The following is a 56,048-nucleotide window of genomic DNA, read 5'->3' as shown; positions in this document are numbered from 1 at the left end:
GGCCCGCGGCTGGACGGCTCCAACGGGACCGCGAAGATCGCCGACACCGACGCGGGGGCGTTCGACGGCGACAGTGCGTTCGACCGCGCGGTCGGCCCGATGCAGTTCATCCCCGGCACCTGGCGAGCCGTGGGAGTGGACGGCGACGGCGACGGCGTGCGGAACCCGCAGGACATCAACGACGCGGCGATGTCGACCGGGGTGTACCTGTGCTCCGGCAAGACCGACCTGTCCAACCCGAGCGACCTGAACGCCGCGGTGCTGCGCTACAACCACTCGCAGCAGTACGCCGACCTGGTGATCAGCATCGCCAAGGCGTACGCGGGCGGCAGCTGGATGGCGGTCGGCAACGGTACGTCGGGTGACGGGGACCTGAAGGCCGGCGACCAGATCGGCGACCAGACGATCGACCCGCCGTCGGACAAGGACCTGCCGAAGGCGATCGACCTGCCGACCCCGACGCCGATCATCACCGACGAGCGCGGCGGCACCCGGCCGACCGACCCGTCGACCCCGCCACCGACCACCGAGCGGCCGACGGACCGGCCCACCGACCGGCCGACGTCGACCCCGCCGCCGGTGATCCCGACGCCCGACCCGACCAAGCCGACCGCACGGCCCACGACGCCGACGAAGACCACACCGCCGGCGCCTGGGCTCGCGACCCTGAAGACGGCGGCCGGCCTGATCGTCGGTACCGTCGGAAGCACGCTGCAGGAGCTGCAGACGGCCACCACGTACTGCCAGACCCAGATGGCGAAGGTGACGATCACCAAGCCGACCCAGGATCAGCTGCAGAAGTGCGTGACCGCCTACCAGACCGGTGGCACGAAGGCCGTGGACCAGGTGATCCGTAACCTGCTCTCACTGCTCGGCCTGCTGGGCGTCCTCGGCGGAGGCGTCCTCGGGAGCTGACACTCCCATCCAACCGAAGACCGGCGCGCCAGCCCCCACCCCTCCCTTGGCGCGCCCCTGGCGACGCCACGGAGCATCTCCCCCCAGCTTCGTGGCGTCGCCTTTTAACGTTCAGCTCACCCAGGCGCGGTCGATCGTCTGCGTGATGCCGTTCCCGATCAGATCCGTGGCCGTCACCCGGAGGCTCGGGTAGGAACCGGCCGGAACGCGTGTCCGGAACGTTCCGAAACCGGCCAGCGGGAGCTTCTGCCACGTCTTTCCGTCGAAGGAGATCTCCGCCGTCGTGCGGAACAGACCGATCCCGCGCACACCCGGCTGGTAGCGCGGGGTGAGCTCCAGCGTCCCGTTCGTGTGCTTGTAGTCGACCTGGACCAGCGGCAGGACAGCGGTCTTCTTCGCCGGTGCCGACAGGAAGTGCCACTGGGTGTGCGTCGACGTCGAGGTCTTCGCCCAGCTGTTCGGGCCGCGCTGCTGGTCGAGGGTCAGGTCGTACCAGGCCGCCTTCGCCGGGACCGCGAACTGCGCCACCGACCAGTTCTTGCTGCCCAACTGGACCCCGTTGCTGCTCAGCGTCATGGCCGTCACGTCGCCGCGATCGCCCCAGCCGAACACACTCCGGTCCCCGCTGACGTACTGCGGGATCGCGATCCGCAGCGCGTTCTCGAACCGCGCCGGCGGCCACCCCTGCGCCACGTCACCCGGCGCGTCGGACAACCCCGGTACGGCGGGACGCGTCAGCGGCTCCCACCAGCCGCGGGTTACCTGCTCCCCCGGCTTGTACGCCCGCGGGATCGTCGACTCGAACCCGGTCTCGTTCCAGTCGCCCGCGGACGTCTGCTCGTCCCACGTCACGCCCTTCACGTCGCTGACCAGGTAGTCGGTCCGCCGTACCGCGGCCGCGATCGACCGGGAGGCCGTCAGCCCCGTGGCGATCCCCGGGAGGTGGGCGACCCGCTTGTCGCTGTGCAGCCAGAACGCGTCGTTCTGCTGGAAGTCGGTCGTCACCGCGGCCGGGTTCATCTTCGCGACGTCGTACGTGAGGCCGCCCTTCACCACCGACGGGCCGAGCGCCACGTCGTACCGGTAGGTGCTGTCGCGGACGCCGCTCAGCTGCAGCGACGTCGGGCCGTTCAACAGCTGCTTGCCTTGGTTCGAATTCAGTGTGTAGACAGGGATGCCTTGCTCGGTGCCGGTGGACCAGTAGCCAGGCGCCTCGTTGTAGAGGAACACGACCTTGGCTCCGGCTGCCTTCGCGGCCTGCACCTGCGCGGTCGTCTTGCTGAATCCGCCCCACCGGATCAGCGCGATCTTGCCGCTCGCCCCGGTCAGCTCGGCGGCCGTGCCGTCACCGGCGTTGTAGAGCGGGAGCGTCTCGTTCCCGACGTACACGGTCCTGGAGGAACCGGATCCAGGGCTCGGCAGCGTGCCGCCGCCGGGCAGCTTCACGGTCAGCTGCGGCTGCGCCAGGTCCCAGCGCTGCACGACCTGGAACGTGCCGTTGGCAACCGTTCCGAAGTCCTGGACGTAGACGCCGTTCGCGATCTTGCCGTTGAACGCCCACCCGGACACCGCGTCCCGGTCACCGACCTTGCGGTGCCAGGCGACGCCGATGCTCTGTGCGTCGGCCGGTTTCGGCGTCTTGATCGTCACCTTGTGCGCGGTCCGGGCGTCGAACGTGAACGTCCGGTCGCCGTCGATCCACGCGTCCGGGTCGCCGAGCAACGTCAGCGAGTTCGCCCAGTTGGCCTCGTCGCCGCCGACCGCGTACGCCATCACGCTGTAGCGCCCGGTCGGTACGTCGAGGGTCCGGCTGCCGGTCTGGTCGAACGCGATCGCGGTGACGTCGCCGGTGTCCTGGTTCCACAGCTGGACACCGCTCGCGCCCGCCTTCGTGGTGGCGGGCTGTCCGTCGCGGCCGATCGCCTTCACGGTCACCTGGTTCAGCCGCCCACCGGCCGCGAACCCGAGCCCTGTCCGGTACGCCGTACCGCCAGCCTTCGCGGTCAGTACGCCGGCGTAGTCGCCGGCCCGGGTCTTCGCGAGGTCGAGCGTCACGGTCGCGGACGCCGTACCGCCGGCCGGGATCGTCAACCGGGCCGGGCTCACCGTGAGGCCAGCCGGTACGCCGGCCGGGGACTGCGCGCCGACGGACAACGTGAGGGTCACCGGGTGGTTCGAGTTGTTGCGATAGGCAACCGTACGGTCGACCGGCGCGGGGGCGGTCGGGCCGGTCCAGGACAGGTCGCCGAAGAACAGGTTGGCGGTGTCCGGCAGCACCTTCGGGTCGAGCGCGTTCGGAATGTCGATCCGGCCGAGGCCCTGCTGGTCGGTGCGGGCCCCCGCGGACGGTACGGCGGTGGACGCGAGCGCGGCCTTCAGCTGCGGGCCGGTCCAGTCCGGGTGCCGTTGCGCGAGGATCGCGGCCGCACCGGCGACGTGCGGTGTCGCCATCGACGTACCGCTCATCGCCGTGTAGTACTGGCCGAGCACGTGGCCCTGCTCGGTACCGGCTGCGCGGGCCGCGGCGATCTCGACGCCCGGAGCGGTGACCTCGGGCTTGAGTGCGCCGTCGCCGAGGCGCGGGCCGCGGCTGGAGAAGTTCGCCAGCTTGTCGTTCTGGTCGACGGCGCCGACGGTCAGCGCCTCGGACGCCGCGCCCGGCGAGCCGACGGTCTGCTCGGCGCCGGAGTTGCCGGCCGCGATCACGAACAGCGCGCCGCTGGACTTGGCCAGCCGGTCGACCGCCTCGCTCATCGGGTCGGTGCCGTCGGACGGCAGCCCGCCGAGGCTCATGCTGATCACCTTGGCGCCCTGCTGGACGGCCCACTCCATACCGGCGATCGCCTCGGAGTCGTACCCGCCGCCACCGTTGTCGAGCACCTTGCCGATCAGTAGCTCGGCCCCGGGCGCGACGCCCTTCCGCTTGCCGTCGGACGCCGTACCGAGGCCGGCGACGATTGACGCGGTGTGCGTGCCGTGGCCGTGCAGGTCCTGGACCGCCTCGTCCGGGACGAAGCTCTCCGACGCGACGACCTGCTTGGCAAGGTCGGGGTGCCCGGAGTCGTACCCGGTGTCCAGTACGGCGACCTTCACGCCGTGACCGTCGTACCCCTGCTTCCAGGCCGTCGGCGCGCCGATCTGCGGCATCGACTGCTCGTCGGTGGCATGCGTACGGCCGTCCAGCCAGATCTTGCTCAAGTCGCTCGACTTGAACGTGGCCGGACCGCTGACGCCGTCCCAGAACGCCTTCGCGTCGGACTTCTGCACCGAGACCGCGGTGCTCCCGACGCTGGGGAGGGTACGGCGGACCGTTGCGGCCGTACTGCGCAGCGTGGCGGCCGAGCCGGTGACGAGGAGCGGGAGCTTGTCGCTGCTCGCGTCGTCGTACCCCTGGGCGGCCAGCTCGGTCAGGTTGAACAGGCGCTTGTCGAGGCGGCCCGCGGACAGCAGCGGGTACGCCTCGGCGGGGATCAGCGTGACCTCGCCGTCGAACGTGCCGAAGTAGTACGGCTCGTCGTCGAGCAGCCGGGCCGAGACCTGGCCGGCCGAGTTCGTGGTCAGCTCGGCGACGTCGCCGGTGACCAAGGTGATGCGCTTGCTGGTCGCACCGGGCGTCGGTTGGACGACGCCCGGTGCGGTGCCGGTGGGTGGTCCGGCATTCGCGGTGGTCGGCAGCAGCAGGGAACCGACGACCGTCGCGGCGAGCAGACCCGTCGCGGCCCGGGACAATCGGGGAAACACTAGGCGGACACCTCCCGATGCCCCGACCCACGCGAGGCCATCGTCAGGAGCCTCACAGTCGCCCGCGGCCCCAGTCCACCACTACCGCTGACCTACATCCGCCATGACCGGTACCGGTCAGGCGAACCGCTTCGCGATCCGCTCGGCGCGCTCGAGCAGGTCCAGGTCGTAGGCGACGCCGGGGACGTAGAAGATCACGTAGTCGGCGCCGGCCTCGAGGACCGCCTCGACCTTGTCCGCGATCTCGTCCTCGGTGGCGATCAGGTTGTCCCGGTCGAACTTCTCCCGGTTCATCGGCCCGAGCGCCTTCGCGGTCGCCTTCTGCGGGTCGTCACCCTTGTCGATCGGGAAGATGTTGAAGTTCGTCGACTTGATGATCTCGTCGTAGTCCCGGCCGAGCTTCTGGCAGTGGCCGCGGAGGATGTCCGCCTTCTCCTTGAAGGTCTCCGGGTTGCCGCCACCGATGTTCGCGGCGTCGGCGTACTGCGCGACCAGCTTCAGCGTGACCTTCGGGCCGCCGCCGCCGATCCAGAAGCTCGGGTGCGGCTTGCGGACGCCCTTCGGCTCGTTGATCGGGGCGTCGATCGAGTAGTACTTGCCGTTGTAGACCGGCTTGTCCTCGGTCCACATCTTGTAGATGATCTCGGTCGCCTCGCGGAACGCCGCCATCCGGGTCGGGATGTCGGTCCACTCGTAGCCGTACGCCTTCCACTCGTGCTCGTACCAGCCCGCGCCGATCCCGGCGTACAGGCGGCCGTGGCTGGCGACGTCGACGGTGGACGCGATCTTCGCGTACAGCGACGGGTTCCGGTACCCGTTGCAGCCGACCATCTGGCCGATGTTCACCCGCTTGGTGTCGCGGGCCAGCGCGGCGGTCGCGCTCCAGCACTCGAACGTGGTGTTGTCACTCGGCTCCGGCACCGTGTGGAAGTGGTCGAACAGCCAGATCGAGTCCCAGGACTGCTCGTCCGCGCGCTTGGCGACGTCGGTCATCGCCTCCCACTGCTCGATCGGATCCGCGATCTCCGCCAGATCCATCTTCCAGCCCTGCGGTACGAATACCCCGAAACGTGTAGTCATGCCGCCATCCTTTCCGGGGATGGCGGCATCGGTCCATGAATACGAGTACTGAATTCGTTCTCAATCGGACCACTACGACTTCTTAATTCGCGTTCAGCACCCCGGCTCCCGAGCCCGGCTCACTCCGGTGTACGGCGTTGGCCGCGAGCAGCACGTTCAGCGCCACCGGGGCGAGGCGGCCGCCGAACTGCTGCCGGGTCAGCGCCGCGACACCCGCGGCGGTCGGCGCGGACGCCGACGTACCGAAGAAGCGGCAGGCACCTTCAGTCGTCGTCGGGCAGCTACCGGAGCCGAAGCCGCCCGCACCGCTGACCGACTCACCGTCGCCGGCCAGCCAGTTCGGTGCCGGGAAGCTCAGCGCGCCGGCGCCGGGGATGCCGGTGCACGGACCTAGGCGGTTGCCCGGGCAGCGGGTCGTGGTGACGAGCTGCACCGGACCGGCCGCGCTGTACGGCTCCACCGGTGAGGTCTTCGGGTCGGTGGACACGCTCGCGTTCACGGCTCCCGCGCTGGTGGCGAAGATCGTGTAGTTCGAGTCCGGGTTCAGCGAGCCGGCCGCGTCGGTCGGATCGAGCGTCTGGACACCGGCCGACAGGGCCCGCCAGCGCAGGTCGAGGATCGGCGCCTTCCGCGCGGTCGACGTACCGGCGACGTTCACCACCAGCTTCACCGGCTGCGCGGCGGACGTGGTGTTGAAGTACTGGAGCTGCTCGATCGTGTCGCCGACGCCGTTGGCCTGGACGTTCGTGCTGGACGCGAGGCACTTCGTACCGGTGCTGTCCATCACGTACAGGTTCAGGTCGGTGAACCCGCCCTGTCCGGCGGTCGGGTAGATCGCCCGCGGCTCGCTCCACTGCAGCGTTGGCATGACCCCGGCGCCGGGCAGCAGGTTCAGGTCGTACGTCGTGTCGTTGCCGCGCAGCCTCACGACGTTGTCCGGGTCCTTCGGGCAGCCCGTGTACGGACCGGTGACGCCGTCGGGGCCCTTGCCGGTGCCGACCGCGGTCACCCGCGGGGCGTGCCGGTTGCCGAGGTTGCCGGACGACGAGCTGACCCAGATGCCGTGCTTGGCGAGCGCCTCGGCGGTCGCGGCGCCCAGCCCCTGCTGGAACACCGGTTCGTCGTCGAGCGCGATGTCCTCCGCGATCATCGTGACGCCCGCGTTCGCCAGGACGTGGAACGCCTGGAAGTAGTCGGCATTGGTGTCGAGCGTGCTCGCGAACGCCAGCTTCGCGTCCGGCGCGAGGTCGTGGATGATCTCCATCATCGCGGTGCCCTCGTCGTTGTTGTACGACGCACTCTGCAGCACCTGCGTGTCCGGCGGCAGCTCACCGGCGGCGATCGCCTCCGCGACGTGGTCGGCGTCGCCGGAGATCACGCCGACCTTCTGGCCGCGGCCGGTCAGGCCACGGGCCTGGGCCTTGTCGGCCTGGTGCAGCTGGACGCCCTCGGCGGTGACCGGGCCGACGTCGACCGCGGGACGCAGCGCCGGGCGCAGCGCGCTGACCCAGTCGAGCGCGGCGACGGCGTCAAGCTTGTCGTACGGGACGGACGCGGAGACCAGGCCGGTGGTCGGCAGGGCGATCTTGCTCGTGAAGTCGGCCGCGTTCTTCTCGACGGAGACGCCGAGCGCGGTCAACTGGGCCTGCTGCGCAGCGGTGACCGGCGCGGCGGCGTACACCTGGACGCCGATCCGGCCGTTGCTCTCGACACCCATCGAACGGGCGGCGACACCGGCCTGCTTGGCGGCCGCGGCCTTGGCGGCGTCCCGAAGCATCGACGGCACCTTCACGGCGGCCGGATCGGGTGCCTGGGCCTGCGGTGCCTCGGGCTGCGGTGCGGCGGTCGCCGGGGCAACCATCGCCAACGGAACCATCAACATGATGCTGCTGAACACGTAGCGGAGCTTCATTCGGTGAGTCCTCTCCCCCTCCTGAGCGGTCGCGACCCACAGTCATCTACCCACCAACCACCTGTCCAGTCCTTGCGTCGTACCTCTCCGAAGGAGGCTTCACCATCGCGACCACGAAGTTCGACCACTTGTTCACCCTCGCGGCCCCACGGATCGCCGCCGGGACCCACCACCGCGAGGCCGTTCCCGGCGAGGGCGGCCGCTGGCCGCTGTCGGTCGTGCTGCGACCTGATCCCGGTACGGCGCTCGCGCGATCACTCGACGTACTCACACAGGAGGCGGCCGCCCTCGCCGGTCCAGGCCATTGGCAGACCGGCCAACTGGGTTCGGCTCACCTGACCGTCCGCGCCCTCGAGCCCCGCCGCGAACACATCCCCACCAACGACCCGACCGCTGCCCGCTACCGGTCCGCCCTCACCCGGGCAACCAGTCGCCCTGGCGGGGGCGGGGCCGGAGCCGACACCCGCCCCTCCGGCGAGCCAGCCGGCTGGCCGGCGAGCTTTCGGGTCACCGGGCTCACACTCACCCCGGGGACCATCATGGCGTGTGCCGAGCCGCTCGACCCCGCCGCCGACACCTTCAGCGATCGGCTGACCACCGAGCTCGGGCCGGATGCTTGGTACGAGACCACCCGGCGCGACATCTGGTACCTCAACCTGCTGCACTTCACCGGCGACATCGCGCGCCCGGCCGAGCTGATCGACTGGGTGGCGAGCCGCCGCGCGACGCCGTACGGAACGGTTGCTGTCAGCAACGCCGAACTGGTCCGCGCGGAGCTCGCCACCGGGAACCGGCCGCACATGCGACTGGTCGAGTGGGTCAGCGGGTGATCTTCGCCGCCGCCGCGCGGGCGAGCTTGTCGAAGTTCGGTGCGGGCACCCCGGGCCCCATTTCGCGGAAGGCCAGCACCGACACGGTGCGACCCTTCAGCGTGACCGCATACGGGAAGCCGCCCGCCTCGCTACCGGGGTCGTTCGGCTTCGGGTAGTCGTACCAGCGAATCACCTGGGTGAGATCTCCGGAGGCCCCCTTCACCACCCGGTTCTCGGTGATCTTCCGCGCATGCGTGGGCGCCGGCTTGCTGTACGTGCAGGTCTTCAGCGTCGCGATCACCGAGTTGTACGCCGCCCGCGCACTCGCGGCGTTCGCGTACTGGCTCACGTACTGCGCCCCGTACGCGTCCATCTCGTCCGTGAACCCGCGCGCCATCCGTGCCGCCACGTGCTTCCCCTCGGTCGACGCCGGCCCGCAGTACGTCCGCGGCAGGAGCCCCTTGTCCACCTGCGTGCTCCATGCGCGGCGCGCGTCCGCCTGCTTCACCTGTCCGACGGTCAGCAGCTGCGACCGGCTCAGCGAGCTGGCCGAGGTCGTTCCCGCGTCCGCCCCCTGGGCCGCCAGCACACTGAGCCCGACCGCCAGCACACTCGTCGCCACACCTGTCACAACCGCGCCCCGGCGGATGCCCCCAGCAACCTTCATATCTGTCTCCTCGTTGATCGCTTGTCACGAGTAGACGCGTTGGCCACCGGAAAAGTTGTTCCGGTCTAGACAGAAGTACGGGACCGCAACCGGCGGAGCATCCGCGGGCTGTCGAAGCCGACCGTCCGCGCCGCCGACTCGACCGTGCTGCCGTGGCCGATCAGGTGCTCGGCGCGTTCCACCCGCAGCAGCTGCTGGTAGCGCAGCGGCGTGAGCCCGGTCGCGGTGGTGAAGATCCGGGTCAGCGTGCGTTCGCTGACGCCGACGTCCCCTGCCAGCTCGGCGAGCGGGAGCCGGTCGGCGTACCGGGCGTCGATCACGTCCTGGACGCGATGTGCGAGGTCGTTCAGGTGGTCGCGGTGCCGGAGCATCGCGGACTCCTGCGGATCGTCGCCGTTCCGCCGGGCGTACACCACCATCTCCCGCGCCACCCGGGCGGCCGCCTCTGCGCCGCGGCCGACGGCGACCAGGTGCAGCGCGAGGTCGATGCCGCTCGCGATACCGGCGGAGGTGATCACGCGGTCGTCCTCGACGTACAGCACGTCCCGGACGATGGTCGCCCGCGGGTACCGGGCGGCCAGCTCGTCGGTCAGGTCGTGGTGGGTGGTGAACCGGCGCCCGTCGAGCAGGCCGGCCCAGCCGAGCGCGTCGGCGCCCGAGCAGACGCTCGCGACCGATCCGCCGGCCGCGTGGTGCGCCCGCAGCCGGCGCCGGAACTCCGGCCCGATCGGCGGCTCCGGCGACAGCCGCGGCGACCGCCAGCCCGGTACGACGATCAGGTCGCGGGCGTCCAGCTCCGGCCACTCGGACTGCGTCCGCAACGGCACCCCCTGGGCGGTTGCGACCTCGTCGGACTCCGCCACGTACGAGACCTCATAGGAGTAGCCGAAGTCGTTCGCGGTCGTGAACACCTGCGCCGGGCCGGCCAGATCGAGTAAGTGGAGTCGCGGCACCAGTACGAAGACCACTCGAGTAGGACGCATTCGGTCAGGATGCCACGGGTACGCCGGTGAGCTCGTCGAGGGTGCGGACGGTCGCGAACCGGCCGGCCAGCACGTACTCCGTACGCTCGGCGACCTGGTCCGCGGTCAGCGTGCGCGGGTCGGCGAGGATCTCCTCGACCGACGCCTGCTCACGGATCGACCAGTGCGCGAGCGCCATCGTCGCGGTCGCCTCGGTGACGAACACGACGTCGTACCCAAGGTCGGAGCCGACCCGGGCGGTGGTCTCGCAGCACTGCTCGGTCCGGATACCGCAGACGACGATCTCGGACACACGTTCCTGGGTCAGCAACTGCTGCAGATTCGTGGTGGTGAAGGCGTTGTGCGAGGTTTTCCTGATCACCGGCTCACCCGGCAGCGGCTCGAGTCCGTCGATCAGCCGGACGTGTCCCTCGGCCGGGTCGAACGCGCCGCCGGTGCCGGGCTCGGTGTGCAGCACCCACACCACCAGTTCGTCGCGCGCCCGGGCCGCGGCCACCAGGCGCTGCACCCGGTCGGCGATGTCGGGGTGGTTCACCAGCTGCCAGTTCGGGCGGACCCGGAACGATTCCTGGACGTCGATCACGATCAGTGCGGTTCGGCTCATGCCACCAGGATGCGCGCGGAACGGCGTACCGCTGAAGGCTCGATCGGGGCGGGTGGCGGACGGATCTGGTCACGCCGAAGAGATCGGACGAATTCGAACCGTTACGAACTGTTCCAAACAATCGAGCGCCGTCCTATCGTGCCCAGGTCAGGTTCTACAACGATTGAGGGGATTGCGATGCCCGAACACCTGCCCCGCCGCCAGGTCCTCCGGACCGCCGGCGCATTGGGCCTCGGTGCCGCCGCCGCGGGCGCTCTCAGCAGCACCGCGGAAGCGGCCACCCGAACCGCCGCGACGACTGGTACGCCGGATAAGTTGCACGGTATGGGCGCACACCACGGCAAGCTCGAGATCCGCAAGGACCCGTTCGGCACCACTCCGGACGGCCAGGGTGTGGACGTGTACACGTTCACCAACGGCCGGGTGACGATCTCGATGCTGACCTGGGGAGCGACCCTGCAGCGGATCGAGACCCCGGACCGCCGCGGCCGGACCGAGAACATCAGCCTCGGCTTCGACAACCTGCCGGACTACGCGAAGCTCAGCCCGTACTTCGGCGCCACCATCGGCCGGTACGGCAACCGGATCGCCAAGGGCAAGTTCACGCTCGACGGGACGGCGTACCAGATCCCGGTCAACAACGGCGAGAACGCGCTGCACGGCGGCACCATCGGCTTCGACAAGAAGGTCTGGAAGGCGAAGGTCGTCCAGGACGACTCGACCGTCGGCGTCGCGTTCACGTACGTCAGCCCGGACGGCGAGATGGGCTTTCCCGGTGAGCTCACCAGCACCGTCACGTACACGCTCGACACCCGCGACAACCTGCGGATCGACTACCACGCGACGGTCGCCGGCAAGTCGACGATCGTGAACCTCACCAACCACTGCTACTTCAACCTGCTCGGCGAGGGCAACGGCACGATCTACGACCACGTCCTCGAGCTGAACGCGCCGAAGTACACCCCGGTCGACGCGACGCTGATCCCGACCGGCGAGATCGCCCAAGTCGCCGGTACGCCGTTCGACTTCGGCCGGCCGACCGCGATCGGCGCCCGGCTCCGGGGCGACCACGAGCAGCTGGTGTTCGGCCGCGGGTACGACCACAACTTCGTGCTCGGCGGCCAACCGGACAAGGACGGCCTGCGCCTCGCCGGCCGGTTCACCGAACCCGAGCACGGCCGCACCCTCGAGGTCCGCACCGACCAGCCCGGCGTGCAGTTCTACAGCGGCAACTTCCTCGACGGCACCTTCCTCGGCATCGGCAAGTTGGCCTACCGCCAGGGCGACGCCTTCGCCTTCGAGACCCAGCACTTCCCCGACTCCCCGAACCACCCCAACTTCCCATCCACAGTCCTCCGCCCCGGCGACACCTACAAATCCACCACCATCTACACCTTCGGCACGAAGTAGCCGGATCTCCAGGCCATCACAATCCGCTCGCCGGCATCGGCGCCCGCCCGGTGCGCCCGCCGGACGGCGATTGTGATGGCCTGGAGATCCGCACCCGACGCGCCGAAGCCGCAAGCAAGGGTTGCCTAACTTTCGTAGGGTCGAGCCATGGTGCTGCAGATTCCGTTCGAGGACGCGTTTCGGTTTGACCCTTCGCCGACGTTCGCGGAGTTGCGGGAAGGTCGGCCGGTGGCCCGGGTGCGCACGTTGGCCGGTGCGGAGGTTTGGCTGGTGACGCGGTACGACGACGTGAAACTGGTGCTGGCCGACCCGCGGTTCTCGCGGGCCGCGGTGGTCAAGCAGGGCGCGCCGCGGGTCGCGCTGGCCAAGCCGATGCCGAACAGCCTGACCACCACCGACCCGCCGGAGCACACCCGGCTGCGACGGTTGGTGGTACCAACGTTCGCGCACCGGAAGATCGAGCGCACCCGGCCGTGGGTCGCGGAGCTGTCCGCGCAGCTCGCCGAGGACGTCGCGCGGGCCGGTGACGGTGCCGACCTCCGGCAGCTGGTCGCGCTGCCGCTGCCGATCCAGGTGATCTGCCAGCTGCTCGGCGTACCGTACGCGGACCGCGCGCGGTTCCGGGAGTGGACCGAGCTCGGGTACAGCATGAAGATGGCCGAGAAGGACCTGGTCGAGGACGCGATGACCAGCCTCACGGCGTACATCGAGGACCTGGTCACCAAGAAGCTCGCGAACACCGACGCCCCGGCCGAGGACCTGCTCGACGAGCTGGTGCGTGCCCGCGAGGAGGGCGACCGGCTCAGTCAGGAGGAACTGATTGCGTTCGGCGTCAATCTGCTCGTCGCCGGGCACGAGACGTCGGCGAACCAGATTTCGAGTTGCGTCGCGACGCTGTTGCGGTGGCCGGAGAACTGGGCGCGGCTGGTGGCGGACGAGAGCCTGATCCCGTCCGCGATCGAGGAGTTGCTGCGCTTCAACCGGTTCAGCGAAGTCGGTCAGCTGCGGGTGGCGCTCGAGGACGTCGAGCTGCACGGCGTACAGATCAAGGCCGGCGAGGGTGTGATGGCCGCGCTCAATTCGGCGAACCGGGATCCACGCGCGTACGACGCACCCGACGAGCTGCGGCTGGATCGCGCGGACAACAAGCACCTGTCGTTCGGCTACGGCCCGCACTTCTGCCTGGGGGCGCAACTGGCGCGGATCGAACTGCAGGAGTCGCTGCTGGCGCTGGTCCGGCGGTTCCCGGGAATGAGCCTCGCGAAGCCGGCCGAAGAGCTCGAGTGGCGTCGCGTGCTGGTGAGCGGCCTCGCAGAACTGCCGGTGAACCTGGGCGGTCCACCGGCAGTTCGGTGATCAGTTCTGCGAGCTGAACACCAGACCGTGCTCGGTCTCGTACTGCTCGATGAAACGCTTCGCCATCGGCTCGCTGCAGCTGACCGCCCTCGCCAGGTTCGCGGCGGTTCGCTCGTGGCCCTCCGGCCAGTCGGCCAGCATGTTCCACGCGCGCATGCGCTTCTTCTCGAGATCGGTCGGCTCTTCCGGTTCCTCTTCGACCGGCTCTGCAGCCTTCGGAGTGGTGATCAGCGCCGGCGGCTGCGGGTCCGTCGGGCCGGCGAAGGGCGACGGTGGCTTGGGCTTCTCCACCAGCGGTTCGGCCTTCGGCTGCGGGGCGAACGGCTTGAGGCTGCTCGCCGTACCGTTCACCACGTGCTGCGGTTCGCTCTCGTCCTCGACGACGACCGCCTCGGACACGTTCCCGCTGTCGGCCGGGTCCGGGTCGACGATCGCCATCAGCTCACCGGTCCAGGCGTCGTCGTCGCGCAACCCCACGCCGGTGCCGTCCGCACGGCGCGGCTGCCCACCCTCGAGCACCCAGACGGCGGCCGGTACGCCCGGACGCTCCTCGGGCTCCGGCGGCGGCGAGATCGCCTTCGTCAGCTTGCTGGTGATGACCTCGTAGTTGATCCGCTCCTCGAGCATCCCGGCCAGCCGGTCCGGGTCGTACGTCGTCTCGGCGATCTTCGCCAGCCGCTCGTCCTGGTGCTCGGACCGGATGTACTCCGCGACGGTCCCGGCGATCGCCTCGCGACGGCTCCGGTTCCGGATCTGGTGGTGCGCCGCCCGCAGGCTTTCGTACAACGTGTAGCCGTGCTCGATCGCCAGCGACCGGGCCAGCCAGGTAACCCGCGGCTCGCGGGCCCACTGGACGACGCCGTACACCGGGCCGGTGTCGCGCATCTGCCCGGCACGGCGCAGTGCGTCGCGGCGGCGGGCCGAGCTGTGGATCAGCCAGAGCACGTACGCGAACGCGGACAGGCCGCCGAAGCCGAAAGCCAGGAACCGCTCCTCCGGGCGCCAGTGCCCGACGACGTTGAACACGACCGCGACCAGTGCCGCGAAGAACGACATCGCGCGGTACGCGTACGCCTGCTCGCCCTTGCGCCGGCGCAGGTCGGCGAGCGCCGCGGTGGCCACACCGCCGAGCTCGAGCACCGCGACCGCGGGCGTGACGAGAATGATCTTGAGCAACGGCGAGAAGCCGTCGCTCGGCCAGGGGATGTGGGTCACGCCGGCCCAGACCTGGCCGACCAGCGCCGCGGCAGCCGCGGTCGCGTAGAAAGCGTAGGCGACCTTGTCCGCACCGGTGAGGGGTACGTTGACCAGTTCGCCAGTACTGGTGCTGCTGGTGTTCTCCTGCAAGACGTGCACTCCTGACCGGTTTGGGCTCTCCGGCAGTTCGTCGGTTGGGTGGTACGGCGGCCCCCATAGCGCGCTGCAAGAGGCTACCGGTTTCCGGCCCCGAAAGGGGAGGCGAATCCGGAAACGTCTCGAACCATCCCCGGTCTTGTCCGGGTTCTAACCTCCGAATTCACCGCTGAGAACATGGCCCTCTAGTCTCGGGTGATGATCCGGACCTTCCGCTCGCTGCCCGATCCGTCCGCACTGGCCGCCGATCTCGGTCCGCGGTACGGCCTCACGTTCGTGCACTGCGAGCTGCGCCGGACACTGGTGAACGACGTGTACGAGCTGGCCACCGCCGACGCCCGGTACGTGCTGAAGCTCTATCTGTACGGCAGACGCGAGGCGGACGAAATCCGTTGGGAGACAGGGCTTTCGGAGCATCTGCGCGCGGCCGGCGTCCGTACGACGGAGGCCGTCCCGCTGCTCGACGGCGACACGGTCGGCCTGCTGGAGACACCTGAAGGACCCCGCCCGTTCACGCTGCTCAGGTACGTCGAAGGCAGCACGCCGAAGCCACCCTTCACCGACGAGCTGTACGACGCGTTCGGCCGGCAGGTGGCGGCATTTCACGAGGCCGCGGAGAACTACACGTCGCCGTACTTCCGGCCGCCCGCGGAAGACGTCGAGCAAGCGCTCGAACAAATCCTCGCCGTCGACGGCACGGAGGAAAACCTGCTCCGGAGCCTGGTGGCCGCAGTACGGAACAACCTCGCGCAGTACTCAAAGGCAGGAACCTGCCACGGCGACGTCTCGATGGACAATGTTTTGTTGACGCCACAGGGACTTCTGTTGCTCGATTTCGATCTGGCGGCGACCGGTCCACTGGCAGCAGATTTCTGCGGCGTCGCGACAACGCCGCACTGGGCGGCGTTCAAGGCCGGGTACCGCACGCGGCGCGAGCTCACCGCCGAGGACGAGGCCGCGATCCCGTCCCTGCAGATCGTTGGGCGGATCCTCAACCTGCGGTTCCACGTGGTCGACAAGCCGCGCTACCGCGGCACCGAGTCGCGCGGCGAGGGCTGGGCGGCTGCGGAGTACGACGGGCTGCGCGCACTTCACAGCAAGCTGCCAGGAAACGTGGAGCGCACCTGAGGGCTGGCTGTTCATGCTGAGGGCATGAGGTTTGCGGCGCGGTCGTTGAGTGTGCGGGTCGCGGCGGCGATGGTGGTGCTGGTGGCGGTGGTGAGTCTCGCGATCGGCGCGCTGACGACCGCCGCGATCAGCTCGTACCTGACCAACCAGCTCGACGGCAAGGTGAACGCCGCCCAGGGCCGCGCGGCCGGCGCACTGCGGAACGGCGGCCCGCCGCTGGACGCGCCGCACGGGCAGGACGCGGGCACCGTGACCGTCTACCGGCAGGCGTCCCAGGCGGTCGGCACCTTGATCACCTCCGACGGGCAACTCACCGCTCTGTCGGACGAGGCGGTCAACGTCCTCGATCAGTCCGCCACCGACCAGAACAGTACGGTCGACCTCCCGGAGCTCGGCACGTACCGCGTCCGCGCGTCGACCGTCGGCTCGATCACCGTCATCGCGGGCCTGCCCACGAAGGACATCCAGAACACCGTCACCAGCCTGATCGGCTGGGAGGCGCTCTTCGGCGGCATCGGCGTCGTCGCCGCGGGCGGTGTCGCGATCTTCGTCGTACGGCGGCAACTGCGGCCGCTGCGCCGGGTCGCGCAGACCGCCCGCGAGGTGGCCGCGCTGCCGCTGGACACCGGCGAGATCGGGGTCACCGCGCGGGTGCCGGACCAGCTCACCGACGAGCGGACCGAGGTCGGCCAGGTCGCGGTCGCGCTGAACACGTTGCTCGGGCACATGGAAGGGGCGCTGGACGCCCGGCACCGCAGTGAGCAGCAGGTCCGGCAGTTCGTCGCGGACGCGTCGCACGAGCTGCGGACGCCGCTCACCACGATCCACGGCTACGCGCAGCTGAGCCTGCGGCAGCGGGATCCGGAGCTGTACACGCACGCGATGGGCAAGGTGATGGTCGAGACCACCCGGATGGCATCGCTGGTCGAGGACCTGCTGCTGCTCGCCCGGCTGGACGCGGGGCGACCGCTCGACCGGCAGCAGGTCGACCTGTCCCGGATGGCGCGCGACTCGGTCGCCGACGCCGAGATAGTTGCCCCCAGCCACCACTGGGACCTCGCCGTACCGGCCGATCCGATCACGGTGATCGGCGACGAGCAACGCCTGCACCAGGTCGTCACCAACCTGCTCACGAACGCCCGCCGGCACACGCCCGCCGGTACGACGGTCACCGTCTCCGTCCGGCGCCTCGACCACACCGCCGTACTCACGGTCCACGACGACGGCCCCGGCATCCCCGCAGACCTGCTCCCGAACGTCTTTCAGCGCTTCACCCGCGCCGACACCGCCCGCACCCGAGCCACCGGCGGCACCGGCCTCGGCCTCTCCCTCGCCGAGTCCATCACCCACGCCCACGCCGGCACCCTGACCCTCACGTCCAAGCCCGGCAGCACGACGTTCAGCCTCGCCCTACCGGCGTGACCAGGGGGCGCCGAGCTCGGAGAACAGGGAGAGTTCGTCGGAGGCGCGGTCGATCCAGTGCTCGACGTCGGAGAGGATCGGGCGGCGGTCCAGGCCTTCGCCTTCCCAGTGGATCAGCTCGGGTGGTACGACGGCCGGGTCGGGTGCCGTCCGGACCGCCTCGACGACGCGGGTGAAGCCGCCGGTGGCGTGCAGGGGGACGTAGAGCGGTACGGCGGGATCCGCCCGATGGGCGAGCAGGTTCTCCAGCAGATCCGCGCGACCGTACTTCGTGCCATCGATCAGGTCGGACTGGTACGTGAGGACCGCGCGCCGCTTCGACCCGTGGACGATCACCGACGCCTCGAGGTGTTCGGTGGCGCAGAGCGTGACCGCGATCAGGATCGGCGTACCGCGGCTGGTCGTGATCCGGACCGAGGACGTGTCGTCCGACTCGATCGGGTTCGCCCGGTACAGCTCGGTCTCGATCGAACCGATGTCGTCGACGCCGGTCGACCCGTCGAGCAGCAGCGCGGCGGCGGTCGCGTGCGCGAGCGGATTGGTCACCGCGCCGTCGACCACGTCGATCCCGTCCAGCCGGCGTCGCCCGGACCAGCGGGCGCGCTGGAAGTAGCGGGCCGTGCGCACCCACTTCCCGGTCGCGCTGATCCCGCGGAGCTCGCCGAAGTCTCCGTCGGCGATCATCCGAGCCAGCGTCAGCGTTGCCTCCGACGCCTGCGCCTGGAAGCCGACCTGCAGCGCCCGCCCGGTCTCCTCGACCACCGCGGTCAGCTGCTCGAATTCCTCCAGCGACGCCGTCGGCGGCTTCTCCAGCAGTACGTCGGCGCCCGCCCGCATCGCCAGCTCCGCCAGCGGGACGTGCGTCTGGATCGGCGTACAGATCACCACGACGTCGACCTCGGTGGCGGCCAGCAGTTCGTCGAGGCCGGCGTACACCTGGACACTGTCTGGTAGGTCGCCACCGCCCTGCGGGTCGGCCACGGCGACCAGCTCGGCGTCGGGCAGCCGGGTGACGTTACGGACGTGGGAGGCTCCGTGGCCGTGGATTCCCACCACGGCCACGCGGGCCACCGTCATCGGCAATCAGTTGCGGTCAGCAACACTATTTGAGCCCACCCTTGACCTCGTCCAGGAATGCCTTGGCCGCCGCGTCCGGCGCCTGCCGCCCGAACAGTACCTCGGTCGTGTACCGCTGGATGATCTTCTCCACCTGGCCGCCGCCCACCGGCGGCGCCGGCGACGGGTCGCCGAGGTCGGCCTTGATGTCCTGGATGAACTTCGCGGTCGCGGCGTCGGCCGGCTGCAGCTTCGGCGTCACCTCGGTGCGGATCTCGGTGTTCGGCGGCACGCCCCGCTCGGCCAGCAGCACGTTCCCGGCCGCCGCGCTGTTGGCCAGGTAGTTGACGAACTCCGCGGCCTCCTTCTGGTGCTTGGACCGGGACGAGATCGACCAGAACATCGAGCCCTTGTAGTACGAGCCGTTGTCGGCGGACTTGCCGTCGGCGCTCGGGATCCGCAGCAGCTTCAGGTTCTGCCCTGCCGCCTTGCTGTACGCCACCAGCTGGTTGCTCCAGATGAACGTCATCGCGAGCTTCCCGGTCGCGAACGCGGACTGGTCAAGGGACGCGTTCATGTCCTGCGAGACGGCTTCGGCGGACGGGATCGCCTTGTCGTCGCGGAGCTTCAGGATGTACTTGAAGAAGTCGGTGGTCTGCTCCGGCGAGACGCCGAGCTTGCCGTCCTTGGTCCACAGCGACTCGCCGTGCTGCCGGGCCCAGAGGTTCAGGCCGGCCTCGTTCACGCCGAGCGTCCCGGACCCGGTGATCTTGCCGCCGGTCTTGGTGGTGATCTCCGCGGCGGTCTTCGCGTAGTCGTCCCAGGTCCAGGTCTTGTCGTCCGGGACCGGTACGCCGGCGGTCTTGAACGCGGCCGGGTTGACGACCACCGCGAACGAGTTGATGCCGGCGTTCAGCCCGTACAGCCCGCCGTCGAACTCGCCGGCGCCGAGCGTGTCCGGCTCGAACTTGCCGGTGTCCAGGCCCTGCGCCTTCTTCAGGTCGAGCAGCGCGCCGCGGTCGGCGTACTCGCGCAGGTACTTCTCGTCCATCTGGATGATGTCCGGCGCGTCGTTCGCCGCGACCGTGGTGGCGAGCTTGTCCCAGTAGCCGGACCAGTCGCCGAACTCGCCCTTGATCGTGACGTTCGGATGGTCCTTCTGGTACGCGTCGATCACCTGCTGGGTGAGCTTGGTCCGGGTGTCCGACCCCCACCAGGTGAATCGGAGCGTGACCTTGCCGCCGTCCGCCGACGACGACCCGCCGCCGGAGTCGCCGCCGCACGCACTGGCCGCCAGCAGCGTGCCGGCCAGCGCCAGGGCCGTCAGGGCCCGGGGGATGTGCCTCATGTGATGCACCTTTCAGGGGGTTACTTGATGCCGGTGGTGGCGATGCCCTTGATCAGGAACCGCTGGCCGAGCAGGAAGGCGAGGAAGACCGGGACCAGCGACACCACCGACATCGCGAACATCGAGCCCCAGGACGAACTGGAGGTCGAGTCGACGAACGACCGGAGCGCGATCGGCACGGTGTACATGTGCGGGTCGGTCAGGTAGATCAGCTGGCTGAAGAAGTCGTTCCAGGTCCAGATGAACGTGAAGATCGTCGTGGTGGCCAGCGCCGGCACCATCAGCGGCAGGATGATCCGGCCGAAGATCGACGCCTTCCCGCAGCCGTCGATCCGGGCGGCCTCGTCCAGCTCGCGCGGGATGCCGCGGATGAACTGCACCATCAGGAAGACGAAGAACGCGTCGGTGGCGAGCAGCTTCGGCACGATCAGCGGCAGCACCGTGTTGATCCAGCCCAGCTTCGAGAACAGGATGTACTGCGGCACGATCACCACGTGGATCGGCAGCATGATGCTGAGCAGCATGATCCCGAACCACAGCTTCTTCGCGGTGAACTCCAGCCGGGCGAACGCGTACGCCGCCATCGAGCAGGACACCAGGTTGCCGAGGATCGAGCCGAGCACCACCAGCGCGGAGTTCAGCAGGTACCGGGTGAACGGCTCGGTCAGCGCGTTCCAGCCGACCCGGTAGTTCTCGATCCGCAGGTCCTTGATCAGGATCCCGGGGTCGCGGAAGATCTCGTTGCCCGGCCGCAGCGAACTGACCACCATCCAGATCACCGGGTACAGCATCACCAGCGCCGAGCCGGCCAGTACGACGTGGATCACCAGCGGCCGGATCCGGGCCCAGGTGCTGCCCGCGGTCCGGCGAGTGGCGACGGTACGGGACAGCGTCTCAGTCGTCATAGAACACCCAGTACTTCGAGGCGAAGAAGTTCGCGGCGGTGAAGACCCCGATGATCACGAGCAGGAACCACGCCATCGCGGAGGCGTAGCCCATGTCGAAGTTCCCGAAGCCCCGGTCGTAGAGGTACAGCGTGAAGAACATCGTCGAGTCCGACGGCCCGCCGCTGCCCCCGGAGACGACGAACGCCTGGGTGAACGACTGGAACGCGTGGATGATCTGCAGCACCAGGTTGAAGAACACGATCGGCGTCAGCAGCGGCAGCGTGATGCCGAAGAACCGGCGCAGCGTCCCGGCGCCGTCCACCGCGGCCGCCTCGTAGTACATCGAGGGGATCTGTCTGAGGCCGGCCAGGAAGATCACCATCGGCGAGCCGAACGTCCAGACGTTCAGCACGACCAGCGTGCCGAGCGCCGTACTCGGGTCGGAGATCCAGCCTTTCCCGTGGATCCCGAACAGGTCCAGCAGCTGGTTCAGCAGGCCGGTGGTGCCGAACACCTGGCGCCAGAGGATCGCGATCGCGACGCTCGAGCCGAGCAGCGACGGCAGGTAGAAGATGGATCGATAAAACGCCATCCCGCGCACGCCCCGGTCCAGCACCACGGCCAGCAGCAGCGCGATCATCAGCTGCAGCGGGACCGACACGAACACGTAGGTGAACGTCACCGTCAGCGAGTTGTGCAGCCGCTGGTCGGACAGCATCCGGGTGAAGTTCTCCAGCCCGATCCACTTGGGCGCCTGGATCAGGTTGTAGTCGGTGAAGGACAGGTACAGCGAGGCCAGCATCGGGCCGATCGTGATCAGGAACAGCCCGAGCAACCAGGGGGCCAGGAAGAGGTAGCCGGCCAGGTTGTCCTTCTTCTGACCTGCGGTCTTCTTCCCCCGGAGGCTGCCGAGCTCACCCAGCGCACTCATCGCGTCGTTACCTCCGGGAGCGGTCGGAAAGCGTTTGCTTTGGCCGGTGAAACTAGTACGAGAAACCGGTTTATGCAAGGGTTCGCAGGCTCGCCGGGCTGTCCGGATCCGGTCGCCTCCGGCGCTTGACTGTGATGAGGTGACAGCTGTGGACGAGGACTTCCTGACGCTGCTGACGACGGCCAACCAGGCGCAGATCCCGCTCGTACTGGCGAGCTACGAGGACCCGGGCGACAGCCCCCGTACGGTCGCCCGGAAGGCGCGCCGGCTGGTATCCGGGTATGCCTGCGACCGGTCGGCGTACCACCGGGACCCGGCGCTGCTCGGGCCGATCGGATCGCTCGTCGAACGGCTCGCGGAGCGGCAGCACGAGGACGGGCTGTACGACGTCGGCAACCTGCACTCGCCGCCGGACACCGCGTTCGTCCTCCAGGACGTCTGCCTGGTGTACAGCCTGCTCGACGCGGACTCGCCGTTCCGGAAAACCCTGTCAGACATCGTCCGGAAAGCTGCGCAGGCGTTGGCGACCGGCGGCGTACACACGCCGAACCACCGGTGGGAGGTGTCCGCGGCGCTGGCGCGGGCGTACCACCTGTTCCCCGACCGGCGGTACGCCGCACGGATCGACGACTGGCTGGACGAGGGCATCGACGCCACCGCAGACGGGATCTACAGCGAGCGGAGTTCGACGTACGCCGCCGAGGTAACGAACCCGTGCCTCCTCACGATCGCGTGGCTGCTGGGCAGGCCGGCACTGCTGGAGTACGTACGACGGAACCTCGACGTGACTCTCTACCTACTGGAGCCGAACGGCGAGGTGGACACCACCGCCTCGCGTCGCCAGGATCAGAAGGGCGTCCGGGAGGTGTGGTGGTACCTCACCCAGTTCCGCGAACTCGCCCTGCGCACCGGCGACGGCCGGTTCACGACTGTTGCCAAGAGCATCGAATCCCGCGGCACCGGCGAACTGGGGGACTTCCTGGCCGAGGTGCTGGAACGCCCCGACCTGGCCGCCGCGCTGCCCACCGCCACGCCGGCCCCGGCCGACTTCGTCCGGCACTACCCGTCCCAGGCGTCGGTCCGCGTCCGCCGCGACAACCGGACAGCAACGATCTTCGGCGGGACGGACTTCCACGACATCCCGGTGATCTCGTCGGGTCTGTCCACGAACCCGACCTTCTTCAAGCTGCGCGCAGGGTCGGCGATCCTCGACTCCGTACGGCTGTCACCGCAGTTCTTCAGCACGGGCCACTTCCGCAGCGACGGGCTGCGGCGAACGGCGCCCGGGACTTTCGAGCTCCAGCAGGAGGTCCGGGTTCCGTACCACCTGCCCCTGCCGAAGCGGTACCGCAGGGCCGACGGCCGGTACGTTCTGACGCCCGAAGGCCGGTTCTACGCGTCGATGGACTTCCCGCACCGGCCGAAGCAGTACCGGACGTTGCGGACCGACATCACCGTGGCCGAGGTCGCGGACGGGTTCGACCTGACGTTCGCGTTCGACGGCGACGAGACTGCGTACGCGATCGAGTTGTGCTTCCGGCCGGGCGGAACGCTGGCCGGGGTGGACGCGCTGGATGCCCCGGGCAACTACCAGCTGACGGAGGGTACCGGCAGTTACACAGTGGGCGCCGATCGGATCGAGTTCGGGCCGGGGAACGGCGCCGCCCGGGTCGCGATGGACCCGGGAGAGCGCTACACCTATCTGGGCGGCAGCCTCACGCCGGACGGACTGCGCGTGTACCTCTCCGGCCGTACGCCGGGCCGCCAGGTGCTCAAGTTCCGCGTCTAGCGCCGCATCGAGAACCGGCCGGGTCGCGTCGGCGCGCTGCGCGTGGTTGTGCTCGGGCAGCTCGGGGGTTCACCTCTGAGACGGTGTGTTGGCAGCCTGCCTGCAGTTGGTGAACCCTCCATTTCAGAGGCGAACCTCTCAGTCGGGACGCGTCCGCCACTGCCGGCAAAGCACCCGGGACTTGCTCGACGAGGGTGCTAGGACGTTCGTACGACGGTTTCCAGCGTTCCGTCGTGCGGGATCCGGAGGACGTGGACCCGGCGGCGGCCGTCGCGGAGGTACGTCCGGGTCGACGTGCTGACGGTCGCCGTACGGCGGGTCGACCAGGTGATCGTGATCGTGGCCGTGCCGCGGCGGATCACCAGGCCGTCGGCCGTCGCGGTCCGGCTCTGGTTGTAGGGAACGACGGTCCCGTCGGAGAACGCCACCTCGTCGCCGGGTTGCAGTACGAGCGGGATCTGCTCGGTCGCCGCGGCGGTGGCGGTGACCCGGCGGCTGACCGAGTTGGGGCCGACCAGTAGCTCGGTCGCCACCGAGCCGTCGGGGGTGTGGTAGCGGACCAGGTCTTTCGACGGGTACGCGGCGACAAGGTTGCTCTCGGCATCGGCCTTGCCACCGAGGACTGTGCCCCAGGCTCCGGTCGCCGTCTGCTGCGCGTGGATCACCGTGCCCGCGACCGGATGCCAGAGGAAACCGGTGCCTGCCTTCACGCCGCTCCCCTGCCGGTCCCCGAAGAACGCGCCGAGGTACAGGCCGGGGCGGCGTACGTAGAGGTAGTCCTGGTTGCCGTAGTCGTCGTGCCGGCGTTCGGTGAAGTGGTCGCTGCGCAGGTACGGGAGGCGCGCGATCGCGGCCTGCTTTTCGGCGCGGCTCGGCATCGTCTCGCCGTACGGCGCGTGCGCGATGATCCGCGGCGAGGTGTCCTGCTTCGCGAGCGCGGGCACCGGCGCCGGGTCCGCGGCCCACGCCTGCCGGGCCGCGGTCTGGTCCTCGCGGGCGGTGAAGAACGCACCGAGGTCCGGCGCGACCGGGACGAAGTGCGAGCCGAGGAGGGTACGGTCCGGGTCCGGGATCACGTCGTCGTAGGAGGCCGCCGCGGTTCGGTCCGACACGGCGTAGTACGTCAGCCAGCCGGAGCCGTCGGGCTCCCGGAGCAGGTTGTACCCGAACCAGTCGGCGAACCGCCGCGCCATGGTCGCGAGCTGCGGGTTCCGGGTGAGCAGGTACAGCTCGGCCAGCTCCGGCAGCATCACCTCGAAGTTGTAGTTGATGTCCATCCCGCGCGGATCGTAGAAGAACCCGGCCGGGCTCTGCGCCCACTTGGCGATGAACCGGATCCGCTCCTGCAGCTTCAGCGACCGGTCGTGGTCCGGCAGCAGCTTCAGCGTCAGCGCCGAACCGGCCACCCCCGCGGTCGCCTGGTTCGTGTACTCGAACGGGTCGTCCCAGACCACGGCGTTCCCCGGGTCGAGGTACCAGTCGACTCCTTTGCGCAGGGCAACTTCCAGCTGCGCCTGCCGGCCCGGCAGCGCGTTCGCCTGCCGGAGGTTGGCGAGCGTCTTCGCCAGATACCCGATGCCGAAACCGCTGGAAGCCTTGCCTTGCTCGCCCGGGTGGTACTCGGGCCAGGACCCGTCCGGGTTCTGCAACCCGAGGTAGTGCTGCAGCGCGGCGTCGAGCCGGCCGAGCAGCGCGTTGTCGCGGTAGTACGGGTTCCAGGCGCGCTTGTTGGCGTGGAACCAGCTCAGCGTGAAGACGTGTTCCTGGACGCGCGAGTTGTACGGCTGAGCCGGCGTCCGCCACCAGCCCCCGCCCATGAACCCGTACGGATCCGTGTCGACGATGTCGTTCACCATCGGCGCCAGGATCACCAGGTACGGCGCGAACCGCTGCTCCCCGGCGCGAACAGCCGCCGGCCCGGCGCCCCGGCCGGCAACGGGGCCAGCGGCGGGAGTCCGGCGGCGTGGGCGGGTAGCGACATCGACGTCATCGTAGAGGCGGCAACAGCACCGAGCAGGACGGTGCGACGTTTCAGAGACATAGCGGATCTCCTCGCTGCGATCGGACTGCGGCGAGTTTTCTGCGCCGGCGCCTTGCTGGTCAAGACCTTGGGCGGTGATAATTCGGATTATCACCAGATTCCACCTCTGACGAGTGTCGGCGGACTGTTCTACGGTTCCCGGCAATCCGTATTACCGCGAAGGATCGGCGAATGGCAGACAAGGCGACCCGGCTCACCCAGCGCGACATCGCGCGGCTGGCCAAGGTCAGTCAGACGACGGTGTCGCTGGTGCTGAACAACCGCAGCGACGCCACCGCGCGGATCCCGGCCGAGACCCGGGACCGGGTGCTCAAGGTGATCCGCGAGACCGGCTACCAGGCCGATCCGCTGGCCCGCCGGATGACGCAGCAGCGCAACCAGATCCTCGGCGTCTTCACCTACGAGTCGGTGTTCCCGAGCGCGAGCGGCGACTTCTACCACCCGTTCATGGCCGGGATCGAGGACTGCGCCGAGCGGCTCGGCTGGGACCTGCTGCTGTTCACCAGCGCGCCGGTGGCCGAGGGGCGGCGGCGGATCTTCCACGAGAACAACCGGCTCCGGATCGCGGACGGCTGCCTGCTGCTCGGTCGGGAGATCCCGAGCGAGGAGCTGGCCCGGCTGATCGCCGAGGAGTACCCGTTCGTCTCGGTCGGCCGCCGCGACGACGCCGGCGGCCCGGTGCCGTACGTCGGCGCCGACTACACCAGCGCCACCCGCACCGTCGTCGAACAGGCCCGCGCGCTCGGCCACCGGCGGATCGCGTACGCTGGACTCGGCAGCGGCGCGGAGTCGTCGGCCGACCGGATGCGCGGCTTCCGGGAGGCCGCGGGAGCCCGCGCACCGCACGTACCGACCACCGACCGCGCACCCGGCGAGGTCCTCGACGACCTGCTCGAACGCAAGATCACCGCGGTCTTCGTCGAGGACCGCGCGGATGCGATCGCGCTGTACGCCGCGGCCGCCGAGCGCGGTGTCGACGTACCCGGGGACCTGTCCGTGGTCACGCTCGGCGACGCCACCCGGCCCGCGGCCAGCGACCTGGACTTCTCCGGTTTCCACGTTCCGCGGCGGGCAATGGGGCTGCGTGCGGTCGAGTTGCTCGAAGCGATCCTCAGCGGGACCGCCGCCGAGCAGCAGCTGCTGCTGCCCTGCGACCTGACCGACGGAATCACTCTCACGCCCAGCAAAGGTGCCTAGATGCAGACAGATGTCCTCGTGGTCGGCGGTGGGCTCGGCGGGGTCGCCGCTGCCGTGGCCGCGCTCCGAACCGGTCGCTCGGTGATCCTGACCGAGGAGTTCGACTGGCTCGGCGGTCAGCTGACCAGCCAGGCCGTGCCGCCGGACGAGCACTCCTGGGTCGAGCAGTTCGGTATCACCGCGTCGTACCGCGCGCTGCGCGACGGGATCCGCGAGTACTACCGCCGGCACTACCCGTTGACCGTCGCGTCCCGGGCGGACCCGCACCTCAACCCCGGCGCCGGGTACGTGTCGAAGCTCTGCCACGAGCCGCGGGTCGCGGTCGCCGTACTGGACGAGATGCTCGCGCCGTACCGCGCCAGCCGCCGGTTGCGGGTCCTGCAGCCGTACCGCCCGGTGGCCGCGGACACGGACGGCGACCGGGTCACCGCGGTCACCGTGCAGCACCGCGACACCGAGGAGCGGCTGACGCTGACGGCGCCGTACATCCTGGACGCGACCGAGACCGGCGAGCTGCTGCCGCTGACCGGGACGGAGTACGTCACCGGCTTCGAGGCGCAGCGCGACACCGGGGAGCCGAGCGCACCGGCGGAGGCGCAGCCGCTGAACATGCAGGCGGTGTCGTACTGCTTCGCGGTCGACCAGGTGGACGGCGACCAGGTCGGCGACAAGCCGGCGAACTACGCGTTGTGGCGGAACTACCAGCCGGACTTCTGGGGCGACCGGCTGCTGTCCTGGACCGCGCCGAACCCGCGCACCCTGGAGAGCTCGGTCCGGTCGTTCACCCCCAACCCCGACGACGACCCGCTGGCCGTGGTCGCGGACCAGCGGCGCGGCGGCGGCGACACGAACCTGTGGACCTTCCGCCGGATCGCTGCCCGCCGGCACTTCGTCCCGGGCGCGTACGCGAGCGACATCTGCCTGGTGAACTGGCCGATGATCGACTACTTCGAAGGCCCGGTGATCGACGTACCGGACGCGGCGAAGCACCTCGGGGCGGCCAAGGAGCTGTCCCAGGCGGTGTTCTACTGGCTGCAGACCGAGGCGCCTCGGCCCGACGGCGGCACCGGGTTCCGCGGGCTGCGGCTGCGCGGCGACCTGGCCGGATCGGTCGACGGGCTCGCGCAGGCGCCGTACATCCGGGAGTCGCGGCGGATCAAGGCGGCGTACACGATCGTCGAGCAGGACCTGTCGGTCGCGGTCCGCGGTTCCCGGGGCGCGGTGGAGTACGCCGACAGCGTCGGCATCGGGATGTACCGGATCGACCTGCACCCGTCGACCGGTGGCGACAACTACATCGACGTGGCGAGCAGCCCGTTCCGGATCCCGCTCGGGGCGCTGATCCCGGAGCGGGTGGAGAACCTGCTGCCCGCGAGCAAGAACCTCGGCACCACCCACATCACCAACGGCTGCTACCGGCTGCACCCGGTCGAGTGGAACATCGGCGAGGCCGCGGGCCTGCTCGCCGGCTTCTGCCTGGACCGCGGTGTGGATCCGCGCGCGGTCCACGCCACCCCTGCCCTGCTCGGTGAGTTCCAGGACCTGCTGGTTGCCCAGGGCATCGAACTCGCCTGGCCGGACGTGTCCGGTTACTGATGGAGGTCCCCTGATGAAGAGACTGACAGCGGCGTTGTCCGCCGCGGCACTGCTGGCCGTTGCCGGCTGCGGCGGCGGCTCCGGTTCCGGCGCGAGCGCCAGTGGGCCGATCGACCTGCGGATGACGATCTGGAGCGCGAACGCCAAGCACCTCGCGCTGTTCGACCAGATCGCCGCGGACTACAAGAAGGACCACCCGGAGATCGGCAAGATCACCTTCGACTCGATCCCGTTCGACAGCTACACGACCACGCTCACCACGCAGATCGGCGGCGGCAACGTCCCGGACCTGGCCTGGATCTTCGAGACCAACGCCCCGGACTTCGTCAGCTCCGGCGCGCTGGAGCCGATCGACAAGGACCCGGACCTGGTGCCGAGTACGACGGCCAACTGGGAGAAGGACGGCAAGCTGTACGCGTACCCGCTGTCCACCTCGCCGCTGGGGGTGTTCGTGAACACCGACCTGGTGAAGGCGGCGGGGCGGCCGTCGCCCGCGCAGCAGATCGCGTCCGGGACGTGGACCTGGGACGAGGCCGCGAAGACCGCTGCCGCCGTACAGGCCAAGACCGGCAAGGGTGGCCTGGTGGTCGGCGACTTCGACTACAAGGGCTGGGACACGCTGAACGCGATCTGGTCCGGGTGGGGCGCGCGGCCGTGGAGCGAGGACGGCAAGAGCTGCCAGTTCGACCAGCCGCAGATGGTGGACGCGATGACGTTCGTCCACAGGCTGATCTTCACCGACAAGGGCATGCCTGGGCCGGGGGTCACGAAGGACTTCTTCGCGGGCGACTCGTCGATGGTGCTGACCCAGATCAGCCGGGCCGCGCTGCTCGAGAAGGCCAAGTTCCACTGGGATCTGGTGCCGCTGCCGAAGGGGCCGGCCGGTGCCTACTCGGTCGTCGGGCAGGCCGGGATCGGCGTGTTCAAGCGCGGCAAGCACGCGGACGCGGCGAAGCAGTTCCTGGCCTACTTCAGCAACGCGCAGAACTCGGCCAAGCTGGCGGAGTACTTCCCGCCGCCGCGGAAGTCCGAGCTGAACGCCGCCACCCTGGCGAAGGCGAACCCGCTGCTCAAGCCGGCCCAACTCGACAGTGTCGTTGTCAAGGGCATCGAGAACGGCACCATCAAGCCCAGCCACACCGGGTACGCCGAGCTGCAGCAGACGGTCCGCGCCGCCCTCGACCCGTTGTGGAAGCCGGACGCGGACGTGAAGACAGTACTGTCCGGCGTCTGCTCGAAGATCAACCCCCTGCTGGCGAAATGACCTTGACGTTGGCGAAGCCCGCACGGTCGGACACCCCGGCCGCGCGGGCGCCGTACTGGACGATGCGGCGCCGGGACACGCTGGCCGGCTGGCTGATGGTCGCGCCGCAGCTGGCCGGCATCGTCACGTTCGTGCTGGTGCCGCTCGGGCTGGTGGTCTGGTACAGCGTGCACGAGTGGAACGTGCTGGGCGGCACGTTCGAGTTCGTTGGCGGGGACAACTATCAGGCGCTCGCGGACGACCAGCGCCTCGGTCCGGTGCTGCGGGCAACGGGTCTGTTCTCGGTCGGGCTGGTGGTGCTGAACCTCAGCCTCGCGCTGTTCCTCGCCGTACTGCTGAACCAGAAGCTGCGCGGGACCGTCGTGTTCCGGACGCTGTTCTTCTCGCCGGTCGTGGTCACGCTCGTCGCATGGACGATCGTGTGGGGCTTCCTGCTGCAGGACAACGGTGGTGTGAACGCGTTCCTGCACGTCTTCGGCATCAACGGCCCGAACTGGCTGCGCTCCGGCGGTACGGCGATGCTGTCGGTGATCGTCGTACAGCTGTTCAAGAACGTCGGATTGAACATGGTGCTGTTCCTGGCCGCGCTGCAGGGCGTACCGGCGGAGCTGTACGAGGCGGCCCGGATCGACGGGGCGTCGGCGTGGGCGCGGTTCCGGCGAGTGACCGTACCGTTGATCAGTCCAACGATCCTGCTGACGATGATCCTGACGATCGTCGGCTCGCTGCAGGTCTTCGCGCAGATCGCCGTGCTGACGCAAGGTGGTCCGGGGACGTCGACGACGGTCCTCGTCTACTACCTGTATCAGCAGGCGTTCCAGTTCCACCACTTCGGGTACGGCGCGACGCTGTCGCTGGTGCTGTTCCTGATCGTGCTGGTGCTGACGGTGATCCAGTGGCAGATGCGGAAGAAGTGGGTATTCCATGAGGCTTAAGCTGCTGATCTACGGCGTACTGCTGGTGTGTTGTGTCCCGTTCGTGTTCCCGATCTGGTGGATGGCGACGACGTCGCTCAAGCCGGTGGCGGAGATCTTCGCGTTCCCGCCGTCGCTGCTGCCTGGGTCGCCGACGCTGGATGCGTACAAGCAGGTGTTCGCGCTGCAGCCGTTCGGTCGGCAGTACGTGAACAGCCTCTACATCGCGCTGGTCGTGACTCTGGGCACGCTGGCGGTCTCGTCACTAGCGGGCTACGCGTTCGCGCGGGTGAAGTTCCGCGGCTCCGGAGTCGTCTTCCTGATCGTCCTCACCGGCCTGCTGGTGCCGAACGAGGTGACGATCATCCCGCTGTACAAGATGTTCGACGCCTTCGGCCTGGTGGACACGCACTGGCCGCTCATCCTGATCCCGATGCTCGGTGCCCCGAGCGTGCTGGCGACGTTCATCATGCGCCAGTTCTTCATCACGCTCCCGGCCGAACTCGAGGAAGCCGGCCGCGTCGACGGCCTCGGCCGCTTCGGCCTCTTCTACCGCATCTGCCTACCGTTGGCGCGACCAGCGATCGGCGCGGTGACGATCTTCACGTTCCTGCACAGCTGGAACCTCTACCTGGAGCCGATCGTCTTCCTCTCCTCCAAGCAGAAGTTCACCATTCCCCAGGCCCTCACCCAGTACGTCGACGCCTACGGCGGCCCCATGTGGAACACCCAACTGGCCGCCGCGACCCTCTCCGCCCTCCCGGTCCTCATCATCTTCGTCCTCGCCCAACGCCAGTTCGTCGAAGGCCTGGCCCAGACCGGCCTGAAAGGCTAGGGCCGGCGCAAGCCTCACCCCACAGTCTTGCGCCCACCAATCCCCCGACCGTTTGAGGGGTTCACCTCTCAAATTGCCGGTTGGCACCGCGCATGCCGGTGATGGACCGACCATCTCAGAGGTGATCCCTCAGCTTGATGGTTCTGCCCTTGGCTTGGGGTTCTACGGTGACGCCGGGTACCCAAGGACAGGAGGTACCGGCGCCCGGGCAGTGCACCTGAGCGTGATCGGCCCCGCGCGTACACCGTCTCGCCGGTGCACTACCTGTCGATCTGTACCCCCACCCGACACAACTAGCCCCGCCCATGCCACCTCACCTCTGCCAGCGCCCAGCACCACGGCCAAGCTCCACCCACCGCGGACTGGGCCGCCGCGCGTCGGCTGCCCCTGAGCGATTTGATGGGTTGACGTCTCAGATGCAGGGTTTGCGCCCGGTATACCTGGCGCAAACCCTGCATCTCAGACGCCCACCCATCCGGCGGCAGAGCCGGACCTCCTTGCCGGAGAACATCCTCTGTGGTCTGGGGGTTGGGTCCGCGCGCAGGGCATGTGCCGAGCCCGCCCGGGGGGTGGGTGCGTGGGTCAGCGGCGGGCGAGGTGCTGGGCTACTTCGGACGCCCAGTAGGTGAGGATGGTGTCGGCGCCGGCTCGGCGGATAGCGGTGAGGGTTTCGAGGATGGCTGCCTCGCGGTTGATCCAGCCGTTGGCGGCGGCGGCCTCGACCATCGCGTACTCGCCGGAGATGTTGTACGCCGCGACCGGGACGTTCACGTGGTCGCGGACCTGGCGGATGATGTCGAGGTACGCGAGCGCGGGCTTCACCATCACGAGGTCGGCGCCCTCGGCGATGTCGAGGTCGACCTCGCGGATCGCGTCGCGGGAGTTCGCGTTGTCCTGCTGGTACGTCTTCCGGTCGCCGGTCAGCGACGAGTCGACGGCCTCGCGGAACGGGCCGAAGAACGCCGACGCGTACTTCACGGCGTACGCAAGGATCACGGTGTCGACGAAGCCGGCCGCGTCGAGGGCCTTCCGTACGACGCCGACCTGGCCGTCCATCATCCCGGACGGGCCGACGACGTGCGCGCCGGCGGTGGCCTGCGCGACACCCATCTCGGCGTAGATCTTCAGCGTCGCGTCGTTGTCCACCCGGCCCTCGGCGTCGAGTACGCCGCAGTGCCCGTGGGAGGTGAACTCGTCCAGGCAGAGGTCCGACATCACCAGCAGCGCGTCGCCGACCTCGGACACCGCGTCCGCGATCGCCACGTTGAGGATGCCCTCGGGGTCCAGCGCACCGGACCCGACCGGATCCTTCGACGTCGGTACGCCGAACAGCATCACACCGCCCAGCCCGAGCTGAGCCGCCTCCGCCACCGCCTTGCGCGCGGTGTCCCGGGTGTGCTGGACGACGCCCGGCATCGACCGGATCGGGATCGGCTCGCGCGCGTCCTCCCGGACGAACATCGGCAGGATCAACTGCCGGGGCTCGATGCTGGTCTCCGCGACCAGCCGCCGCACCGCCGCCGACGACCGAAGCCGCCGCGGCCTCACTTCCGGGAATCCAGGCATTTCAGCTCTTTCGGCGCGAGCCCGAGCGACGCTCGGACGGACGGGTGACCGGCTCACCGGCCTCCACCATGGTGTCACGGCGGTCCGCACCGAACCGGGCCAGGGCGTCGGCCAGCTCCTCGACGGAGGGCGTCTCGGCCATCGCGTCGACCCGCAGGCCGTGCTCCTCCGCGGTCTTCAGCGTCGCCGGGCCGATCACCGCGATCACGGTGGACGCGTGCGGCTTGCCGGCGATACCGACCAAGTTCCGGACCGTGGACGACGACGTGAACACCACCGCGTCGAACTTGCCGGACTTGATCGCCTCGCGGGTCGGCGCGGGCGGCGGGGCGGCCCGGACGGTCCGGTACGCCGTCACGTCGTCGACCTCCCAGCCCAGATCGGTCAGGCCTGCGACCAGTGTCTCGGTGGCGATGTCGGCGCGCGGCAGGAAGACCCGGTTGATCGGGTCCAGCAGCTCGTCGTACGGCGGCCAGTCCTCGACCAGCCCGGCCGCGGACTGCTCGCCGGACGGCACCAGGTCCGGGCGGATGCCCCAGGCACCGATCGCCTCGGCGGTCTTGTCGCCGACCGCGGCGATCTTCAGCCCGGAGAACGCCCGCGCGTCCAGCCCGTACTCGTCGAACTTCTCCCGGACCGCCTTCACCGCGTTGACCGAGGTGAACGCGACCCATTCGTAGCGCCCCTCGACCAGGCCGCGGATCGCCTTGTCCATCTGCTGCGGGTTCCGCGGCGGCTCGACGGAGATCGTCGGGACCTCTTCCGGCATCGCGCCGTACCGCCGGAGCCGGTCCATCAGCGGGCCGGCCTGGTCCTTGGTCCGCGGGACCAGGATCCGCCAGCCGAACAACGGCTTGGTCTCGAACCAGGACAGCATCTCGCGCTGCTCGACCACGGCGCCGACCACTATCACGGCCTCGCCGGTGACCTTCGCGGTCCGCAGGTCGGTGACGATCGTCTCCAGCGTGCCGACCACGCTGGTCTGCGAGGTCGTCGTACCGCCGACCGTCGCGGCGACCGGCGTGGACGCGTCGAAGCCGGCCTCGAGGAGCCCGGCGACGGTCTCCTTCAGCACCTCGGTCGCGTTCAGCAGGACCAGGGTCTGCTTCGGCTGCAGGCGGGTCAGGTCGAGCTTGTTCTCGGCGAGGTCGACGACGGTGACCTCGCGGTCGCCCTTCATCGTCAGCGGGATCCCGGCGTACGTCGGGACCGCGCTCAGCTCGCTGACACCCGGGACCACGTTGAACGCGATGCCCGCCTTCTTGCAGGCGGCGGCCTCCTCGGCGCCGCTGGAGAAGGTGAACGGGTCGCCGCTGAGCAGCCGCACCACGTTCGCCGCGGTCTTCGCGGTCTTCACCACGAGCCGCGCGCGGGCGGCCACCCGGAGCGCCCTGCTGCCCTCGGCGCCGGAGCCGTCCACGACCTCGACGCCGGCCTTGCAGTAGCTCAGGAACGCGTCGTGTTCGGGGCCCTCGACAACCACCGCGTCGGCTCCCGCGAGCACGTCCCGGCCGGCCAGCGTCAGGAGCGCCGGGTCACCAGGCCCGACCCCGACGAACGTGACATGGCCGAGCGGTTTGGTCTGCTTGACGGTACTGGTCGCGGCCTTCTGCGGTGCCGCGGTGGCGGCTGTCTTCGCGCTCACGTCTGCCTTCGCCCTCGTCGTATTCGTGCTCGTCCTGTGGGCCGTCTTCTGGGCCTTCTTGTGGGCCGTGCTCGTGCCCTGTGCCGCTGTCATGTCCGCTCCAGCAACTCGTTCGCCAGCGCCCTGCCGAGCGCCACCGGATCGTCCACCGGCCCGTTCGCGGAGAGCCGCCGTACGCCGTCTTCCTGGCCGAGCGCGCCGCGCAGCCACAGCTCCGGGCCGTCCTCGCCCTCGACCACCTCGGCGAGCGCTCCGACCGGCGCCGTGCACCCGGCCTCCAGAGTGGCCAGCAGCTGCCGCTCCGCGGTGACCGACGCGCGGGTGGCCGCGTCCTCCAGCGGTGCCAGCGCGGCCAGTACGTCGCTGTCGTCCGCTCTGCACTCGACCGCCAGCGCACCCTGTCCCGGCGACGGCAGCATCTGGATCGGGTCCAGCGTCTCGGTCACCTCGTCGAGCCGCCCCAGCCGGGCCAGCCCGGCACGGGCCAGCACCACCGCGTCGACCTTGCCGTCGGCGACCAGGCCGATCCGGGTGTCCACGTTGCCGCGGACGCCGGTGCAGTCGATGCCCAGGCCGAGCGCCTCGATCTGGGCCGACCGGCGCGGTGCCCCGGTACCGATCACCGCCCCGCGCGGCAGCTCGCCGAGCGTCAGCCCGTCGCGGGCGACCAGGACGTCGCGCGGGTCCTCGCGGACCGGGATCGCGCCGATCACCAGCCCGTCGACGGGCGCGGTCGGGAGGTCCTTGAGCGAGTGCACGGCGAGGTCGATGTCGCCGGCCAGCAGCGCGTCCCGCAGCGCGCTGACGTAGATACCGGTGCCACCGATCTGCTCGACCGGCGACACCTTGTCCACGTCGCCGGTGGTGGAGATCGGGATCAGCTCGACCTCGTGGCCGAGGTTCCGGAGCGCGTCCGCGACCAGTGTCGCCTGCGCGGTGGCCAGCTGGGAGCGGCGGGTACCAAGCCGAAGGTGGCGGATCATGCCTGCTCACCGCCCTTCGGAGTGGTGACCGCGTCGACGGCCGCCTGGTCGAGTGCGAACAGTTGCCGGAGCGCGTCGGCGTACGTCGGTCCGCCCGGATCGCCGCCGAGTTCCTTCACCCGCACCGTCGGGTTGTGCAGCACCTTGTCGACGACCCGGTGGATGGTCCGCTCGACCTCGTGCCGCTCGTGCTCGTCGAGGTCCGGCAGCCGGCGCTCCAGCCGGGCCAGCTCCTGGTCGACCAGCGAGCTCGCCATCGCCCGCAGCGCGACCACGGTCGGCGCCACCGACGCGGCCCGCCGGGTGGCCTCGAACGCGCCGGTCTCCTCGCCGACGATCCGGCGTACCTCGTCGATGTCGGCCTCGCTGCCGCCCGCCGTACCGACCAGGTCGGCCAGCGTGATCAGCGTGACGCCGGGGATCCGGGCCGCTTCCGGCGCGACGTCGCGGGGCAGCGCGACGTCCAGGACGCCGAGCGGACGCCCGGCGTTCCGGATCATCTCCTCGGTGATCACCACGCCGCGGGCGCCGGTGCAGGACACCAGCAGGTCGGCGTCCTTCAGGGCTTCCGGTACGTCGGCGAGCTTGATCGCCGTACCGCCGATCCGGTCGGTGAGCGCGACCGCGCGGTCGTAGTTGCGGTTGGCAACGGTCACGCTCCGCGCGCCGTTGTTCATCAGGGTCTGCGCGGCCAGCGAGGCCATCGAGCCGGCCCCGACGATCAGCGCCCGGCGGCCCTCGGTGCCGCCGACGGCCTCCAGCCCGGCCGAGACCACCGAGCGGCCGGCCGAGTCGATCCCGGTCTCGGTACGGGCCCGCTTGCCGACCCGCAACGCGTGCTGGAACAGCGCGTTCAGGTCGGTGGCGATCGTCTCGTTGTCCTGGCCGGCCCGGAGCGTCTCCTTGAGCTGGCCGAGGATCTGGCTCTCGCCGACGATCATCGAGTCGAGCCCGACCGCGACCTGGAACAGGTGCGCGACCGCGCCCTCCTCGAAGTGCACGTACAGGTGCTCGGCGAGGTCCAGCAGCGGTACGCCGGTGATGTCCGAGAGGATCGCGGTGACCTCGTCCATGCCGGCGTGGAACCGGTCGACGGTCGCGTACACCTCGGTGCGGTTGCAGGTGGCAACCACCGCGGACTCCCCGACGGCGGCCGAGTTCCGGACCGCGAGGCCGAGCTTGGTCGCGGCGTCCGCGTCCAGCGCGACCCGCTCGAGCACGTCGATGGCAGCGGACCGGTGACTGATGCCGACGACCAGGTAACTCATGCGCCGACACCTCCCCCGACACTCGGGAGCTCCGTCAGACCGTTCAGCGCTGGTAGTTCGGGCACCTGGGGGAGCGCCGCCTCTCCGGACTTTCGTTGTTCGTGGTACGCCAGGATCTGCAACTCGATCGAGAGGTCCACCTTGCGGATGTCGACGCCGTCGGGCACGGACAGCACCACGGGCGCGAAGTTCAGGATGCTGGTGACGCCGGCGGCGACCAGCCGGTCGCACACCTCCTGCGCCGGGCCGGCCGGGGTGGTGATGACGCCGATCGACACCCGGTCGGCCTTCACGATGTCCTCGAGCTCGGCGAAGTCGCGGACCTCCATGTCGCCGATCCGCTCGCCGATCAGGGTCGGGTCGGCGTCCAGCAGCGCGACGATCCGGAACCCGCGGGTACCGAAGCCGGAGTAGTTCGCCAGCGCGTGGCCCAGGTTTCCGATCCCGACGATGACGACCGCCCAGTCCTGGGTGACGCCGATCTCGCGGGCGATCTGGTAGCGCAGGTACTCGACGTCGTACCCGACGCCGCGGGTGCCGTACGAGCCCAGGTAGGAGAGGTCCTTGCGGAGCTTGGCCGAGTTCACGCCCGCGGCGGTCGCCAGGTCCTCGCTCGACGCGGTGGCGGTGCCACCGTCGGAGAGCGCGGTCAGCGCCCGGAGGTAGACCGGCAAGCGCGCGACAGTCGCCTCGGGGATGCCGCGTTCGGTTCTCGTCGGCGGGCCGGGGCGACGGCTGCTGGCACGCGTCACAATTCTCCTGGGAGCGGTTGGTTCACCGCGGTCTGACGGCCGGCGGCTCTCTTACTCTAGGAGCTTGTGAACGTGAGAACAAAATCGGCGAAAGTGACCCCTACCTCATCAGCGCTTTTCGCAGTCGGGCGGGGTCGACCCGCCAGAAGTCGTGCTGCTTGCCGTCGACGAAGGTGACCGGGATCTGTTCGCCGTACTGCGTGAACAACCGGTCGTCCTGCGTGATGTCGACCTCGGACCACTCCACGCCCGCCTCGGCGCAGACCGCCCGGATGATCTCCCGGGCGTCATCGCACAGATGGCAGCCGGGCTTCCCGTACATCAGCACCCTGCTCATCGGTCCCGCAACCGTCCCTTCGCGACCTTGCCGGTGACCGAGTGCGGCAGGTGGTCCACCACCTCGATCTCGACCGGGCACTTGAACCGGGCCAGCCGGGCCGCGGCGTACTCCCCGACCGTTGCGACGTCGACCGATGCGTCCGGCAACGGCACCACGAAAGCCTTCACCGCCTCGCCGGTCTCCTCGGACGGTACGCCGATCACCGCGGCCTCGCGGACGCCCGGAGCACCGACCAGGACGTCCTCGACCTCGCTCGGGAAGACGTTGAAGCCGGACACGATGATCAGCTCGCGCAGCCGGTCGACCAGGAACAGGTCGCCGTCGGCGTCCAGGAACCCGACGTCACCGGTCCGGTACCAGCCGTCCGCGTCCGGCCCGTCGACGCCGTCCGGCCAGTAGCCGGAGAAGAGGTTCCCGCCGCGGATCAGGATCTCGCCCGGGTCGTCGCCCTCGACGTCCTCGCCCTGCTCGTCGGCGATCCGGAGCTCGACGTTCGGCAGCGGGCGGCCGACCGACCCCGGCTTCGGGGCGGCCTCGCCGAGCGTCGTGGTGACGCCCGGGGACGCCTCGGTCAGCCCGTAGCCCTGGTGGACGTGCAGGCCGCCGGCCGCCTCGAACCGGTCCGCGAGCCCGCGCTCGAGCGTGGACGCCCCGGTCAGCACGACCTTGACGGTCTTCAGCCCCGCGCGGAGGTCCGGGCGGGACAGCAGCGCGTGCAGGGCCGGCGGGGCGAGCGGCAGGCGGGTCACGCCGTACCGGCCGATCAGTTCGAGGGTCTGCTCGGGGTCGAAGCGGCGTTCGACGATCAGCGCGGCGCCGGTGGCGACCGCCCAGCCGAGGACGGCGTTCAGGCCGAACGCGTGGAACATCGGCAGCACCCCGAGCACGACGTCCTCGGGGCCCATCCGGTCCTCGCCGAGCTGGGTGAGGTTGTGCACATTCGCCGAAAGTGCCCGATGGGTGAGCATCGCGGCCCGCGGATCTCCACTGGTTCCGGAGGTGTACAGCAGCACCGCGAGCGACTCAGGATCGATCGGCGGCGGTAACGGAGCGTCACCCTGCAGCTCGTCCGGGGCCACCGTCCGGACCCCCTCGAACCGGTCCGCGAGAACCGCGTCGACGATCGCCAGCCGCGCCCCGGAGTGCTCCGCGACGGTCGCCAGCTCGGGCTTGGTGAGGCCGGTGTTGAGCGGTACGGCGACCAGCCCGGCACGAAGAACGCCCAGGTAGGACGTGACGAACTCGATACTGTTGGCAACCAGGAGCAGCACCCGGTAGCCCGGTACCAGGCCGGCCGCGGCGAGCCCCTGCGCGGTCCGGTCGACGGCCTGGTCGAGCTCGCTCCAGGTCAGCCGCCGATCCCCGTCGACCAGCGCGGGACGCCCGCCATGACGTTGCGCTGTGTCACGAAGGATGTCCGCGAAATTCACGTTCACCAGGCGAGTCTGTCACGCCCGGGATCCGGGCCGGGAGCAACCAGCTTGCCCAGAACGGTTGCAGCGGAGCGTAACCACCGATATACAGGTGACTTCGCGGCCGAGCTTCTGTCGAACCTCACACTGCAGAAACCCGTCCGCGCGGGGATCCTCATGCGCGATGTACCCCTCCCCGACAGCAGGCTGCTCCGTACACGGCGGACGCAGTCCGCTGGCGCATTCGTGACCATCGGACCGGACGGAAGGCGGCACGCCCCAGCCTGTTGACAGCACGTGCTTATGCGGTAACGCTCTGTGCTGATTCAGTCACTGAGGCCATTCGCGGATGTGTCGAACGACGTGTCAGTCGAACGGGGAGACAACTTGACCACGCCGGAACCAAGCCCGGACGGGATGCGACGAGCCGAGCTCGTCGATCGCGCCCAGGCCGGGGACGTCGGTGCCTTCGGTGAGCTGTACGACGAGTACTCGCTCACCGTCTATCGCTACATCTACGCCCGGGTGTCGTCATCGGCACTCGCCGAGGACCTGACCAGCGAGACCTTCGTCCGGGCGCTGCGCGCGCTGGACTCGTTCCGCTGGCAGGGCCGGGACTTCGGAGCCTGGCTGGTGACGATCGCCCGGAACCTGATCACCGACCACTACAAGTCCGGCCGGGTCCGGCTCGAGGTGGTCACCGACGAGATCGAGACCCACGACCGGCAGACCGAGGGCCCGGAGATCGACGTACTGGCCGCGGCCACTGCGGAGGTACTCCGGGACGCGGTCGCCGGCCTGCCCGACGAGCAACGCGACTGCCTGACGATGCGGTTCTTCGCCGGCCTGTCGATCGCCGAGACGGCCAAGGCGCTGGAGAAGTCCGAAGGCGCCGTCAAGCAACTGCAGCTGCGGGCCGTCCGGCACCTGGCGAAGGTTATCCCCAAGGACTTGAGATGAGGCGGATGACAACGAACGTCTTTCGTAACCCGTCAGGGAGTTACCTCGTTTGCCTGGTGAGGACCTGTCGGTGACCCCGACTGGCCATTGAGGAGAACGAGAACTCATGAGTGACCTACACAGGGCTCGAGCGCGCGCGGAGGCATTCGCGCACGCCGTCGATCACGGGCCCCGTCACTCCGCGCGACTGGGCGACGATCCAGAGTTGCTGGAAGCTGTGGAACTGGTCGGACGGCTGAGGACCGCCGGCGCAGTTGCACCGCGACCCGAGTTCAGTGCCGAGCTGCGGCACCGCCTGATGGAGCAGGCGGCGGCGCGGGCGGCGACCACTGCGACTCAACTGACGGTGCACACCGCACCAGACGACTCGGACGACCCGCCGGGTAGCGAGGACGTTGGCGCGTCCGTGACAGATATCCGCCGCCGCCAGGGCCGGAAGATCCGGTTGGTGGCCTCGACTGCCGCGTTGGTGCTGCTGGGAGGTGGCATCGGTTCTGCCGCCGCCGCTCAGCAGGCGATGCCCGGCGACACCTTGTACGGGATGAAGCGCAGTATCGAGAACGTGGCCACCAACGTGGGCGTCGGCGACGACTCCCGCGGCCGGCGCGACCTCGAGCATGCGATGACCCGGCTGTCCGAAGTCCGCGAGCTGACCGACAACGGCGGTTCGGCGGGCACCATCACCGCGACCCTGGACGACTTCTCGGCACAATCCCGCAAGGGCGTGTCCCGGCTGCTCGCGTCGTACCAGCAGAACAGCGACAAGAGCTCGATCAGCGCGATCACGTCGTTCATCACCAGCGCCCGCCAGGCCTTGGTGGGAGCAACGCCGAACCTCCCGCCGGAGTCGCTGAAGTCCGGTGTCGAGGCGCTCGCCACGATCGAGCAACTGGCGCAGCTCACCACGGCCGCGTGCCCGAAGTGCGATGCGCCGGTGCCGGCCGCCGGAGCACCCAGCACCGGCTCGAACACCAACCATCCGAACCGCACCACCCCCGGCGTGAACGAGCCGAGCGACCCGGTCAAGGGCGCGTCGTCGACCAGCCCGAAGGCTTCGTCGACGATCCCGACCCCGGTGGACTCGGCCTCGCTGCAACCGTCCACCGCGCCGACCAAGGTGCCGAACACGACGATCGTCGAGGAGTCCACCACTCCGCCGTCGACCGTCCTGAAGACTCCACCCAAGCCGTCGTCGTCACACTCGCCGATTACGACGCCCACGGTGCTGCCTTCCACGCTGACACCGGCCACACCGTCGTGGCCGTGGCCGTTCCCGACCACACCACTGATCAACCTTCCAGGCCTGATCCAGACCCTGTTCCCACCCTGGAAGTAACACCCCCCGCAGCCCCCGGCCCGCACCACGCGCCGGGGGCTGCGTCGTCCCCACCCACACCCCGCCCCACCTCACCACCGCCCCACCTCACCACCGCCCCACCTCACCACCGCCCCACCTCACCACCGCCCCACCTCACCACCGCCCCACCTCACCACCGCCCCACCCACACCCCGCCCCACCACCCGCACCACCGCCCCGACCTCCCGCACGGCCCCCTCCCTACGGGACATCCGGTTCTTGTGCTTCATGTGTGGGTGGTTGGCGTGCTCCAGACGCACGTTGCCGGCAGGCGCTGTCGGCCCGCTGGATAGTGCATCCGCGCGTGAGCTTGTTCGCCGAGTCGTGGGATTCGGCGGTAGAAAGCGTGGAAAGGCGACCCCGATCCACGACTCACGGTTGTGGGCGGCAGCCAATCGCCACGACTCGACGTGTAGCCCGAGGTGTCGAGGTGGTCCGCGAATGCCCAGGTGACAGGAGAGCCGGATATCCCCTCGCGAGGTCCGGCCGGCGGGCAGGCGCGGGGCGGGCAGGCGCGGGGCGGGGGCCGGGTGGGGCGCGGGGCCGGGTGGGGCTCGGGCCGGGTGGGGCGGGGTTAGAAGAAGACGCTGCGGCGTTGCATTAGGAGGGTGTAGAGGGTTTGCTGGATGGTTTCGCGGACCTGGTCGGTGACGTTGAAGACCAGCATCGGGTCGTCGGCGGCGCCGTCGGGGAACTCGTCGGTGCGGATCGGTTCGCCGAACTCGATCAGCCACTTGGACGGCAGCGGGATCAGGCCGAGCGGGCCGAGCAGCGGGAAGAACGGGGTCACCGGGATGTACGGGACGCCCAGCAGGCGGGCCAGCGAGGCGATGTTGCCGACCAGCGGGTAGATCTCCTCGGCGCCGACGATCGAGCACGGCACGATCGGTACGCCGGTCCGCATCGCGGCGCTGACGAACCCGCCGCGGCCGAACCGCTGCAGCTTGTACCGCTCGGCGAACGGCTTGCCGAGACCCTTGAACCCCTCCGGCCAGACGCCGACCAGGTTGCCCTGCCGGAGCAGCCGCTCGGCGTCGTCGTTGTTCGCCAGCGTGGCGCCGCCCTTGCGGGACAGCTCACCGACGAACGGCGTCTGGAACACCAGGTCCGCCGCGAGCGTACGCAGCGGGCGACCGGTGTGGTCCGCGACCACGACCTGGCTGACCAGTCCGTCGAGCGGCATCGTGCCGGAGTGGTTCGCGACGATCAGCGCGCTGCCGTCGGCCGGGATGTTCTCGATCCCGCGCACCTCGACCCGGAACCACTTCTCCACCATCGGCCGCAACATCGGCAACAGCACCTGGTCGGTGAGATCCGCGTCGTACCCGAACTCGTCGAGCTCGTACTCCCCCGTCACCCGCCGCCGCAGGAACGCCAGCCACTCCGCGACCCGCCGCTCCCCGTCGGCCCCGAACACCTCCCGCACCCCACGCTCGAGCCGGCCGAAGTCCAGCCCGGGCTCGGTGGGTCGCTCCTCGGAGTACGCCGGCGACTCGACAGCCGGTTCTTCCGTCTCGGCAGCCTTCTCCTGGGTCTTGGGCGGCTTCCGGTTGTTCTTCTTCGGGCGGGCCTGCTCGCCCGCGAGCGCGCGGGCGGCGGCGGAGGGGGTGGTTCGGCGGGGGGTCCCGCGGCCGGGGTGGCCGGCGGTGCCGATCGGGATGATGTCGGCGTCAGCCACGGAGCGCCCCCAGGCCGGCGTTCAGCAGGCCGGAGGCGCGGCTCATCGCGCCGGTGCCGAGCGACCGGCGGAAGTCGTCGAACGCCTCCGCGGTCGAGTACGTCGGCTCGAACCCGAAGTCGCTGCGCATCCGCGTCGTGTCCACACCCCGCCCGTACGTCAGGAACGTGATCTGATCCGGCGAGAAGTCCGCCAGCCGCGCCCGCCGTACGACAGCCGCAGTACTGGAAGCGGTGAACGACGGCAGCCGCAACGTCGGACGGCCGAGCCGGCGGATCGCCTGGGACAGCGACAGTACGCCGTCACCGGCCAGGTTGAACGTCCCCGGCAGCTCGTGCACGGTGGCGTGCCGGATCGCCTCGACGCCGTCGTCCTCGTGCAGGAACTGCAGGCGTGCGTCGTACCCGAACACGGTCGGTACGACGGGCAGCCCGAAGTACCGGGTGATCGGGGAGTCGGTCTTGGGGCCGATCCAGTTCGCCATCCGGAGGGTGGAGACGCAGACGTCGGGTCGGCGCCGGGCGAAACCCCGCACGTACCCCTCGACCTCGACCGCGTCCTTGCTCAGCCCGTGGTGATGGATCGCCCGCGGCGCCATCTCCTCGGTGAACATCGCCGGATCCCGCGGACCCGCGCCGTACACCGTTGTCGACGACTTCACCACCAGCTTCGCCACGCCCGGCGCCTTCTGGCACGCGGCCAGCAACTGCATGGTGCCGATGACGTTGATCTCCTTCATCGACGACCGGCCACCGGCGCTGCCGGGGGTGGCCACGACGCCGGTGTGGACGACCGTGTCCACATCCTCCGCGGCGATCACCTTGGCGATCACCGGATTGCGGATGTCGGCCCGGACGAACCGGACCCGACCGAGCTCTGCGCGCGGCGGAACCACGTCGACACCGATCACCGTGCCGATCGACGGGTCCTCGGCCAGTCTCCGGGCACAGCGAGCACCGGCGTCCCTCGAGACGCCGGTCACCATCACCACGTGTGCCACGAGCTACCCCCAGCCGGACCGGGCGCGGCAGAACTACTTACTTGCCGAGCTTGCGGCGCTGCACCCGCGTCTTCTTCAGCAGCTTGCGGTGCTTCTTCTTCGCCATACGCTTACGGCGCTTCTTGATAACGGAACCCACGTCGGACCATCCAAACTCAAAGAGAACGTCGGCAAAGCTTACCCGTAGGTCGCTTCCCCGACCTAAAGCAGGCTCCTTCTGTAGACTGGCACCCTACCTGGGGAGGCCGGATGCGGGCACGGTACGACGGTCTGGCGCAGTGGTACGACGAACGTTTCGTGGCCGACGCGCCGCCGCATCAGCCCGGTCTGCTGGACCTGCTCGGCCGCGGTTCGGGCCCGTGCCTGGACATCGGCTGCGGGACCGGCCGCAACTTCGACAGCATCCGCGCCAGCGGGCGGAGCGTCGTCGGGCTGGACTTCTCGATCGACCAGCTCGGCCGCGCCCGGATGCGCACCGACGGTCCCCTGTTCCACGGTGACGCGGCGGCCTTGCCGTTCGCCGACGGGTCCTTCGACACGGCGATCACGCTGTGGACCTCCACGGACGTCGACGACTTCGGCGCGGTGCTCCGCGAGGCGGCGCGGGTGCTGCGGCCCGGCGGGGTGTTCGTCACGTACGGCGTCCATCCGTGCTTCAACGGGCCGCATGTCGTGTACGAGGAGGACGGCCGGCGGACTGTGCATCCGACGTACCGCGAGACCGGGTGGCACACCGACATGCCGTGGTGGGCACAGGACGGGATCCGCCGCCGGATCGGCATGTCCCACCTGACCCTGGCCGACTATCTGAACGCCGTCATCACCTCAGGCCTGACAGTCGAACACTTCGAGGAGCCGGCCGGCCAGGACATTCCGCACGCACTGGCACTGCGGGCGCGGAAGTCCTAAGCGGCTTTGCGGGTGGTGACCGGGGTTGCCGGGTCGTTGAGGACGGCCAGGTGAGGAGTGGCGGTCTGCTTGGTGGTGCTCGCGTAGGCGGCGGGGGTGAAGGCGACGGCGGCCAGGCCCAGGGTCGCGATGGTGCCTACGGCAACGGTTCTGACGATTCGGATCGGCATCAGGAGCCTCCTTCAGGTTGGTGATTCCATCCTGGGCGCCCGGACTGCGACGGCCCTGGAAGATTCCTGGGAGCCGGCTGGGAGTGCGAGGTAGCGTGGACGTCGTGGCGTACGTCGTGTTCTTGGCAAGTCTGATCGTGGTGCTGGCAGGGCTGACCTCGTTCGCCGCGTGGGCGCGGCGCACCGGGCGGGGCTCCGGCGTGGCCGGCGCGCTCGCGGCGTACGACGACGCGTACCGAGGGACGGCCCACCGGTCGTACCACGAGCTGCGGCTGCAGGCCGACCGCAAGTCGGAGACCGGGTCACCCGAAGACCTCTAGTTCAGGTAGTCGGCGACCGGGCCGAGCGTGAGCAGACCACTGCCTGCCGCGTGTTCGCCGGCCGCCGGCTCCAACACCTGCCGGGCCGCTGCCAACAGCTCGTCATCACCGACCTGCCGCGCCGCGTGCGCGGTCAATGCCCAGTGCACCTCGAGCAGCAGCCCGGGCGGCGGCACCAGCGCTCCGCCGGCGCGGTCCGCACCGGGGGCCTTCGCGGCGTACACCCACGGGGCGTGGGGGCCGTAGTCGGCTGAGGGGATCGGTTGGTTGTGGCGGATGGCGTGGGTGGCGAGGGCGAGCGGGAGTAGGCCGTCGGTGAGGCCGGGCATGCCGGCTGTGGGCAGGAGGGTGGCCGCGGCGCGGTACGAGTCGGGCGTGTCCGCGCGGAGGGCGGCGTACCAGCGGGTGAAGACCTCGACGAGCGGGAGTTCGTGGCGTACGGCGAGGGCGTCGGCGGCTGCGGCGTGATCGTCGGCGGCGGTGTGGTCGGCGCGGGCGCACGCCGACTGCAGACGGATCAGATGGCCGAGAACCTCATAGGTAAAGAGGTTGTGGCGCCGCGACAGCGTGACGAGCTCCGCGCCGATCGCGTCTCGCTCCGGTGCGAGACCGGGTCGGTAGCAGGTCTGCATGAAGACGCCGTTCAACGTGAACGCCAGGAGCGCCGGATCGTCGAGCCCACGCGCGAGCTGCTCCGCCTCCCGCGCGGCCTCGCGGGGACGGGCATCCCGGGAACTCCGCGACTCCACCGCGATCGTGGCGAGCAGCCGGGCGCGGATGCTCGGATGGTCCTGCGTCGGCAGCACCCGTTCGGCCGCCGCCACGATCGCCGCCGCCTGCGCCTCGTCGTCGGAGCGCGTCCAGATCGCCGGTACGTCGTACGCCCCGATGATCCGCGCCGTCACCTCCGGATCCCCCAGCTCCTCCGCCGCCCGCACCGCCGCCAGCCGATGCCGCCGCGCCGCCTCGAGCCCTCCCCCACCGGTGACCGCGAGATCGCGCAACAGCCCAACCGTCGACTCGATCCGCGCCCGAGTACCACCAACAGCCCGGTCATACGCCGCAGCCGCCTCGGCCCAAACACTCCCCGCTGCCGCCAGCGCGTTGCCGGGTGGTGTGAGATGCGTGGCCTGGTTGAGGATGTCGTGCTCCAGCCGCGCCAACGCCGGACCGGGGTCCACCCCGAGCTGCCCCACCAGCATCTCCCGGGCGCGCCGGAGTACGGCGAGCGCGTCACCCTGCCGCTCGCTTCGGTACAACGCCAACGCCAGCAACCGCCACGCATCCTCCCGCCACGGATGCTCGGCCACATGCGCGTCCAGATCCGGCACCGCCTCAGCCGCAAGGCCCAACCCCAGCCGCGTCTCCCCGATCCGCTCGACGGCCCGCAGCCGCAGCTCGGTCAGCCGGGTCCGCTCCCCCAACGCCCACGGCTCGTCCGAGAACTCGGCGTACGCCGGCCCCCGCCACAACCCCAACGCATCCTGCAGCTCCGACAGCGTCGGCGTACCCGCCTGCACTGTCTCCTCGAACCGCCACGCGTCCACAGCCTCGGTCCGCAACGCATAGCCAGGCCCCTCGGTCACCAGCACTCGCGCCGGAGCCCGCGGCGCCCGGTCCGGCTCGATCGCCCGCCGCAGCGCCGCCACGAACGTCCGCAGCGCACTCAACGCCCCCTCCGGCGGGTCGACCCACAGGTCGTCCACCAGGACGTTCGCCGGTACGACGCGCCCGCGCGCGACGATCAGCCGCGCCAGCACCGCCCGGTGCCGTGGTCCCTTCAGATCGACCTGCTGCCGATCCCAGGCCACCACCGGCCCAAGCACCCCGAACTCCACCGGGCCACGGTAGCGCTCATCCGTTGCTCATCGACGGGCGCGACGCTGGGGGCATGCAGATCGAAGGATTCGAGTACTCCCGCGTGCGCGGGGTGGACGGTGTCGAGCTGAACGTCGCGGTCGGGGGTTCGGGTACGCCGGTGGTGTTGCTGCACGGGTTTCCGCAGACGCACCTGATGTGGCGGCAGGTCGCGCGGGACCTGGCGGCGGACCACACGGTGATCTGCCCGGATCTGCGCGGGTACGGCGCGAGCGACAAGCCGGTGGACGGGTACTCGAAGCGGGAGATGGCCGCGGATGTGGTCGCGGTGGCGGCGGCGCTGGGGCATTCGCGGTTCGCGCTCGTCGGGCACGACCGGGGTGCGCTGGTGGCGTTCCGGGCGGGGCTGGACCATCCGGATGTGGTCACGCATCTGATGAGTCTCGACGTACTGCCGACGCTCGACATGTGGGACGTGATGCACGGGGCGAGTGCGGCGGTCGGGTTCCACCTGTACCTGATGGCACAGCCGCCCGGGCTGCCGGAGCGGATGATCGCGGCGTCGGCGGACGAGTTCTTCGGGTACTTCCTGGACGTGTGGGCCAATGATCCGCAGGCGATCCCGGCCGAGGTACGGGCGGAGTACCTGGAGGCGTCGCGGAACGCCGTACCGTCGATCGTCGCGGACTACCGGGCGTCGGCGACCGTCGACGTCACGCAGGACGGGGAGGATCTTGCCGCGGGCAACAAGCTCCGGATGCCGGTCACGGTGATCCAGCAGGACTGGGGCTCCGCGCTGGGCTTCGACGCCGCCGCCCGCTGGAAGACCTGGACCACTGACCTCCACCACCAAACCACCACCGCCGGCCACTTCATGGCCGAAGAGTCCCCCGAGGAAGTAGCCACCGCCCTCCGCACCCTCCTCAACCGCTAGCCGGGGCGCATGCCGAAGGGGCCGGATCCGTGGATCCGGCCCCTTCGGTTCGTTGTTATCCGGCCTGGAAGAAGGCGCCCTTGAGGTAGTCGTGCACGGCATCCTCGGAGACCCGGAAGGAACGACCCACCCGCACCGCGGGCAGCTCACCGGAGTGCACCAGTCGGTACACCGTCATCTTGGACACGCGCATGGCCGTGGCGACCTCCGCCACGGTCAGGAACTTCACCTCGGCGAGCGGCTGCTCACCACCGGACTTCTTTGATGCCATTGCGCACCGCACTTCCAGCACGGATCGTGCGCCGGCTTCCCCTCCGGCACCTCCGTCCGTGCATGCAACGAGCGTAGTGGCTGTTGGTGCGAATGGGAAAGAGGGGGACTCCTGTGACTCACTCCAACCCCTCCCGCCCCGGAGCGAAGCGGAGGGGCGGGGAACTAATAGGAAGGATCAAGTCCCAGTAACGGGAAGCTCGCGTCGCGTGTCGCCTTGATCGCCCGGTCGAGCCAGGCATCGGGGTTGTACCCCGTGGACCAGTCGACGTACGACGGATCCCGCCCGTCCGTCATCCGCGGCGGCGCCACCCGCCCGAACCGCAGCTGGACCTCCTCGCGCCACGCCTCCGGTACCGGCGTCACGGGGTCGATCGGATTCCCCGCGACGATCGCCAGCAGATGCGTCCACGCCCGCGGCACCACGTCGATGATCGCGTACCCGCCACCACCGGTCGCGATCCACTTCCCGCCCGTCAACTCGTGCGCCAGCTCGTGCAGCGCCAGGTACGCCGCCCGCTGCCCGTCCACGGTCTTCGTCAGATGCGCCAGTGGATCCTCGACATGCGAGTCGCACCCGTGCTGCGTGACCAGCACCTGCGGCCGGAACGCCTTCACCACGTCCGGTACGACGGCGTGGAACGCGCGCAACCACCCCGCGTCCCCGGTCCCGGGCGGCAGCGCGACGTTGACCGCCGTACCTTCCGCGTCCGGCCCGCCCGTCTCGCCGGCACTCCCCGTCCCCGGGAAGAGCGTGGTGGGCGACTCGTGCAAGCTGACCGTGAGGACGCGCGGATCGTTGTAGAACACCGTTTGTACGCCGTCCCCGTGATGCACGTCGACGTCGACGTACGCGACCCGCTCCGCGCCGTGGTCGAGCAGCCACTGGATCGCGATCGCCGGGTCGTTGTACACGCAGAATCCGCTGGCCAGGTTGGGCATCGCGTGGTGCAGACCGCCGGCGATGTTCGCGGCGTGCAGTACGTCGCCCTCCCAGACCGCGCGGGCCGCCTCGACGGAGGCGCCGGCGATCTGCGCGGAGACCTCGTGCATCCGCGGGAAGCAGTACGTGTCCGACGTACCGAGTCCGTGCTCCGGGTCGGCGTCGTCGGGGTGCTCACCCGCGCGCTTCACGGCGGCGACGTACTCGGCGGTGTGCACGGTCTCGAGCAGCGCGTCGTCCGCGGTCGGCGCGGGCACGATCTTGAGCTGGTCGAGTACGCCGAGCTCCCGGGCGAGCTTGATCGTCAGCTCCACCCGGATCGGACTCATCGGGTGGCCGCGGCCGAAGTCGTACCCCGTCAACCCGTCGTCGAACACCAGCAACGCCTCACCACTCATGCTCCTGACCTTAACGGTCAGGCTTCAGGAAGTGGTCTGCCGAAGCGGCGGCTCATCCAGTACGCGCCGCGGCGGGCGTGGAAGACGGTCATCAGGACAGCACCGAACGCACCGGCGACGAGCGCGGCCCGCGGATGCGTGGAGATGTGCGCGAGGGTGAGCAGAACGGCGGCGATCGCGAAGGCCGCGAGGCCGCCGACGGCGTTGTTGGTGGCCGAGTTGCCGGTCAGGTTCGGGAACTCGCGGCCGGTGATGCCGGTGACGAAGTGCGGGACTCCGTTGAGCCCCATCAGCCCGGCCAGGAAGGCCAGCACGATCGCTTGAGTCATCGCCGTCCCACTTTCAGTCTACGGTTGTTGACTGAAAGCGTAACACTATGAGTCAACATGCGTAGACTGAAGTTTGTGAACACCAGGGTGGAGGCGCGCAGGCAGACCGAGAGCCGGATCCTCACCGCGGCCCGGGAGCTGTTCGGCGAGCACGGGTTCGACCGCACCACGGTCCGGATGATCGCCGCCCGGGCCGGCAGCGACCCGGGTCTGGTGATGCGGTACTTCGGCTCGAAGGAGCAGCTGTTCGCGCAGGCCGCGGCGATCCCGGCGGACGGGGCGATCGAGGGCACGCCGGACGAGATCGCGGCGCAACTGTCCGCGGCGCTGTCCGAGAAGCTGACGGAGGAGCCGGTTGCGGCCCTGGCCGCATTACGCGCGATGTTCAGCCACCCGGAGGCGGCCGACGAGGTCCGCAAGGCGATGACGGCCCAACAGCGGCAGATCGCCGAGCAGCTCCCCGGCGACGACGCACTGGCCCGGTCCGGCGTGATCGGCGCGCTCACCCTCGGCCTGGTTGTCTCCCGGCACCTGGTCGAACTCGACGGCCTCGACGTACCACCCGAACGACTGATGGCCATCGCCGGCCCGCTGATCGACCAACTGGTCACGGGTTCCAGGCCGGTCGAATAGATTGCCGCGCCGCGCGCGGGTGCTGATGATCAGGGCCATCCGCCCCGAAGGAGACGCCCATGCGTGGGATCGTTCGTGCTCTGCCCGCCCTTGCCAGTCTCGGTGCCCTGGTCTTCACCCTCGGCCCGGCGCCGGCCGCCGACGAACCAGCAGTACCCATCAACCGTGCGACGCCGACCAGGATCATGCCGCTCGGCGACTCCAACACCGCGGGCGGCGATGCCGTCGGAGCGGCGTACCGGGCCGATCTGTGGCAGCTGCTCCGCGCCGACGGCCGGCCGGTGGACTTCGTCGGGTCGGTGACCAGCGGGCCGTCCGGCGTCCTCGGCGACCGGGACCACGAAGGCCACGGCGGCTGGACGATCGGCCAGATCCAGGACAGCATCAGCGGCTGGCTGACCACCTACCGGCCGGACGTGATCACGCTGCAGATCGGCACCAACGACATGTACGACGACGCCTCCGCGGGCGCCGCGCCCGGCAAGCTGGCCACGCTGATCGGCACCATCGCGAGCACCCTGCCCGACGTCCAGCTGTTCGTCGCGAACCTCCCGCAGCTCGCCGACCCGAACCACTACGCGCGGGTCGCCGCCTTCAACTCCACGATCCCCGGCATCGTCGCCGCGGCCGGGACGCACGTGCACTACGTCGACGCGAACTCCGGGCTGTACCAGCCGTACGACTTCGTCGACATGTGGCATCCGAACTACGGCGCCGCGTCGAAGGCCGCGATCCGCTGGTACGGCGCGCTGACCGGTGTACTGATCACCCGGTTCGAGGCCGAGCAGACCGCGAACGCGACGATCACGAACGCCCGGAGGGTGTCGATCGCCTCGGCGTCGGGTGGCGCGAAGATCGGGTACATCGACTACCCGGACAGCTCGGTGACCTTCCGGTTCCAGGTCGGCAGCGCCGGCACGTACCGGATCCGCGCCCGCGGCGCCAACGGGATGGGTGCCGTCTGCAGCCACCACGTGTCCGCGAACGGCGGTACGCCGGCGACAGTCAGCTACCCGTCGTACAGCTGGGACCTGCTCGGGGAGTCGGCGGTCGACCTGCCGCTGAACGCGGGGTGGAACACGGTGAAGTTCACCAAGGGCGATTGCTACACCGAACTGGATGCCATCGACCTCAGTCCGGTACCGACCGCCTGACGAAACGGACGGGCGGCGCGGCACCCCTCCCTGGCCGCGCCGACCGTCTGTGGTCCAACAGTCGATTCATCGGCGGCGGACTGCAAAGCGTTACAGGTTTTGCACTTCCGTGCAGAGAAACCGGAAAATATGCGTCGAATCCGCGGTGGTCCGACTGCGGACAGTGAGATCCGGACTTGCGAGTACGCACCAGAGGGGCCCAAGGTTCTTCCGTGAGGCAAATGAAACCCAACCGTCGGCAGATCTTCACGGTAGGCGCAGCCGCGGCCGCCGCGACGGTCGCCGCCTCGACCCAGACCGCATCCGCCGCTCCGGAGGCCACCGAGTTCGCAGCCACCACCTCCTCGTCCACCGGGCCGTACGGCTCCGGCGTCGCGGGATCGTGGACCAGCGCCACCCGCGCCATCTCCACGGCCGCGCAGTTCGAGAAGACCCGGCAGACCAACGGCGTCTTCATGTTCGGCGACAGCATCTCGGTGCAGGACGGCAAGGCGCTGGCGATCCGGCTGCTGAACCGCAACGGCACCCAGCTCGCCGTCAACAACTGGTCCAGCCGGCCGAGTTCGGGCGCGGTCGACGCGCTGGAGGCGGCCGCGTCGGCGTACGGGCTGCCGCGCCGGGTGCTGATGGCCAGCGGGTCGAACGACATCTTCGACCCACCGAAGTTCCGCGCCCAGGTCGACCGTGCGATCGGCATCGTCGGCCAGAACCGGACCCTGTTCTGGGTGAACCTCCAGGTCGTCCGCCGCTCCGTCACCGCCCCGGTCCAGCTGGCCGACCAGCGGAACAGCTCGTGGCTGAACATGCAGTTGTACGACGCCCAGCAGAAGTACCCGAACCTGCGCATCATCCGCTGGGCAGAATGGCTCTGGGTGAAGCCGTACCGGCTGGCGAACTACCTGCGCGACGGCGTCCACCCGTCGGTGCCGCTGGGCCAGGACGCCCGCAACGAGCTGATCGTCCAGTCGCTGCTAAGCTGATGGCGTGAACACGAACTTGCAGCTGTGGTGGGCCGCCTAGGGCGGTCCATCCCAGCGCGTGTTCGCACGCAGCCACCACGGCCGCCTCACCGAGGCGGCCTTTTTCGTGCCCTCGTTCGGTGAGGCCCCACCACCGAAGGAGAAGACCATGACCTCGCTTTCCGGCATCACCCCGTCCGGCCGGCTGACACTCGGCAACCACCTCGGCGCACTCCGCCGGTTCACCGACCCGGACGGTTTCTACTTCGTCGCGAACCTGCACGCGATGACGACCAGGCACGACCCCCGAAGACTCGCCACACTCACCCGCGAGTTCGCGACGCTGATGCTCGCGGCCGGTGTCCCCGAGGGCACGGTGTTCGTGCAGTCCGACGTACCGACGCACGCCCAGCTCGCCTACCTGCTCGAGTGCACGTCGTACGTCGGCGAGCTGTCCCGGATGATCCAGTACAAGGAGAAGGGCAAGGGCCGCCCGATGACGCGGGCCTCGCTGTTCACGTACCCGTGCCTGATGGCCGCGGACATCCTGCTGTACGGCGCGGAGCGGGTACCGGTCGGCGGTGACCAGGACCAGCACGTCGAACTGGCCCGGGACGTCGCGATCCGGTTCAACCGCGAGTACGGCGAGACGTTCGTCGTACCGCGGCTGAACAAGGCGGCGCTCGCGACGCGGGTCAAGGATCTGCAGAACCCGACCGCGAAGATGAGCAAGTCGGACGCGGACGACGCGGTCGGCACGATCCGGCTGCTGGACCCGCCGGACGTGATCCGCCGGCAGATCATGCGCGCCGTCACCGATTCCGAGAACGTCGTCCGGCACGACGAGAAGGCCAAGCCCGGCGTCACCAACCTGCTCGAGATCCTGGCCGCCTGTACCGCCGGCGACCCGGTCGAGCTGGCCGCGTCGTACACGTCGTACGGCGCGCTGAAGCAGGACGTCGCGGACGCCGTACTCGCGGTCATCGAGCCGCTGCAGAAGGAGTACGCGCGGCTGGCGACCGACCCGGACGCGATCGACCACATGCTCGCGCAGGGCCGGGACCGAGCACTCGAGGCGAGCATGCCGCGGCTCCAGGCTGCGACCCGGGCGATGGGTTTGGCAGGATCTGCTCCATGAAGATCCGCGCCGCCTCGTTCAACCTCCGCAACTCGTCCGCGCCGGACGGCGACAACGCCTGGCCGGTACGGCGGAAGGCGGCGGTGGCGGCGATCGAACAGCTGGACGCCGACGTGGTCGGGCTGCAGGAGGTGCTGCCCGACCAGCTCGAGTACCTGCGCTGGCGGTTCGGAAAGTACGAGATCGTCGGCTCCGGGCGGGACGACGGGATGAGCGCCGGCGAGCACTCCCCGGTCCTGGTCCGGCCCGGCGACTGGCGGATCGAGCGGTCCGAGACCCGCTGGCTGTCCGACGACCCGGGTACGCCGGGCTCGATCGGGTGGGACGCCGACCTGACCCGGATCGCCACCCTGGTCTGGCTGCGGCACCGCAACGGTACGACGGTCGGCGTCGTCAACACCCACTACGACCACGCGGGCGAGGTCGCTCAGCTGCAGTCGTCCCGGCTGATCGCCCGCTGGATCACCGGATCGCTGCCGTGGATCGTGATGGGCGATCTGAACGCGACCCCGGACTCGCCGCCGCTGAAGGCGCTGGTCGCGTCCGGCCTGTCGCTCGCGGTCCCGCCCGAGGCCGGCGGCAGCTGGCACGACTTCACCGGCACCGAGGACGGCGACCGCATCGACCACATCCTCGTCACCCCGAGATTCTCGGTGACCGACGCGACCGTCTCGCACCTCCGCCCAGACGGCCGCATCCCCAGCGACCACTGGCCGATCGTCGCGACCCTAGACCTCGGCTAGCACCTCTTCGCGAAGCCGCTCCAACCCGTCGACCCGCCGGTTTCTTCGCCCAGGAACCCATCCGGCACCGCCCCGACGTGAAGATGGACAGGTAGTGCACCCGCGAGACACCGTACGCGCGGAGCCGTCGACGCTCAGGTGCACTACTCGACCACCAGCTACCTCCTGTCCAAATGGACGTCAGTTGAGTCCCGCGGAGGTGCGGGAACGACTGGTTACGCGCTCTCCTGCGCGGCGAGGACCGCGTCGCCGTGCTCCTCTGCCCACTCTGTGAGCAGGCGGATCGGACCCATCAGGGTGCGGCCGAGGTCAGTCAGCTCGTATTCGACGTGGGGCGGGACGCCCCCGTGGTCGGTGCGGTCGACGAGACCGTTGGTCTGCAGGCGGCGGAGGGTCTGAGTGAGGACCTTCTTCGAGATGCCGCCGATCAGCTCGATCAGCTCGGAATGCCGCCGGGCGTGGTCGTTCAGGCCCCACAGCACCACCACCGCCCACTTGTCCGCGATCAGCTCGACCGCGAGGCGGGCCGGACAGTCGGCCAGGAAGACGTCGCCAGGTTCTGCACCGTGCACAGCGGTCAGGGTACCCAGAGGTTCCCACGGCGCTGTCTAGCGTCTGCTGCATGATTCCCGAAAGCGCCTACCGCCTCTTCGACGAGCCCAAAGACGTCACGATGATCACGATCGACCCGGATGGATCGCCGCAGGCCGCGCTGGTCTGGGTCGGGCGGCACGGCGACGACCTGCTGATCGGCGTCGAGGAGAAGCATCGCAAGACCCGGAACCTGCGCCGCGATCCGCGGATCACGCTGGTCGTGCAGGACAACCGGATCAGCCCGCGCGGACTCACGCAGTACCTCGTCGTCCGTGGTACGGCGGCACTCGAACGGGATCCCCTGCGGTACAAGGAGTTGATGGACCGGCTGAGCAAGAAGTACCTCGGCCGCGACGAGTTCCCGTTCTGGAACGACGACGTGGCCGCGGGCGCGACCGTCGTACGCGTGGGTGTCGATCAGGTGCTGGGCGAAGGGCCGTGGGTGGTCAGATGACCAGGTGCCAGCGCAGCATGAAGGCGCCGATCGAGAGCACGACGTAGAGCAGCACCAGCGCGGTGCCGATGCCGGGGCGC

Annotated in this window: 53 protein-coding genes (2 of these 53 cut by a window edge); 23 read left to right on the top strand and 30 right to left on the bottom strand. The window is 69.6% G+C overall.

Annotation, left to right across the window (positions count from 1 at the left end; translation table 11 throughout):
* Window positions 1-915: the 3' portion of a lytic murein transglycosylase gene (locus ACFV9C_RS19255; RefSeq protein ID WP_380195299.1), read on the top strand. The gene continues 459 nt to the left of window position 1, outside the view; only the last 915 of its 1,374 coding nucleotides appear in the window; its start codon lies beyond the left edge, outside the window; its stop codon occupies window positions 913-915.
* 111 nt (window positions 916-1,026) lie between these two features.
* Here ACFV9C_RS19255 and ACFV9C_RS19250 read toward each other — a convergent pair whose 3' ends face one another.
* The 3 genes from ACFV9C_RS19250 to ACFV9C_RS19240 form a co-directional block, all read right to left on the bottom strand.
* Entirely contained in the window at window positions 1,027-4,656 is a 3,630-nt protein-coding gene (locus ACFV9C_RS19250; RefSeq protein WP_380195297.1) for a S8 family peptidase, read from the bottom strand.
* Between the two features lie 117 nt (window positions 4,657-4,773).
* Window positions 4,774-5,736 carry an LLM class F420-dependent oxidoreductase gene (locus ACFV9C_RS19245; protein WP_380195296.1) on the bottom strand — a complete coding sequence of 321 codons (963 nt, stop codon included), beginning with the start codon at window positions 5,734-5,736 and terminating at the stop codon, window positions 4,774-4,776.
* A gap of 82 nt (window positions 5,737-5,818) precedes the next feature.
* Window positions 5,819-7,648: a S8 family serine peptidase gene (locus ACFV9C_RS19240; RefSeq protein WP_380195294.1), complete on the bottom strand. Its 1,830-nt coding sequence runs from the start codon at window positions 7,646-7,648 to the stop codon at window positions 5,819-5,821.
* Window positions 7,649-7,776: 128 nt separating this feature from the next.
* Between ACFV9C_RS19240 and ACFV9C_RS19235 the strand changes: the two genes are divergently transcribed.
* Window positions 7,777-8,478 (top strand): hypothetical protein, encoded by a 702-nt coding sequence (locus ACFV9C_RS19235; RefSeq protein ID WP_380195293.1) that lies wholly within the window; start codon window positions 7,777-7,779, stop codon window positions 8,476-8,478.
* On the opposite strand, the gene ACFV9C_RS19230 is transcribed toward ACFV9C_RS19235, so the two are convergent.
* From ACFV9C_RS19230 to ACFV9C_RS19220, 3 genes are all read right to left on the bottom strand, one after another.
* Window positions 8,468-9,127, bottom strand: a complete 660-nt coding sequence (locus tag ACFV9C_RS19230) for a hypothetical protein (protein ID WP_380195292.1) — start codon at window positions 9,125-9,127, stop codon at window positions 8,468-8,470. The genes ACFV9C_RS19235 and ACFV9C_RS19230 overlap by 11 nt on opposite strands.
* Before the next feature lie 65 nt (window positions 9,128-9,192).
* Window positions 9,193-10,110, bottom strand: a complete 918-nt coding sequence (locus ACFV9C_RS19225) for a GlxA family transcriptional regulator (RefSeq protein ID WP_380195291.1) — start codon at window positions 10,108-10,110, stop codon at window positions 9,193-9,195.
* A gap of 4 nt (window positions 10,111-10,114) precedes the next feature.
* A complete protein-coding gene (locus tag ACFV9C_RS19220; protein ID WP_380195289.1) occupies window positions 10,115-10,714 on the bottom strand; it encodes a cysteine hydrolase family protein in 600 nt (199 codons plus the stop codon).
* A gap of 177 nt (window positions 10,715-10,891) precedes the next feature.
* Between ACFV9C_RS19220 and ACFV9C_RS19215 the strand changes: the two genes are divergently transcribed.
* On the top strand, window positions 10,892-12,124 hold the full coding sequence (locus ACFV9C_RS19215) for an aldose epimerase family protein (RefSeq protein WP_380195287.1): 1,233 nt from the start codon (window positions 10,892-10,894) through the stop codon (window positions 12,122-12,124).
* Window positions 12,125-12,271: 147 nt separating this feature from the next.
* Window positions 12,272-13,480 carry a cytochrome P450 gene (locus tag ACFV9C_RS19210; RefSeq protein WP_380195286.1) on the top strand — a complete coding sequence of 403 codons (1,209 nt, stop codon included), beginning with the start codon at window positions 12,272-12,274 and terminating at the stop codon, window positions 13,478-13,480.
* On the opposite strand, the gene ACFV9C_RS19205 is transcribed toward ACFV9C_RS19210, so the two are convergent.
* The gene (locus tag ACFV9C_RS19205) at window positions 13,481-14,827 is read right to left on the bottom strand and encodes a hypothetical protein (protein WP_380195284.1); all 1,347 of its coding nucleotides are present in this window, start codon (window positions 14,825-14,827) and stop codon (window positions 13,481-13,483) included.
* Between the two features lie 204 nt (window positions 14,828-15,031).
* Here ACFV9C_RS19205 and ACFV9C_RS19200 point away from each other — a divergent pair, with 204 nt between their 5' ends.
* Both ACFV9C_RS19200 and ACFV9C_RS19195 read left to right on the top strand, forming a co-directional pair.
* Window positions 15,032-15,961 (top strand): phosphotransferase enzyme family protein, encoded by a 930-nt coding sequence (locus tag ACFV9C_RS19200; RefSeq protein ID WP_380195283.1) that lies wholly within the window; start codon window positions 15,032-15,034, stop codon window positions 15,959-15,961.
* Between the two features lie 24 nt (window positions 15,962-15,985).
* Window positions 15,986-17,383, top strand: coding sequence for a sensor histidine kinase (locus tag ACFV9C_RS19195; RefSeq protein ID WP_380195281.1), 1,398 nt, complete (start codon window positions 15,986-15,988; stop codon window positions 17,381-17,383).
* Here ACFV9C_RS19195 and ACFV9C_RS19190 read toward each other — a convergent pair.
* The 4 genes from ACFV9C_RS19190 to ACFV9C_RS19175 are packed head-to-tail and all read right to left on the bottom strand — an operon-like array spanning window position 17,372 to window position 21,605.
* Complete coding sequence (locus ACFV9C_RS19190; RefSeq protein ID WP_380195279.1) at window positions 17,372-18,445, bottom strand: Gfo/Idh/MocA family protein; 1,074 nt, start codon at window positions 18,443-18,445, stop codon at window positions 17,372-17,374. The genes ACFV9C_RS19195 and ACFV9C_RS19190 overlap by 12 nt on opposite strands.
* Before the next feature lie 40 nt (window positions 18,446-18,485).
* Window positions 18,486-19,787, bottom strand: a complete 1,302-nt coding sequence (locus ACFV9C_RS19185; protein ID WP_380195278.1) for an ABC transporter substrate-binding protein — start codon at window positions 19,785-19,787, stop codon at window positions 18,486-18,488.
* Between the two features lie 20 nt (window positions 19,788-19,807).
* Window positions 19,808-20,692, bottom strand: a complete 885-nt coding sequence (locus tag ACFV9C_RS19180) for a carbohydrate ABC transporter permease (RefSeq protein WP_380195276.1) — start codon at window positions 20,690-20,692, stop codon at window positions 19,808-19,810.
* Window positions 20,682-21,605 (bottom strand): carbohydrate ABC transporter permease, encoded by a 924-nt coding sequence (locus ACFV9C_RS19175; protein WP_380195274.1) that lies wholly within the window; start codon window positions 21,603-21,605, stop codon window positions 20,682-20,684. The genes ACFV9C_RS19180 and ACFV9C_RS19175 overlap by 11 nt, the downstream gene beginning before the upstream one ends.
* Window positions 21,606-21,744: 139 nt before the next feature.
* Here ACFV9C_RS19175 and ACFV9C_RS19170 point away from each other — a divergent pair, with 139 nt between their 5' ends.
* Window positions 21,745-23,394 (top strand): hypothetical protein, encoded by a 1,650-nt coding sequence (locus ACFV9C_RS19170; protein WP_380195272.1) that lies wholly within the window; start codon window positions 21,745-21,747, stop codon window positions 23,392-23,394.
* A gap of 197 nt (window positions 23,395-23,591) precedes the next feature.
* On the opposite strand, the gene ACFV9C_RS19165 is transcribed toward ACFV9C_RS19170, so the two are convergent.
* Both ACFV9C_RS19165 and ACFV9C_RS19160 read right to left on the bottom strand, forming a co-directional pair.
* A complete protein-coding gene (locus tag ACFV9C_RS19165) occupies window positions 23,592-25,250 on the bottom strand; it encodes a hypothetical protein (RefSeq protein ID WP_380195271.1) in 1,659 nt (552 codons plus the stop codon).
* An 11-nt stretch (window positions 25,251-25,261) separates the two neighbouring features.
* On the bottom strand, window positions 25,262-25,435 hold the full coding sequence (locus ACFV9C_RS19160; RefSeq protein WP_380195269.1) for a hypothetical protein: 174 nt from the start codon (window positions 25,433-25,435) through the stop codon (window positions 25,262-25,264).
* Between the two features lie 171 nt (window positions 25,436-25,606).
* Here ACFV9C_RS19160 and ACFV9C_RS19155 point away from each other — a divergent pair, with 171 nt between their 5' ends.
* The 5 genes from ACFV9C_RS19155 to ACFV9C_RS19135 are packed head-to-tail and all read left to right on the top strand — an operon-like array spanning window position 25,607 to window position 31,241.
* Complete coding sequence (locus ACFV9C_RS19155; protein ID WP_380195267.1) at window positions 25,607-26,632, top strand: LacI family DNA-binding transcriptional regulator; 1,026 nt, start codon at window positions 25,607-25,609, stop codon at window positions 26,630-26,632.
* Window positions 26,633-28,228 (top strand): FAD-dependent oxidoreductase, encoded by a 1,596-nt coding sequence (locus tag ACFV9C_RS19150; RefSeq protein WP_380195265.1) that lies wholly within the window; start codon window positions 26,633-26,635, stop codon window positions 28,226-28,228.
* 13 nt (window positions 28,229-28,241) lie between these two features.
* A complete protein-coding gene (locus ACFV9C_RS19145; RefSeq protein ID WP_380195264.1) occupies window positions 28,242-29,492 on the top strand; it encodes an ABC transporter substrate-binding protein in 1,251 nt (416 codons plus the stop codon).
* Window positions 29,489-30,427 carry a carbohydrate ABC transporter permease gene (locus tag ACFV9C_RS19140; protein ID WP_380195262.1) on the top strand — a complete coding sequence of 313 codons (939 nt, stop codon included), beginning with the start codon at window positions 29,489-29,491 and terminating at the stop codon, window positions 30,425-30,427. The genes ACFV9C_RS19145 and ACFV9C_RS19140 overlap by 4 nt, the downstream gene beginning before the upstream one ends.
* Window positions 30,417-31,241 (top strand): carbohydrate ABC transporter permease, encoded by an 825-nt coding sequence (locus ACFV9C_RS19135; RefSeq protein WP_380195260.1) that lies wholly within the window; start codon window positions 30,417-30,419, stop codon window positions 31,239-31,241. Before ACFV9C_RS19140 ends, ACFV9C_RS19135 begins: the two co-directional genes overlap by 11 nt.
* Before the next feature lie 582 nt (window positions 31,242-31,823).
* Here ACFV9C_RS19135 and hemB read toward each other — a convergent pair.
* From hemB to ACFV9C_RS19100, 7 genes are all read right to left on the bottom strand, one after another.
* Window positions 31,824-32,807 carry a porphobilinogen synthase gene (gene hemB, locus ACFV9C_RS19130; RefSeq protein ID WP_380195259.1) on the bottom strand — a complete coding sequence of 328 codons (984 nt, stop codon included), beginning with the start codon at window positions 32,805-32,807 and terminating at the stop codon, window positions 31,824-31,826.
* Window position 32,808: 1 nt separating this feature from the next.
* Complete coding sequence (locus ACFV9C_RS19125; protein ID WP_380195258.1) at window positions 32,809-34,545, bottom strand: uroporphyrinogen-III synthase; 1,737 nt, start codon at window positions 34,543-34,545, stop codon at window positions 32,809-32,811.
* Entirely contained in the window at window positions 34,542-35,435 is an 894-nt protein-coding gene (gene hemC / locus ACFV9C_RS19120; protein WP_380195257.1) for a hydroxymethylbilane synthase, read from the bottom strand. Before hemC ends, ACFV9C_RS19125 begins: the two co-directional genes overlap by 4 nt.
* Window positions 35,432-36,703, bottom strand: coding sequence for a glutamyl-tRNA reductase (locus tag ACFV9C_RS19115; RefSeq protein WP_380195256.1), 1,272 nt, complete (start codon window positions 36,701-36,703; stop codon window positions 35,432-35,434). The genes hemC and ACFV9C_RS19115 overlap by 4 nt, the downstream gene beginning before the upstream one ends.
* A complete protein-coding gene (locus tag ACFV9C_RS19110) occupies window positions 36,700-37,455 on the bottom strand; it encodes a redox-sensing transcriptional repressor Rex (protein WP_380195255.1) in 756 nt (251 codons plus the stop codon). The genes ACFV9C_RS19115 and ACFV9C_RS19110 overlap by 4 nt, the downstream gene beginning before the upstream one ends.
* Window positions 37,456-37,555: 100 nt before the next feature.
* Window positions 37,556-37,792, bottom strand: coding sequence for a glutaredoxin family protein (locus ACFV9C_RS19105; protein ID WP_380195254.1), 237 nt, complete (start codon window positions 37,790-37,792; stop codon window positions 37,556-37,558).
* Window positions 37,789-39,231: a class I adenylate-forming enzyme family protein gene (locus ACFV9C_RS19100; RefSeq protein WP_380195253.1), complete on the bottom strand. Its 1,443-nt coding sequence runs from the start codon at window positions 39,229-39,231 to the stop codon at window positions 37,789-37,791. The genes ACFV9C_RS19105 and ACFV9C_RS19100 overlap by 4 nt, the downstream gene beginning before the upstream one ends.
* A gap of 363 nt (window positions 39,232-39,594) precedes the next feature.
* Between ACFV9C_RS19100 and ACFV9C_RS19095 the strand changes: the two genes are divergently transcribed.
* Window positions 39,595-40,167 (top strand): sigma-70 family RNA polymerase sigma factor, encoded by a 573-nt coding sequence (locus tag ACFV9C_RS19095; RefSeq protein WP_238332099.1) that lies wholly within the window; start codon window positions 39,595-39,597, stop codon window positions 40,165-40,167.
* A gap of 205 nt (window positions 40,168-40,372) precedes the next feature.
* Window positions 40,373-41,503 carry a DUF5667 domain-containing protein gene (locus ACFV9C_RS19090; RefSeq protein WP_380195252.1) on the top strand — a complete coding sequence of 377 codons (1,131 nt, stop codon included), beginning with the start codon at window positions 40,373-40,375 and terminating at the stop codon, window positions 41,501-41,503.
* 595 nt (window positions 41,504-42,098) lie between these two features.
* On the opposite strand, the gene ACFV9C_RS19085 is transcribed toward ACFV9C_RS19090, so the two are convergent.
* From ACFV9C_RS19085 to ACFV9C_RS19075, 3 genes are read right to left on the bottom strand one after another with little or no spacing between them, the layout of a single operon-like run.
* Window positions 42,099-43,202 carry a lysophospholipid acyltransferase family protein gene (locus ACFV9C_RS19085; RefSeq protein WP_380195251.1) on the bottom strand — a complete coding sequence of 368 codons (1,104 nt, stop codon included), beginning with the start codon at window positions 43,200-43,202 and terminating at the stop codon, window positions 42,099-42,101.
* Window positions 43,195-44,187, bottom strand: a complete 993-nt coding sequence (locus ACFV9C_RS19080; RefSeq protein ID WP_380195512.1) for an NAD-dependent epimerase/dehydratase family protein — start codon at window positions 44,185-44,187, stop codon at window positions 43,195-43,197. The genes ACFV9C_RS19085 and ACFV9C_RS19080 overlap by 8 nt, the downstream gene beginning before the upstream one ends.
* A gap of 52 nt (window positions 44,188-44,239) precedes the next feature.
* A complete protein-coding gene (locus ACFV9C_RS19075; protein ID WP_008356322.1) occupies window positions 44,240-44,341 on the bottom strand; it encodes a 30S ribosomal protein bS22 in 102 nt (33 codons plus the stop codon).
* Between the two features lie 110 nt (window positions 44,342-44,451).
* Between ACFV9C_RS19075 and ACFV9C_RS19070 the strand changes: the two genes are divergently transcribed.
* Window positions 44,452-45,111: a class I SAM-dependent methyltransferase gene (locus tag ACFV9C_RS19070; RefSeq protein ID WP_380195250.1), complete on the top strand. Its 660-nt coding sequence runs from the start codon at window positions 44,452-44,454 to the stop codon at window positions 45,109-45,111.
* On the opposite strand, the gene ACFV9C_RS19065 is transcribed toward ACFV9C_RS19070, so the two are convergent.
* The gene (locus ACFV9C_RS19065) at window positions 45,108-45,281 is read right to left on the bottom strand and encodes a hypothetical protein (protein ID WP_380195249.1); all 174 of its coding nucleotides are present in this window, start codon (window positions 45,279-45,281) and stop codon (window positions 45,108-45,110) included. The two genes, ACFV9C_RS19070 and ACFV9C_RS19065, sit on opposite strands and share 4 nt — an antisense overlap.
* A gap of 104 nt (window positions 45,282-45,385) precedes the next feature.
* Here ACFV9C_RS19065 and ACFV9C_RS19060 point away from each other — a divergent pair, with 104 nt between their 5' ends.
* The gene (locus ACFV9C_RS19060) at window positions 45,386-45,601 is read left to right on the top strand and encodes a hypothetical protein (protein ID WP_380195247.1); all 216 of its coding nucleotides are present in this window, start codon (window positions 45,386-45,388) and stop codon (window positions 45,599-45,601) included.
* Here ACFV9C_RS19060 and ACFV9C_RS19055 read toward each other — a convergent pair.
* Complete coding sequence (locus ACFV9C_RS19055; protein WP_380195246.1) at window positions 45,598-47,439, bottom strand: BTAD domain-containing putative transcriptional regulator; 1,842 nt, start codon at window positions 47,437-47,439, stop codon at window positions 45,598-45,600. The two genes, ACFV9C_RS19060 and ACFV9C_RS19055, sit on opposite strands and share 4 nt — an antisense overlap.
* Before the next feature lie 53 nt (window positions 47,440-47,492).
* Here ACFV9C_RS19055 and ACFV9C_RS19050 point away from each other — a divergent pair, with 53 nt between their 5' ends.
* Window positions 47,493-48,353, top strand: a complete 861-nt coding sequence (locus ACFV9C_RS19050) for an alpha/beta fold hydrolase (RefSeq protein ID WP_380195245.1) — start codon at window positions 47,493-47,495, stop codon at window positions 48,351-48,353.
* A gap of 55 nt (window positions 48,354-48,408) precedes the next feature.
* Here the strand turns inward: ACFV9C_RS19050 and ACFV9C_RS19045 are convergent, their stop codons facing one another.
* From ACFV9C_RS19045 to ACFV9C_RS19035, 3 genes are all read right to left on the bottom strand, one after another.
* Complete coding sequence (locus tag ACFV9C_RS19045; RefSeq protein WP_012923942.1) at window positions 48,409-48,624, bottom strand: helix-turn-helix domain-containing protein; 216 nt, start codon at window positions 48,622-48,624, stop codon at window positions 48,409-48,411.
* Between the two features lie 164 nt (window positions 48,625-48,788).
* Window positions 48,789-49,964, bottom strand: a complete 1,176-nt coding sequence (locus tag ACFV9C_RS19040; RefSeq protein WP_380195244.1) for an acetoin utilization protein AcuC — start codon at window positions 49,962-49,964, stop codon at window positions 48,789-48,791.
* Window positions 49,965-49,981: 17 nt separating this feature from the next.
* Window positions 49,982-50,293, bottom strand: coding sequence for a hypothetical protein (locus tag ACFV9C_RS19035; RefSeq protein WP_380195242.1), 312 nt, complete (start codon window positions 50,291-50,293; stop codon window positions 49,982-49,984).
* 75 nt (window positions 50,294-50,368) lie between these two features.
* On the opposite strand from ACFV9C_RS19035, the gene ACFV9C_RS19030 reads away from it, so the two are divergent.
* From ACFV9C_RS19030 to ACFV9C_RS19010, 5 genes are all read left to right on the top strand, one after another.
* Entirely contained in the window at window positions 50,369-50,926 is a 558-nt protein-coding gene (locus tag ACFV9C_RS19030; RefSeq protein WP_380195240.1) for a TetR family transcriptional regulator, read from the top strand.
* Window positions 50,927-50,985: 59 nt separating this feature from the next.
* Entirely contained in the window at window positions 50,986-52,080 is a 1,095-nt protein-coding gene (locus ACFV9C_RS19025) for a GDSL-type esterase/lipase family protein (RefSeq protein WP_380195238.1), read from the top strand.
* Between the two features lie 221 nt (window positions 52,081-52,301).
* Complete coding sequence (locus ACFV9C_RS19020; RefSeq protein WP_380195236.1) at window positions 52,302-53,060, top strand: hypothetical protein; 759 nt, start codon at window positions 52,302-52,304, stop codon at window positions 53,058-53,060.
* 148 nt (window positions 53,061-53,208) lie between these two features.
* Window positions 53,209-54,177 (top strand): tryptophan--tRNA ligase, encoded by a 969-nt coding sequence (gene trpS, locus ACFV9C_RS19015; RefSeq protein ID WP_380195235.1) that lies wholly within the window; start codon window positions 53,209-53,211, stop codon window positions 54,175-54,177.
* Window positions 54,174-54,920 (top strand): endonuclease/exonuclease/phosphatase family protein, encoded by a 747-nt coding sequence (locus tag ACFV9C_RS19010; RefSeq protein ID WP_380195234.1) that lies wholly within the window; start codon window positions 54,174-54,176, stop codon window positions 54,918-54,920. The genes trpS and ACFV9C_RS19010 overlap by 4 nt, the downstream gene beginning before the upstream one ends.
* 215 nt (window positions 54,921-55,135) lie before the next feature.
* Here ACFV9C_RS19010 and ACFV9C_RS19005 read toward each other — a convergent pair whose 3' ends face one another.
* Window positions 55,136-55,492, bottom strand: a complete 357-nt coding sequence (locus ACFV9C_RS19005) for a winged helix-turn-helix transcriptional regulator (protein WP_380195233.1) — start codon at window positions 55,490-55,492, stop codon at window positions 55,136-55,138.
* 50 nt (window positions 55,493-55,542) lie between these two features.
* Here ACFV9C_RS19005 and ACFV9C_RS19000 point away from each other — a divergent pair, with 50 nt between their 5' ends.
* A complete protein-coding gene (locus ACFV9C_RS19000; RefSeq protein WP_380195231.1) occupies window positions 55,543-55,968 on the top strand; it encodes a PPOX class F420-dependent oxidoreductase in 426 nt (141 codons plus the stop codon).
* Here the strand turns inward: ACFV9C_RS19000 and ACFV9C_RS18995 are convergent.
* Window positions 55,961-56,048 carry the 3' end of a hypothetical protein gene (locus ACFV9C_RS18995; protein ID WP_380195230.1) on the bottom strand. 488 nt of this gene lie beyond the right edge of the window, so the window shows 88 of its 576 coding nt (coding positions 489-576); its start codon lies off the right edge, out of view — the gene reads right to left on this strand; its stop codon occupies window positions 55,961-55,963. The two genes, ACFV9C_RS19000 and ACFV9C_RS18995, sit on opposite strands and share 8 nt — an antisense overlap.

Origin of the sequence: Kribbella sp. NPDC059898 (genome assembly GCF_042730855.1) — a bacterium.
GTDB lineage: Bacteria > Actinomycetota > Actinomycetes > Propionibacteriales > Kribbellaceae > Kribbella.
The sequence above is the reverse complement of the archived record's forward strand: the minus strand, read 5'-3'. Positions and strand labels throughout refer to the sequence as shown.

What these genes read in the sequence shown, in the direction of transcription:
- ACFV9C_RS19175 (WP_380195274.1), bottom strand. Translation starts at nt 21,605, where the DNA reads ATGAGTGCGCTGGGTGAGCTCGGCAGCCTCCGGGGGAAGAAGACCGCA.
- trpS (WP_380195235.1), top strand. Translation starts at nt 53,209, where the DNA reads ATGACCTCGCTTTCCGGCATCACCCCGTCCGGCCGGCTGACACTCGGC.
- ACFV9C_RS19020 (WP_380195236.1), top strand. Translation starts at nt 52,302, where the DNA reads ATGAAACCCAACCGTCGGCAGATCTTCACGGTAGGCGCAGCCGCGGCC.
- ACFV9C_RS19125 (WP_380195258.1), bottom strand. Translation starts at nt 34,545, where the DNA reads ATGACAGCGGCACAGGGCACGAGCACGGCCCACAAGAAGGCCCAGAAG.
- ACFV9C_RS19145 (WP_380195264.1), top strand. Translation starts at nt 28,242, where the DNA reads ATGAAGAGACTGACAGCGGCGTTGTCCGCCGCGGCACTGCTGGCCGTT.
- ACFV9C_RS19230 (WP_380195292.1), bottom strand. Translation starts at nt 9,127, where the DNA reads ATGAAGGTTGCTGGGGGCATCCGCCGGGGCGCGGTTGTGACAGGTGTG.
- ACFV9C_RS19135 (WP_380195260.1), top strand. Translation starts at nt 30,417, where the DNA reads ATGAGGCTTAAGCTGCTGATCTACGGCGTACTGCTGGTGTGTTGTGTC.
- ACFV9C_RS19040 (WP_380195244.1), bottom strand. Translation starts at nt 49,964, where the DNA reads ATGAGTGGTGAGGCGTTGCTGGTGTTCGACGACGGGTTGACGGGGTAC.
- ACFV9C_RS19160 (WP_380195269.1), bottom strand. Translation starts at nt 25,435, where the DNA reads ATGTCTCTGAAACGTCGCACCGTCCTGCTCGGTGCTGTTGCCGCCTCT.
- ACFV9C_RS19240 (WP_380195294.1), bottom strand. Translation starts at nt 7,648, where the DNA reads ATGAAGCTCCGCTACGTGTTCAGCAGCATCATGTTGATGGTTCCGTTG.
- ACFV9C_RS19245 (WP_380195296.1), bottom strand. Translation starts at nt 5,736, where the DNA reads ATGACTACACGTTTCGGGGTATTCGTACCGCAGGGCTGGAAGATGGAT.
- ACFV9C_RS19225 (WP_380195291.1), bottom strand. Translation starts at nt 10,110, where the DNA reads ATGCGTCCTACTCGAGTGGTCTTCGTACTGGTGCCGCGACTCCACTTA.
- ACFV9C_RS19065 (WP_380195249.1), bottom strand. Translation starts at nt 45,281, where the DNA reads ATGCCGATCCGAATCGTCAGAACCGTTGCCGTAGGCACCATCGCGACC.
- ACFV9C_RS19195 (WP_380195281.1), top strand. Translation starts at nt 15,986, where the DNA reads ATGAGGTTTGCGGCGCGGTCGTTGAGTGTGCGGGTCGCGGCGGCGATG.
- ACFV9C_RS19105 (WP_380195254.1), bottom strand. Translation starts at nt 37,792, where the DNA reads ATGAGCAGGGTGCTGATGTACGGGAAGCCCGGCTGCCATCTGTGCGAT.
- ACFV9C_RS19115 (WP_380195256.1), bottom strand. Translation starts at nt 36,703, where the DNA reads ATGAGTTACCTGGTCGTCGGCATCAGTCACCGGTCCGCTGCCATCGAC.
- ACFV9C_RS19200 (WP_380195283.1), top strand. Translation starts at nt 15,032, where the DNA reads ATGATCCGGACCTTCCGCTCGCTGCCCGATCCGTCCGCACTGGCCGCC.
- ACFV9C_RS19140 (WP_380195262.1), top strand. Translation starts at nt 29,489, where the DNA reads ATGACCTTGACGTTGGCGAAGCCCGCACGGTCGGACACCCCGGCCGCG.
- ACFV9C_RS19070 (WP_380195250.1), top strand. Translation starts at nt 44,452, where the DNA reads ATGCGGGCACGGTACGACGGTCTGGCGCAGTGGTACGACGAACGTTTC.
- hemB (WP_380195259.1), bottom strand. Translation starts at nt 32,807, where the DNA reads ATGCCTGGATTCCCGGAAGTGAGGCCGCGGCGGCTTCGGTCGTCGGCG.
- ACFV9C_RS19000 (WP_380195231.1), top strand. Translation starts at nt 55,543, where the DNA reads ATGATTCCCGAAAGCGCCTACCGCCTCTTCGACGAGCCCAAAGACGTC.
- ACFV9C_RS19185 (WP_380195278.1), bottom strand. Translation starts at nt 19,787, where the DNA reads ATGAGGCACATCCCCCGGGCCCTGACGGCCCTGGCGCTGGCCGGCACG.
- ACFV9C_RS19215 (WP_380195287.1), top strand. Translation starts at nt 10,892, where the DNA reads ATGCCCGAACACCTGCCCCGCCGCCAGGTCCTCCGGACCGCCGGCGCA.
- ACFV9C_RS19035 (WP_380195242.1), bottom strand. Translation starts at nt 50,293, where the DNA reads ATGACTCAAGCGATCGTGCTGGCCTTCCTGGCCGGGCTGATGGGGCTC.
- ACFV9C_RS19050 (WP_380195245.1), top strand. Translation starts at nt 47,493, where the DNA reads ATGCAGATCGAAGGATTCGAGTACTCCCGCGTGCGCGGGGTGGACGGT.
- ACFV9C_RS19210 (WP_380195286.1), top strand. Translation starts at nt 12,272, where the DNA reads ATGGTGCTGCAGATTCCGTTCGAGGACGCGTTTCGGTTTGACCCTTCG.
- hemC (WP_380195257.1), bottom strand. Translation starts at nt 35,435, where the DNA reads ATGATCCGCCACCTTCGGCTTGGTACCCGCCGCTCCCAGCTGGCCACC.
- ACFV9C_RS19025 (WP_380195238.1), top strand. Translation starts at nt 50,986, where the DNA reads ATGCGTGGGATCGTTCGTGCTCTGCCCGCCCTTGCCAGTCTCGGTGCC.
- ACFV9C_RS19010 (WP_380195234.1), top strand. Translation starts at nt 54,174, where the DNA reads ATGAAGATCCGCGCCGCCTCGTTCAACCTCCGCAACTCGTCCGCGCCG.
- ACFV9C_RS19165 (WP_380195271.1), bottom strand. Translation starts at nt 25,250, where the DNA reads ATGGTGAACGACATCGTCGACACGGATCCGTACGGGTTCATGGGCGGG.
- ACFV9C_RS19150 (WP_380195265.1), top strand. Translation starts at nt 26,633, where the DNA reads ATGCAGACAGATGTCCTCGTGGTCGGCGGTGGGCTCGGCGGGGTCGCC.
- ACFV9C_RS19080 (WP_380195512.1), bottom strand. Translation starts at nt 44,187, where the DNA reads ATGGTGACCGGCGTCTCGAGGGACGCCGGTGCTCGCTGTGCCCGGAGA.
- ACFV9C_RS19220 (WP_380195289.1), bottom strand. Translation starts at nt 10,714, where the DNA reads ATGAGCCGAACCGCACTGATCGTGATCGACGTCCAGGAATCGTTCCGG.
- ACFV9C_RS19045 (WP_012923942.1), bottom strand. Translation starts at nt 48,624, where the DNA reads ATGGCATCAAAGAAGTCCGGTGGTGAGCAGCCGCTCGCCGAGGTGAAG.
- ACFV9C_RS19155 (WP_380195267.1), top strand. Translation starts at nt 25,607, where the DNA reads ATGGCAGACAAGGCGACCCGGCTCACCCAGCGCGACATCGCGCGGCTG.
- ACFV9C_RS19180 (WP_380195276.1), bottom strand. Translation starts at nt 20,692, where the DNA reads ATGACGACTGAGACGCTGTCCCGTACCGTCGCCACTCGCCGGACCGCG.